Annotated in this window: 53 protein-coding genes and 2 pseudogenes (2 of these 55 running past the window's edge); 28 read left to right on the top strand and 27 right to left on the bottom strand. The window is 67.0% G+C overall.

Translation table 11 applies throughout. The annotated features are described in order from the left end of the window. On the top strand, positions 1 to 136 hold the final stretch of the coding sequence (locus tag ABT313_RS00845) for a DUF899 domain-containing protein (RefSeq protein WP_350847224.1). The gene continues 569 nt to the left of window position 1, outside the view; 136 of the gene's 705 nt are visible here — the last part of the coding sequence; the start codon falls outside the window, past its left edge; its stop codon occupies positions 134 to 136. Between the two features lie 137 nt (positions 137 to 273). Here ABT313_RS00845 and ABT313_RS00840 read toward each other — a convergent pair whose 3' ends face one another. The 3 genes from ABT313_RS00840 to ABT313_RS00830 are packed head-to-tail and all read right to left on the bottom strand — an operon-like array spanning position 274 to position 2,606. Then, positions 274 to 1,077 carry a helix-turn-helix domain-containing protein gene (locus ABT313_RS00840; RefSeq protein ID WP_350847222.1) on the bottom strand — a complete coding sequence of 268 codons (804 nt, stop codon included), beginning with the start codon at positions 1,075 to 1,077 and terminating at the stop codon, positions 274 to 276. A 15-nt stretch (positions 1,078 to 1,092) separates the two neighbouring features. Continuing rightward, a complete protein-coding gene (locus ABT313_RS00835; protein ID WP_350847220.1) occupies positions 1,093 to 1,851 on the bottom strand; it encodes an ABC transporter permease in 759 nt (252 codons plus the stop codon). Further along, the gene (locus ABT313_RS00830; RefSeq protein WP_350847218.1) at positions 1,848 to 2,606 is read right to left on the bottom strand and encodes an ABC transporter ATP-binding protein; all 759 of its coding nucleotides are present in this window, start codon (positions 2,604 to 2,606) and stop codon (positions 1,848 to 1,850) included. Before ABT313_RS00830 ends, ABT313_RS00835 begins: the two co-directional genes overlap by 4 nt. 110 nt (positions 2,607 to 2,716) lie before the next feature. On the opposite strand from ABT313_RS00830, the gene ABT313_RS00825 reads away from it, so the two are divergent. Next, positions 2,717 to 3,523, top strand: coding sequence for a GNAT family N-acetyltransferase (locus ABT313_RS00825; protein WP_350847216.1), 807 nt, complete (start codon positions 2,717 to 2,719; stop codon positions 3,521 to 3,523). Positions 3,524 to 3,604: 81 nt separating this feature from the next. On the opposite strand, the gene ABT313_RS00820 is transcribed toward ABT313_RS00825, so the two are convergent. Next, the gene (locus ABT313_RS00820) at positions 3,605 to 4,471 is read right to left on the bottom strand and encodes a nitroreductase/quinone reductase family protein (RefSeq protein WP_350849820.1); all 867 of its coding nucleotides are present in this window, start codon (positions 4,469 to 4,471) and stop codon (positions 3,605 to 3,607) included. 953 nt (positions 4,472 to 5,424) lie between these two features. Here ABT313_RS00820 and ABT313_RS00815 point away from each other — a divergent pair. Then, a pseudogene (locus tag ABT313_RS00815) lies at positions 5,425 to 5,835 on the top strand (aldo/keto reductase); the annotation flags it as partial. A 117-nt stretch (positions 5,836 to 5,952) separates the two neighbouring features. Here ABT313_RS00815 and ABT313_RS00810 read toward each other — a convergent pair. The 3 genes from ABT313_RS00810 to ABT313_RS00800 all read right to left on the bottom strand — a co-directional run bounded on the left by ABT313_RS00810 (position 5,953) and on the right by ABT313_RS00800 (position 12,908). Further along, the gene (locus ABT313_RS00810) at positions 5,953 to 8,046 is read right to left on the bottom strand and encodes a glycoside hydrolase family 36 protein (protein WP_350847214.1); all 2,094 of its coding nucleotides are present in this window, start codon (positions 8,044 to 8,046) and stop codon (positions 5,953 to 5,955) included. Positions 8,047 to 8,066: 20 nt separating this feature from the next. Beyond that, positions 8,067 to 11,078 carry a glycoside hydrolase family 2 TIM barrel-domain containing protein gene (locus ABT313_RS00805; protein WP_350847212.1) on the bottom strand — a complete coding sequence of 1,004 codons (3,012 nt, stop codon included), beginning with the start codon at positions 11,076 to 11,078 and terminating at the stop codon, positions 8,067 to 8,069. A gap of 165 nt (positions 11,079 to 11,243) precedes the next feature. Beyond that, entirely contained in the window at positions 11,244 to 12,908 is a 1,665-nt protein-coding gene (locus ABT313_RS00800) for a GH39 family glycosyl hydrolase (RefSeq protein WP_350847210.1), read from the bottom strand. Positions 12,909 to 13,097: 189 nt separating this feature from the next. On the opposite strand from ABT313_RS00800, the gene ABT313_RS00795 reads away from it, so the two are divergent. From ABT313_RS00795 to ABT313_RS00785, 3 genes are all read left to right on the top strand, one after another. Further along, positions 13,098 to 14,171 carry a LacI family DNA-binding transcriptional regulator gene (locus tag ABT313_RS00795; RefSeq protein WP_350847208.1) on the top strand — a complete coding sequence of 358 codons (1,074 nt, stop codon included), beginning with the start codon at positions 13,098 to 13,100 and terminating at the stop codon, positions 14,169 to 14,171. A gap of 52 nt (positions 14,172 to 14,223) precedes the next feature. Then, positions 14,224 to 14,514 carry a hypothetical protein gene (locus ABT313_RS00790; protein WP_350847206.1) on the top strand — a complete coding sequence of 97 codons (291 nt, stop codon included), beginning with the start codon at positions 14,224 to 14,226 and terminating at the stop codon, positions 14,512 to 14,514. Between the two features lie 543 nt (positions 14,515 to 15,057). Next, positions 15,058 to 15,459, top strand: a complete 402-nt coding sequence (locus ABT313_RS00785; protein WP_350847204.1) for a hypothetical protein — start codon at positions 15,058 to 15,060, stop codon at positions 15,457 to 15,459. Positions 15,460 to 15,656: 197 nt separating this feature from the next. Here ABT313_RS00785 and ABT313_RS00780 read toward each other — a convergent pair whose 3' ends face one another. Further along, complete coding sequence (locus ABT313_RS00780) at positions 15,657 to 16,430, bottom strand: tyrosine-type recombinase/integrase (RefSeq protein ID WP_350847202.1); 774 nt, start codon at positions 16,428 to 16,430, stop codon at positions 15,657 to 15,659. A 1,151-nt stretch (positions 16,431 to 17,581) separates the two neighbouring features. On the opposite strand from ABT313_RS00780, the gene ABT313_RS00775 reads away from it, so the two are divergent. The 4 genes from ABT313_RS00775 (at position 17,582) to ABT313_RS00760 (ending at position 21,384) form a co-directional block, all read left to right on the top strand. Beyond that, the gene (locus ABT313_RS00775) at positions 17,582 to 19,321 is read left to right on the top strand and encodes an alkaline phosphatase family protein (protein WP_350847200.1); all 1,740 of its coding nucleotides are present in this window, start codon (positions 17,582 to 17,584) and stop codon (positions 19,319 to 19,321) included. 275 nt (positions 19,322 to 19,596) lie between these two features. Continuing rightward, positions 19,597 to 19,803: a hypothetical protein gene (locus ABT313_RS00770; RefSeq protein ID WP_350847198.1), complete on the top strand. Its 207-nt coding sequence runs from the start codon at positions 19,597 to 19,599 to the stop codon at positions 19,801 to 19,803. A 29-nt stretch (positions 19,804 to 19,832) separates the two neighbouring features. After that, positions 19,833 to 20,528 carry a hypothetical protein gene (locus tag ABT313_RS00765; RefSeq protein WP_350847196.1) on the top strand — a complete coding sequence of 232 codons (696 nt, stop codon included), beginning with the start codon at positions 19,833 to 19,835 and terminating at the stop codon, positions 20,526 to 20,528. A 106-nt stretch (positions 20,529 to 20,634) separates the two neighbouring features. Next, on the top strand, positions 20,635 to 21,384 hold the full coding sequence (locus ABT313_RS00760) for a GAF and ANTAR domain-containing protein (RefSeq protein WP_350847194.1): 750 nt from the start codon (positions 20,635 to 20,637) through the stop codon (positions 21,382 to 21,384). Positions 21,385 to 21,397: 13 nt separating this feature from the next. On the opposite strand, the gene ABT313_RS00755 is transcribed toward ABT313_RS00760, so the two are convergent. After that, positions 21,398 to 21,751 (bottom strand): hypothetical protein, encoded by a 354-nt coding sequence (locus ABT313_RS00755; protein WP_350847193.1) that lies wholly within the window; start codon positions 21,749 to 21,751, stop codon positions 21,398 to 21,400. A gap of 137 nt (positions 21,752 to 21,888) precedes the next feature. On the opposite strand from ABT313_RS00755, the gene ABT313_RS00750 reads away from it, so the two are divergent. Beyond that, a complete protein-coding gene (locus ABT313_RS00750) occupies positions 21,889 to 22,902 on the top strand; it encodes a DNA topoisomerase IB (protein ID WP_350847190.1) in 1,014 nt (337 codons plus the stop codon). A gap of 189 nt (positions 22,903 to 23,091) precedes the next feature. Then, positions 23,092 to 23,355, top strand: a complete 264-nt coding sequence (locus tag ABT313_RS00745; protein WP_350847188.1) for a hypothetical protein — start codon at positions 23,092 to 23,094, stop codon at positions 23,353 to 23,355. 540 nt (positions 23,356 to 23,895) lie between these two features. On the opposite strand, the gene ABT313_RS00740 is transcribed toward ABT313_RS00745, so the two are convergent. Next, positions 23,896 to 24,873 (bottom strand): TIGR03557 family F420-dependent LLM class oxidoreductase, encoded by a 978-nt coding sequence (locus ABT313_RS00740; protein WP_350847186.1) that lies wholly within the window; start codon positions 24,871 to 24,873, stop codon positions 23,896 to 23,898. Positions 24,874 to 24,973: 100 nt separating this feature from the next. On the opposite strand from ABT313_RS00740, the gene ABT313_RS00735 reads away from it, so the two are divergent. Next, positions 24,974 to 26,458, top strand: coding sequence for an alpha-amylase family glycosyl hydrolase (locus ABT313_RS00735; protein WP_350849818.1), 1,485 nt, complete (start codon positions 24,974 to 24,976; stop codon positions 26,456 to 26,458). Here the strand turns inward: ABT313_RS00735 and ABT313_RS00730 are convergent. Both ABT313_RS00730 and ABT313_RS00725 read right to left on the bottom strand, forming a co-directional pair. Beyond that, on the bottom strand, positions 26,434 to 27,423 hold the full coding sequence (locus tag ABT313_RS00730) for an SDR family oxidoreductase (RefSeq protein WP_350847184.1): 990 nt from the start codon (positions 27,421 to 27,423) through the stop codon (positions 26,434 to 26,436). The two genes, ABT313_RS00735 and ABT313_RS00730, sit on opposite strands and share 25 nt — an antisense overlap. Before the next feature lie 12 nt (positions 27,424 to 27,435). Continuing rightward, positions 27,436 to 28,863 (bottom strand): sugar porter family MFS transporter, encoded by a 1,428-nt coding sequence (locus ABT313_RS00725; RefSeq protein ID WP_350847182.1) that lies wholly within the window; start codon positions 28,861 to 28,863, stop codon positions 27,436 to 27,438. Positions 28,864 to 29,042: 179 nt separating this feature from the next. Between ABT313_RS00725 and ABT313_RS00720 the strand changes: the two genes are divergently transcribed. The 5 genes from ABT313_RS00720 (at position 29,043) to ABT313_RS00700 (ending at position 37,732) form a co-directional block, all read left to right on the top strand. Beyond that, positions 29,043 to 31,871: an FAD-binding and (Fe-S)-binding domain-containing protein gene (locus tag ABT313_RS00720; RefSeq protein ID WP_350847181.1), complete on the top strand. Its 2,829-nt coding sequence runs from the start codon at positions 29,043 to 29,045 to the stop codon at positions 31,869 to 31,871. Between the two features lies 1 nt (position 31,872). Continuing rightward, positions 31,873 to 33,663, top strand: coding sequence for a thiamine pyrophosphate-requiring protein (locus tag ABT313_RS00715; protein ID WP_350847179.1), 1,791 nt, complete (start codon positions 31,873 to 31,875; stop codon positions 33,661 to 33,663). Further along, the gene (locus tag ABT313_RS00710) at positions 33,660 to 34,745 is read left to right on the top strand and encodes an enolase C-terminal domain-like protein (protein ID WP_350847177.1); all 1,086 of its coding nucleotides are present in this window, start codon (positions 33,660 to 33,662) and stop codon (positions 34,743 to 34,745) included. Before ABT313_RS00715 ends, ABT313_RS00710 begins: the two co-directional genes overlap by 4 nt. A gap of 599 nt (positions 34,746 to 35,344) precedes the next feature. Further along, positions 35,345 to 36,052: a hypothetical protein gene (locus tag ABT313_RS00705; RefSeq protein WP_350847175.1), complete on the top strand. Its 708-nt coding sequence runs from the start codon at positions 35,345 to 35,347 to the stop codon at positions 36,050 to 36,052. Between the two features lie 690 nt (positions 36,053 to 36,742). After that, positions 36,743 to 37,732 (top strand): cytochrome c oxidase assembly protein, encoded by a 990-nt coding sequence (locus ABT313_RS00700; RefSeq protein ID WP_350847173.1) that lies wholly within the window; start codon positions 36,743 to 36,745, stop codon positions 37,730 to 37,732. Between the two features lie 513 nt (positions 37,733 to 38,245). Here ABT313_RS00700 and ABT313_RS00695 read toward each other — a convergent pair. Both ABT313_RS00695 and ABT313_RS00690 read right to left on the bottom strand, forming a co-directional pair. Continuing rightward, positions 38,246 to 38,668 (bottom strand): hypothetical protein, encoded by a 423-nt coding sequence (locus ABT313_RS00695; protein ID WP_350847171.1) that lies wholly within the window; start codon positions 38,666 to 38,668, stop codon positions 38,246 to 38,248. Between the two features lie 213 nt (positions 38,669 to 38,881). Continuing rightward, positions 38,882 to 39,463, bottom strand: coding sequence for a class I SAM-dependent methyltransferase (locus tag ABT313_RS00690; RefSeq protein ID WP_350847169.1), 582 nt, complete (start codon positions 39,461 to 39,463; stop codon positions 38,882 to 38,884). On the opposite strand from ABT313_RS00690, the gene ABT313_RS00685 reads away from it, so the two are divergent. Then, positions 39,446 to 40,159: a hypothetical protein gene (locus ABT313_RS00685; RefSeq protein ID WP_350847167.1), complete on the top strand. Its 714-nt coding sequence runs from the start codon at positions 39,446 to 39,448 to the stop codon at positions 40,157 to 40,159. The two genes, ABT313_RS00690 and ABT313_RS00685, sit on opposite strands and share 18 nt — an antisense overlap. 5 nt (positions 40,160 to 40,164) lie before the next feature. Here ABT313_RS00685 and ABT313_RS00680 read toward each other — a convergent pair whose 3' ends face one another. Next, positions 40,165 to 40,788 (bottom strand): hypothetical protein, encoded by a 624-nt coding sequence (locus ABT313_RS00680; RefSeq protein ID WP_350847165.1) that lies wholly within the window; start codon positions 40,786 to 40,788, stop codon positions 40,165 to 40,167. A 177-nt stretch (positions 40,789 to 40,965) separates the two neighbouring features. Between ABT313_RS00680 and ABT313_RS00675 the strand changes: the two genes are divergently transcribed. The 3 genes from ABT313_RS00675 (at position 40,966) to ABT313_RS00665 (ending at position 43,766) form a co-directional block, all read left to right on the top strand. Then, positions 40,966 to 42,741: a chloride channel protein gene (locus ABT313_RS00675; RefSeq protein ID WP_350847164.1), complete on the top strand. Its 1,776-nt coding sequence runs from the start codon at positions 40,966 to 40,968 to the stop codon at positions 42,739 to 42,741. Beyond that, on the top strand, positions 42,738 to 43,196 hold the full coding sequence (locus tag ABT313_RS00670; RefSeq protein WP_350847161.1) for a nitroreductase family deazaflavin-dependent oxidoreductase: 459 nt from the start codon (positions 42,738 to 42,740) through the stop codon (positions 43,194 to 43,196). The genes ABT313_RS00675 and ABT313_RS00670 overlap by 4 nt, the downstream gene beginning before the upstream one ends. A gap of 63 nt (positions 43,197 to 43,259) precedes the next feature. After that, positions 43,260 to 43,766: a MarR family winged helix-turn-helix transcriptional regulator gene (locus ABT313_RS00665; protein WP_350847159.1), complete on the top strand. Its 507-nt coding sequence runs from the start codon at positions 43,260 to 43,262 to the stop codon at positions 43,764 to 43,766. Positions 43,767 to 43,768: 2 nt separating this feature from the next. On the opposite strand, the gene ABT313_RS00660 is transcribed toward ABT313_RS00665, so the two are convergent. From ABT313_RS00660 to ABT313_RS00650, 3 genes are read right to left on the bottom strand one after another with little or no spacing between them, the layout of a single operon-like run. Continuing rightward, the gene (locus ABT313_RS00660; RefSeq protein ID WP_350847157.1) at positions 43,769 to 44,347 is read right to left on the bottom strand and encodes a GerMN domain-containing protein; all 579 of its coding nucleotides are present in this window, start codon (positions 44,345 to 44,347) and stop codon (positions 43,769 to 43,771) included. Further along, a complete protein-coding gene (locus ABT313_RS00655) occupies positions 44,344 to 45,717 on the bottom strand; it encodes a HAMP domain-containing sensor histidine kinase (RefSeq protein ID WP_350847155.1) in 1,374 nt (457 codons plus the stop codon). The genes ABT313_RS00660 and ABT313_RS00655 overlap by 4 nt, the downstream gene beginning before the upstream one ends. Next, the gene (locus ABT313_RS00650; protein WP_350847153.1) at positions 45,714 to 46,415 is read right to left on the bottom strand and encodes a response regulator; all 702 of its coding nucleotides are present in this window, start codon (positions 46,413 to 46,415) and stop codon (positions 45,714 to 45,716) included. The genes ABT313_RS00655 and ABT313_RS00650 overlap by 4 nt, the downstream gene beginning before the upstream one ends. 142 nt (positions 46,416 to 46,557) lie before the next feature. Here ABT313_RS00650 and ABT313_RS00645 point away from each other — a divergent pair, with 142 nt between their 5' ends. Continuing rightward, on the top strand, positions 46,558 to 46,869 hold the full coding sequence (locus ABT313_RS00645) for an STAS domain-containing protein (RefSeq protein WP_350847151.1): 312 nt from the start codon (positions 46,558 to 46,560) through the stop codon (positions 46,867 to 46,869). 80 nt (positions 46,870 to 46,949) lie between these two features. Next, entirely contained in the window at positions 46,950 to 47,414 is a 465-nt protein-coding gene (locus ABT313_RS00640) for a hypothetical protein (protein ID WP_350847150.1), read from the top strand. A 4-nt stretch (positions 47,415 to 47,418) separates the two neighbouring features. On the opposite strand, the gene ABT313_RS00635 is transcribed toward ABT313_RS00640, so the two are convergent. From ABT313_RS00635 to ABT313_RS00625, 3 genes are all read right to left on the bottom strand, one after another. Then, the gene (locus tag ABT313_RS00635; protein WP_350847148.1) at positions 47,419 to 47,856 is read right to left on the bottom strand and encodes a DUF4383 domain-containing protein; all 438 of its coding nucleotides are present in this window, start codon (positions 47,854 to 47,856) and stop codon (positions 47,419 to 47,421) included. 220 nt (positions 47,857 to 48,076) lie between these two features. Next, positions 48,077 to 48,571: a hypothetical protein gene (locus ABT313_RS00630; RefSeq protein WP_350847146.1), complete on the bottom strand. Its 495-nt coding sequence runs from the start codon at positions 48,569 to 48,571 to the stop codon at positions 48,077 to 48,079. A gap of 96 nt (positions 48,572 to 48,667) precedes the next feature. After that, on the bottom strand, positions 48,668 to 48,844 hold the full coding sequence (locus tag ABT313_RS00625) for a hypothetical protein (RefSeq protein ID WP_350847144.1): 177 nt from the start codon (positions 48,842 to 48,844) through the stop codon (positions 48,668 to 48,670). Between the two features lie 694 nt (positions 48,845 to 49,538). Here ABT313_RS00625 and ABT313_RS00620 point away from each other — a divergent pair. Both ABT313_RS00620 and ABT313_RS00615 read left to right on the top strand, forming a co-directional pair. Continuing rightward, on the top strand, positions 49,539 to 50,171 hold the full coding sequence (locus ABT313_RS00620; protein WP_350847142.1) for a TetR/AcrR family transcriptional regulator: 633 nt from the start codon (positions 49,539 to 49,541) through the stop codon (positions 50,169 to 50,171). An 84-nt stretch (positions 50,172 to 50,255) separates the two neighbouring features. After that, positions 50,256 to 51,155: an ABC transporter ATP-binding protein gene (locus ABT313_RS00615; protein ID WP_350847140.1), complete on the top strand. Its 900-nt coding sequence runs from the start codon at positions 50,256 to 50,258 to the stop codon at positions 51,153 to 51,155. A gap of 6 nt (positions 51,156 to 51,161) precedes the next feature. Here the strand turns inward: ABT313_RS00615 and ABT313_RS00610 are convergent, their stop codons facing one another. Genes ABT313_RS00610 through ABT313_RS00600 form a run of 3 tightly spaced genes read right to left on the bottom strand, consistent with a single transcriptional unit; the run spans position 51,162 to position 54,101 of the window. Further along, positions 51,162 to 52,346 (bottom strand): cation:proton antiporter, encoded by a 1,185-nt coding sequence (locus ABT313_RS00610; protein ID WP_350847138.1) that lies wholly within the window; start codon positions 52,344 to 52,346, stop codon positions 51,162 to 51,164. A 17-nt stretch (positions 52,347 to 52,363) separates the two neighbouring features. After that, entirely contained in the window at positions 52,364 to 53,653 is a 1,290-nt protein-coding gene (locus tag ABT313_RS00605; RefSeq protein WP_350847136.1) for an ArsB/NhaD family transporter, read from the bottom strand. 16 nt (positions 53,654 to 53,669) lie between these two features. After that, positions 53,670 to 54,101: a CBS domain-containing protein gene (locus ABT313_RS00600; protein ID WP_350847133.1), complete on the bottom strand. Its 432-nt coding sequence runs from the start codon at positions 54,099 to 54,101 to the stop codon at positions 53,670 to 53,672. A gap of 346 nt (positions 54,102 to 54,447) precedes the next feature. Between ABT313_RS00600 and ABT313_RS44680 the strand changes: the two are divergent. Both ABT313_RS44680 and ABT313_RS00595 read left to right on the top strand, forming a co-directional pair. Beyond that, a pseudogene (locus ABT313_RS44680) lies at positions 54,448 to 54,567 on the top strand (efflux permease Rv1217c-related protein); the annotation flags it as partial. A gap of 46 nt (positions 54,568 to 54,613) precedes the next feature. Next, on the top strand, positions 54,614 to 54,886 hold the full coding sequence (locus ABT313_RS00595) for a hypothetical protein (RefSeq protein ID WP_350847131.1): 273 nt from the start codon (positions 54,614 to 54,616) through the stop codon (positions 54,884 to 54,886). Between the two features lie 16 nt (positions 54,887 to 54,902). On the opposite strand, the gene ABT313_RS00590 is transcribed toward ABT313_RS00595, so the two are convergent. The 3 genes from ABT313_RS00590 to ABT313_RS00580 form a co-directional block, all read right to left on the bottom strand. Continuing rightward, positions 54,903 to 55,127 (bottom strand): hypothetical protein, encoded by a 225-nt coding sequence (locus ABT313_RS00590; protein ID WP_350847129.1) that lies wholly within the window; start codon positions 55,125 to 55,127, stop codon positions 54,903 to 54,905. Then, positions 55,117 to 55,377, bottom strand: a complete 261-nt coding sequence (locus ABT313_RS00585) for a J domain-containing protein (protein WP_350847127.1) — start codon at positions 55,375 to 55,377, stop codon at positions 55,117 to 55,119. Before ABT313_RS00585 ends, ABT313_RS00590 begins: the two co-directional genes overlap by 11 nt. A 160-nt stretch (positions 55,378 to 55,537) precedes the next feature. Further along, positions 55,538 to 55,721, bottom strand: partial view of a hypothetical protein gene (locus ABT313_RS00580; RefSeq protein WP_350847125.1) — the 3' portion only. The gene runs 89 nt beyond the window's last position; 184 of the gene's 273 nt are visible here — the last part of the coding sequence; the start codon falls outside the window, past its right edge — the gene reads right to left on this strand; its stop codon occupies positions 55,538 to 55,540.

Here is a 55,721-nt window from a genome sequence, read left to right as displayed (position 1 = left end):
TGTTTACCATACGTACTCCGCCTACGAGCGCGGGATCGACGTGCTGGTCACCACTTATCACTACCTGGACCTGACCCCTCTTGGCCGGCAGGCCCACGTCACTGAATTCAGCCTCCACGACGCTTACGGGGCATGACACCGGCGGGGCGCGCCGCCAAGCCGCCGCGCCCCGCCACGGTCCCACTTCTGGCTGGGTTCATCCCCGCCACCGCACCGGCCAACGCCACTGACTCTGCGGCGCATGTCCGGCCATTGAGACACGGCATCGAAAGTCTAGTAGGTCAGTAGACTTTGAATCGTGGTCCCGTTGGTACCCGGCGGGGCCACCTTCTCGATTCGGGTCCAGCCCTTCCAGCCGCGGTGTTCCATGATCGCGAGCAGGCGGGCTGCTTCGGGTGCGGATTCGAGCATGACTGCGTCCAGGAGTTGGACGAGGCCGTCGTCGAAGGGCTCGTCACCGAGCTGGCCGGCTTCGTACGCACGGAGGTAGAGGCGTTCCAGGATGTCGGCGATCTCGTGGAGCAGCGCCTCGTCGCCCCGGTTGTCGACCGCCTCGCTCACCAGGCTGTACAGCTTCCGCGTGTCGGGATCCTCGAACTGCTGGTGCTTCGCGGCGATCACAGTGTCGATCACGTCCGGCACCTGGGCCGCGATCATGATCCAGGCGTCGCGCTCCATCTCGATGTAGCGCTCGCTGACGCCGTGACCGCGCAGCCGGTCGAGGTAGTCCACCACGCTGTGTGGGAGCGCGAGGTGGTCGCCGGCCGCGAGTCTGGCGAGCCGCTCGCGGCTGACCTGCATCCGACGGATCTCCGCGCGCAGCTGTTTGTCGATCGCCCGTACGCCGTCCTCGAACTCGTCCGGTTGCGCGTCGAGGAGCTCCTGGACCCGGGCCAGCGGTACGCCGGCATCGGCCAGCGTGTGGATTCGGATCAGCCGCACGACGGCGGCCGAGTCGTACGACCGGTACCCGGAGCGGTCGCGTTCGGGCTCCGGCAGCAGCCCGATCTTGTGGTAGTGCCGCACGGCCCGCACCGTCACTCCGGCGTACGTCGCCAGTTGGCTGATGGTGAGCATGAACCCAAGCCTGCCTCAGGCGGACCTGCGACGATAGGCGACCATTGCCAGCGCGTACGCCACGACGAGTACGCCGACGCACCAGGCCAACGCCGCCCAGATGTCGTTGCCGACCGGTTGCTCGGCGAACAGGGCGCGGATCGTGTCGACGATGGAGGTCACCGGCTGGTTCTCGGCGAACCACCGCACCGGGCCTGGCATGGTCTGGGTGGGCACGAACGCCGAGCTCACGAACGGCAGGAAGATCAGCGGGTACGCGAAGGCGCCCGCGCTCTCCACCGAACCGGCGGTGAGTCCGGGGATCACCGCGAGCCAGGTCAACGCCAGCGTGGACAGGAGCAGGATGCCGGTCACCGCGAGCCAGGCCAGGACGCCCGCGCTCGAGCGGAACCCCATCAGCAGGGCGACGCCGACGACGATCACCAGCGCGATCAGGTTGGCGACCATGGAGGTGACGACATGTGCCCAGAGCAGGCCCGACCGGGCGATCGGCATCGACTGGAAGCGCTCGAGGATCCCGCTCTTCAGATCCATGAAAAGCCGAAACGCGGTGTAGGAGATGCCGGACGCGATCGTGATGAGCAGGATGCCGGGCAGCATGAAGTTGATGTACTTCGTCCCGGTGGAGATCGCCCCGCCGAACACGTAGACGAACATCAGCATCAGTGCGACCGGGGTGAGCACGGTCGTGATGATGGTGTCGAGGCTGCGGGTGATGTGCCGCAGGGTCCGCACCGTCAGGGCGGTGGTGTCGCTGAAGAAGTAGGTGCTCATCGACGGTCTCCAATGATGGCCAGGAAGATCTCCTCGAGCGTCGGCTGCTTCTCGACGTACTCGACCTGGGCGGGTGGGAAGAGCTGCTTGAGCTCGGCGAGCGTGCCGTTGGCGATGATCCGGCCCTGGTGCAGGATCGCGATCCGGTCGGCGAGCTGCTCGGCCTCGTCGAGGTACTGCGTGGTGAGCAGCACCGTCGTACCGGACCCGGCGAGTTCCTTGACCATCTGCCACACCTCGATCCGGGCCTCCGGGTCGAGGCCCGCGGTCGGTTCGTCGAGGAAGATCACCGGCGAGTCCCCGATCAGGCTCATCGCGATGTCCAAGCGACGGCGCATACCGCCGGAGTACGTCGATACCTTGCGCGTGGCCGCGTCCGTCAGCGAGAACCGCCTCAGCAGGTCGTCCGCGACTGCGCCGGGGTTGTCTAGGTGCCGCAACTTGGCCACCAGCACGAGGTTCTCCCGGCCGCTGAGGATCTCGTCGACCGCGGCGAACTGTCCGGTCAGGCTGATCGACCTCCGAACGTCGGCAGCCTGCGTCGCGACGTCGAACCCGTTGACGGCCGCCGTACCCGCGTCCGCCGTCAGCAGTGTGGCGAGGATCCTGATCGTCGTCGTCTTACCCGCCCCGTTGGACCCGAGCAGCGCGAAGATACTGCCCGGCGCCACGTCGAAATCCACCCCGCGCAGTACCTCCTGTTTCCCGTAGGACTTCCGCAGCCCCTGAAGCCGAATCGCCACCTGTGTATCCATGACGACCAGGATGGAGGGTTGACCCTACGTCAAGGTCAAGCGAACGTCGGCAGGCGAAGACAAGGTCCGCCTGGAAGCACCGGACATCGTGCCCCTGGGATGATGGCGGGGTGGAGCTGATCGAGCGGGTCGAACGGGCCGAGGCTGAGTTGGTCTGGAGTCTTGGGCACGACTCCGGTCCCGGCTCGGCTGTGCTGGGGATGACGCGGCGCCGCTTCGGTTCGGTGGTCGCGGTGGCGGCACCGCGGGACACCTTGTCGTTCTGGTCCCAGGCGGCCGGTTTCGGACTGGATGGGCCGGTGACCTCGGCGGTGATCGGCGAGGTCCTGGACTATTTCAAGGCGGCGGGGTGTACGACGGCCAAGCTGCACATCGCGCCGAGTCTCCTGCCATCGGACTGGGACGAGATCGCGACGTCGTACGGAATCACGCCCGGTCCGACCGACGTCCAGGTCGTACGTCGCGCCGAACCGGTCGAGCAGGCAGTTACCGACTTCCACATCGAGCAGATCGGGTCGCGGCACGCCGACCAGTGGGCGCAGCTGCAAGTGGACGCGTACCGGATGGACGACGACGGTTTCCGGACCATGCTCGCGGCCTACCCTGACTGGCCGGGCATGACGGCGTACGCCGCCTGGGACGGTGACACGATGGTCGGCACCGCCTCGCTGCACGTCGTCGACGGTGTCGGCCGGCTGCGCAGCGGCGCGACCCGGCCGGAGTACCGGGGGAGAGGCGCGCAGTCCGCGCTGCTCACCCGCCGGATCGCCGACGCCTTCGCCCAAGGCTGCGACCTGGTCACCACCGGCTCGTTCAAGCCCGAGCCGGGCGGCCACAACCCCTCGCTGGCCAACATGCTGCGGCAGGGGTTCGAGATCCTGACGGACCGCACACCGCAGATCTGGCGACTTCCTTGATTTGGTTGCGTTTCTGAAGATCAGGTCAGGCTTCTGATCGTCGCCGTCGACGCGCTCCCACGCCTGCGGGACGGTCGTCTTTCACAACGCTCGATGTAACTCTTGGCCGCCGGGATCGGCTGTGGTGTGAGATGAGATGTGGGGTCGAGGGCGGTCACGTTGATCGCCCGTTCGATGCTGGTCTGGAGTTCGGCGTACGGGGGCGAAGTCGACCAGCCGGCGCGATGCCTCCGCTCGCTCGGCACCGTGCAGGAAGCGCGCTCGCGCGTCGCGCTGTCCCGAGCCGACCTGCAGCCGCGCCCGGGCGTCTGCGGCGAGGTTGAGTGACCACGCGGGGGTGTCGTCGCATCCTCCGTTGCTGTCGACAACGAGGTAGCCGCCGACTGTGGGCAGGTAGGTCGCGCCAGTGCGTCGGGAGAGCCCACTGCGACGCCCGTGCGTGATCATGAGGAGGGTTGGTCGCCCCTGCAACATGTGGCCGTGACCGCCGTCGGAGGCGGTGTACGACGCGATGTGTTCGCGGACCCAGTCGACTGGCTGTCGTGAATCTCTGCTGCTGTCATGACATCGAACCGGTGCGGACCTATCGCGACGGCCTGGTCGTCCTTCAGTTGCACCATCCGACCGACAATCTCGAGGTCCTTGCCGCGGTAGCGTCCCACCAAGAGGACTTCCGGACGACGCAGCGATCCAGTGACTGCGCCGACGTTCCTTCACCTTCCGCCACTCGCGCCGGCCAGGCTCATACCTGCTCGACGCGCCCTTCACCACGAGTCCTTCGCCTCCGGTGGCTATGAACGCCTGCAACCAGTCGCGGGCTTCGGACGGGTCTCCGGTCACGGGGGACAGTTGCAGCGGTGGCACCCAGCCTGCGTCCAGCGATTCCAGCCGAGGGCGACGGGCTGTCCAACGCATCGGACGTACGTCGACGCTCTCGACCGCGAGCACGTCGAAGACGACCAGCGTTGCCGATCGCGCAGGTACCAGCCGCACCGTCTCGGCTCGCCGTCAAGCACACAGTCGACGTCGACCTGTGTCGCGAGCGCGGCTTGGATATCTGGGACCTTCGCAGTGAAGTCCTGGCCGTGGCTCTGGTGAAGCCCAGAAGTTGGCCACGAAGCGATGTGATGTGACGCACAGTCACGGTCAGATGAAGACTCGCATGGCGGACGCGAAGGGCGTGGGATCGAAGACGCGGCGACCGCTGCCGAGGCAAGAGGTGAGTAAGTGGTGACCCGCAGAAATGAAGAAGCCCAGGACACTCTCGTGACCTGGGCTGTTGTGCGCCGCCAGGGACTCGAACCCCGAACCCGCTGAATTCCAACTGAGGTTGATCAGCGTTGCTCAATGGTGCTCGGGATCCCTTACAGGTAACGGATTCCGCGTCTACTTGTTGCGCATAAGTTGTCATCGGCCATCATCCTCTCGCGCTGATTGAGGTGCGTAAAGAGGTGTGCTGTCCTGGGGTGACTGCCATGCCGGTGAGCTTGGAGAGACGAGCACCGCCACGGGGGATGGTGTTCGTGTCGCTGCCATATCCACGACCGGTGGAGGTCGACCCGTTCTGGAAACCGACGTGGCAAGGTGGCCGATATCGAGCCGGAAGCGCTCGGCGAGTCACATCGTCTGGCATTCGCCCATGCCGGGATCGGGTCGTGAGCGCGCAGTGCGGCGCCGAGTTCACGCCGTCGCTGGCTGCCGATCGGCCGGCGAGCATCTCGACCGCCCACGCCGGCAGTCCGAGGATTCGATCTCCTGTGGCTGATTTCGGTCGTCGCCGTACAAGTCCTTTGTTTTGACTCGCTGAACCTGGTGACTGCAGTCGATCTCCGCGGTCTGCCAGTTCAGGTCCCGCCAGGTGACGGCGAGTGTCTCGCCGATCCGTTCGCCAGTGGCGGAGCATGAACTTGCTGATGTCGATCAGATCGGCTCGGACTGCTCGCTTGTCTTGTCGCAGAAGCTCGAACCAGAGCGCCCTGCCGAGCATTGCGCCCGATGGGGTGTGCGCAAGGTGTAGGTCACTCCAACAGCGGGGGCGTGACGCTCTCGACATGAACGGCCTCGACCAGTCGATCGATCGCGACAACGGCCTCGTCGACTACTGCCGCCTCTCCGACATCGCGCTCCAGGCATGGTCGCCGTTCCAGGCGGGCTTCTTCGACGGGCCGTTCCTCGGCTCGGACCGCTACCCCGAGCTCAACGCCGTCATCGACCGCCTCGGCGTGCAGTACGACGTCGCTCCCGAGGCGATCGCTACCGCGTGGATCCTGCGACACCCCGCGAAGTGGCAGGTGGTCCTGGGCACGACGACGCCGACGCGCGTCACCGCAGCGGCCGCGGGCAGCGACGTGGCGCTCACGCGGCCGGAGTGGTACGAGCTGTTCCGCGCGCGGGCCACGTCTTGCCCTGATCGACGACGCCGCTGCACGTCACCTGACCTGGGCGAGCATCAGTGCGGCGCCGGAGAAGGGTTCATCGAGGTCGACCGTGAGGTGCCCATCGGTGATCTCGACGGCCAAGTTCTCTTGGGAGTAGATGTCGCTGACTGCATACTGCCCGGGCGGCAGCGGAACCTCGATCCGAGTCGCATCGGCGACTCCGAACCGGTGGGCGACGAGCAGGATCTGGCTGCCGTCGTCGGACAGCCTCCGAACCGCCTGCCACCCTTCGGGGCGGCGATAGCTCGCCACCTTGGGCCCGAACCTGTCGCTGCGGCCGTTCTTGATCACTGGCGCCGCTGACCGGTAGAACGAGATCGCCCTGGAAACCAGGGTCCACTGCTCCTCGGTCAGCTCGTGGATGTCGCCCGACAGGCACATCCGTCCGAGCATCGTGGCGGCGAGCGAGTACACGAGACGCTGCGGCGCGTCATCTGCGCGCAGCACCGCCCAGATCTGGTTCTGCCGTGGGAGCATCGCGCGCTGCACGTTGGCGGCGATGATCGGGATCTCTGCGCACTCGTGGGCGTCCGAGAAGGACGACATGCTGGTCAGAGCCAGCATGGACGGTTCCAGCCGGTGACCACCCGATGCGCAGTTCTCGATCACAAGGTCTGGCATCTCCTGCCGGATGAGCCGGAAGAAGTCGTGAACGGCGGCCATCTGCTGTCGCAGCCCCTCGCCGAGCGACTCCGCTCCGTCGCACCCGATGCCGATGCTGTTGTTGTAGTCGACCTTGAGGTAGCCGAAACCGTTGTCCTTGAGGAAGTCGATCACCCGCTCCTTGAGGAACGCGATCACGAATGGGTCGCGGAAGTCCCAGAAGCGCCGGCCTCCGGCTGTCACGGGGACGCCGTCACGTTTGAGCAGGTGGTCGGTGAGAGTGAATGCCGTGGCCCGGGAGCCGACGGTCTCGAACTCGAACCAGATCCCGGGGATCATTCCGGCCGATCGAACACGGTCGAGCGTCTCTGAGAGCCCGTCGGGGAAAGTCCGACGGTCGAGCTCCCAGTCGCCGTGCCCGTTGAACCACTCAGTGCCTTCGGCCTTGTACCAGCCGCTGTCGATCACCAGGTACTGGATGCCCTTTCCCGCGAGACGGTCGGCGATCGCGCGAAGGCTGGCAGGCGACGGCGAGCCCCAGGTGGTGCAGTACTCGTTGAAGATGACGGGCAAGTCCTCTTCCACCGCCGGTACGTCGAGGAGGCGCTGATGCCGCGCCGTCAGGCGGTGGGCGGCGTCGTCCACACCACCCTGTGTGACCGTCAGGTATGCGACCGGGGTTCGGACCTCTTCCCCGCCGGCGAGCGTCTTCGTCCAGTGGCCGAGCTCGCGGTCCGCGATCCCCCCGGAAAGGTTGAGTGCGGAGTCCAGTCGACCAAGTTCGATCTGCCACGACGCCGGGTGCGCGATCTGCGCGCCCCAGCACACGCTTGCGCGGGTGTCCTCGACGATCGCCATCGGGAAGAACCCGTGGACCGGCCACGACCCGACCTGTCCGAAGCGAAGGCACCGATCCCAGCCGGCCCAAGCCGGCTCCAGGGCCAGGTTCTCGACGTGGTCGGACGCCAGGCGTCCCTCACCCGACCAGGCGCTGCGGAGCCTGTGCAGGACGAGTTCGCCTGGCGTGTCGTCCTCGCCGAACGGCGTCAGACCGGTGAGCGAGAACGACGAGAGCAGCTCCAGCGTCACTGGGGCGGAGCCCTCGTTGCGGACTGAGACGAAGGAGTCCAGCGTCGTGCCGCCCGCCTGCCAGTGCAAGTAGTGCTCGACGAGGCAGTCCTGGTGGGTGCGGAGCGTGGTCACGACCGCGACACCGCCGTCGGCCTCCTCCTCGGTGCGCTGTGACTCGAACCTGAGGGTCCCGACGGTCTCGCCGTTGCGCAGCGAGCGGCCGGCGGATCCGCCGGGGTACGAATCGCCAACGATCTTGATCTGCACGAGCGATTCGACGGTGAACGACCTCTCGGCGGCCTGTGCCACCGTGGCGGCAGGCATCAGCACCAGCCCGACTGGCCCGTCCGGACCGCTCCTCACATAACGGGCGATCGTGTCACCGAGGACGTAGTCCTTGAGGACCTCCATAGTTGTTCCTTTCATCTGCGTCACGCACCGTCGACGAGCTGCCCGGCGGCCGGATGGCTTGTCACTCGCAGCCGGAGCGTGGCGGGCGTCGGCCACAGGGTGGCTTCGGCCACGGGTCTGGGGCCGAGCACCGCGCTGCCGAGCCCGTGGACGGCGGCGTCGACATGGATCCAGAGCACGTCGTCCGGGACCAGGTCGCTGGTGTGGGCCGCTGCAGCCAGCGCGTGGTCACTCCAGGGCCGTGCCGTGAGGGTGACGCCTTCTACGGGTCGGCCGCCAACGGTGATTTCTGCCGCTGCGATCTCCAGCCGCCCGGTCCGGAGCGCGAATGTCGCCCGCTCAACGCCCTGGCGAGCCCCGTTCTCCTGAGGGTGGACGTAGGGCGTCTGCCACTGACCGACGGTTTGGGTCCAGCGGCCGAAGCGTGCGGCTCGGCGCGAGTCCGGATAGTTCTCCCCGGGGCCCTGCCCCACCCAGTCGATCGAGACAGCACCGGCGTCGGGCTGTTCGAGGGCGAGCAGCCACCCGATACGGGCGAGCGTTCCGGGCCAGATGCCCTCGGGGGTGATCCGGATGTCGATGTCAGCGGTCTCGTCGTCCACTGCGCGGAAGGCATACTCGACGGCGAACCTCTGGGTGCGACCCGCGCCCGCCGCACACGAGGAGACCGTGAGCACGTCGTCCTCCGCCACCACCCTTACCACGGACTCGTGCAGGCGACTGAGTCCCGCCCGCTCCCAGGTGGCGGCGTCCGAGAAGGGGTGCGACCCGAAGCAGTCACCCGAATCGTTGTCAGTAGGTGCTCGCCAGGCGTCGATTCTGGCCACCGACACCGGCGTGGCGCCGATGGACACGAGTCGCCCCGAACGGTCGATGACAAGGGGGCCGACCTTCCAGCCGTCATCGGTGACGCGCACCGGTCCCTGCGGGTGCTGCGGTATCGGGGTTGCGCGCATCATCGTCTGCCCACGACCGAGACAGTGGGACGGCTCGGCCCAGGCAGGTCTGGCGTCGTCGCGGAACGTCGCCTCGACGACGAGCCACGCGCTGGTGTCGGCGGGGAGCGTCACGGCGGCGAGCAGCGTAGCGGCATCGACCTCAGTCATGTCGCCCGGAGCGAGCACGGGAAGGTCGACCAGGCCCGACGCCACCACCTCTCCTGCGGCCACCACCTGCCACCGTGCGTCGACATGGTCCGTGGCAGTGAATGCGTAGCGGTTCCGCACGCTCAGCACGCCCTGCCGCGTTTCCCGGATCGAGATCGGTGCGTACACCGCGGCGAGCTCGGATGCGCCGGGAGAAGGGGTGCGGTCAGGGAACATCAGCCCATCGGCGACGAACAGGCCGTCGTGCAGCTCCTCACCGAAGTCGCCACCGTAGGCGAAGTACTCGCGGGACTCGTCTCTTACCAGGATCGCTTGGTCCATCCATTCCCAGACGAAGCCGCCGGCGACACGGTCGAAGCCATCGAAGATGTCGACGTAGTCGGTGAGCCCTCCTGGGCCGTTGCCCATCGAGTGCGCGTACTCGCACAGCATGAACGGAAGATCCATGCGCCGTGCGTGGATCTCCGCTGTGGGCACCGGCCCGTCCGCGGGCTTGGGGCCGTCGACGCGTCGAGCGATCAGCTCGAGCTCGTCGAAGTCGACGTACATCCGTGAGTAGACGTCGGTGAATTCGAACGTCTTGTCGGCTTCGTAGTGCTCGGGGCGCGTCGGGTCGAGGGAGCGGATCTCCGCGAACATCGGCTCCACGTTGCATCCCCGGTCCGCCTCGTTGCCCAGCGACCACACGACGACAGACGGATGGTGGGCGTCCCGTCGCACCATCCGCTGCACCCTGTCCACGAGCACCGGCTCCCACCGGGGGTCCGCGGTCGGGTTGCCGCGCCAGCCCTCGAAGACGAACCCGTGCGTCTCGAGGTCTCCTTCGTCGATGACATAGAGACCGTACTCGTCGCACAGCTCGAGAAACCGCGGGTGCGGAGGGTAGTGACTGGTCCGCACCGCGTTGATGTGATGCCTTTTCATGAGGAGGACATCGGCGAGCATGTCGTCGGACGTCAGCGCCCGGCCCCGAGTGGGGTGAAACTCATGGCGATTGACGCCGTAGAACTTGACCGGTGACCCGTTGAGCTTCAGCACGCCACCGTCGATGTGAATCGTGCGAAACCCCACGCGGAGCGAGACCGTCTCGGCGGCGGTCACGACCTCGAGGTCGTAGAGCCGTGGGTTCTCTGCACTCCATGGGATCACCGGGGCCGTGGCCGGCACGCCGGCTACCTCGCTGATCGCGAGCTCGGGGATCCGTACGGTTGCGTCCGAGTGGGCCAGCCCGTCGTGTCCCTCTACCGAGACGCAGAGCGTTCCGCGTCCCGTCCGGTGGTCATAGTCGGCCGACACGCGGACGTGGCCGATCCCACCCGTCGGTCGGTGCTCGAGGCTCACGCCCCGGAAGATGCCCGACAACCACCACATGTCCTGGTCTTCGATGTAGGTCGTCGCCGACCACTGGGTCACGCGAACCGCGAGCAGGTTCTCACCCTCGACGACGGTGCTCGTCACATCCACCTCGGACGGAAGCCGCGAGCCGTGCGACCGGGCCAGCACGACTCCGTTCACCGCCACCTCGAACCACGAGTCGACGCCCTCGAAACGCAGCACCACGCGCCCCGACCGGAGCCATTCCTCGGGAACCGTGAAGGCACGGCGGTACTCGCCCGTCGGGTTCTCCACGGGAACCGACGGAGGCAGCAGAGGGATCGGGTACAGGATGTTCGTGTAGGCCGGTTTGCCGTAGGGCCACTCGCCAGGAGCCCCGGCCAGTTGCCAGTGACCCGGTACCCGGATCTCGTCCCATCCCTCGCCCGGTGAGTCGCGGGCAGTTCCCGTGTCGGCCGTCGGGAAGAGCTTGAACCGCCAGCTGCCGTCGAGGCTTCGCCGCGCTCCGGCGAGACTGCCGGGTTCCGTCACCCGGTACCGCGGCGCGAGCACACCTTCGGGCGGGACGATTCGTTCATGATCCTTGGTCATCGGCGTGAAGAACTCTCTTGTCGGTGCTGAGATCGGTGACGAGTCGAGGGCGGACGCGGCGCTGCTACAGCTCCACCGCGCCGGACGTCAGTCCCGCGCGGAAGGACTTCTGGAGGGGAGAACTCCGGGCGCGGAGTCGGATCCTCATCACCTGAAGTCCTTTCGTCACTTCGTGGTGGGGTGGTGTTTCGATGAGCCGGCGGTCGATGCAATCGACATGACGGCCCAGGGGGCGAGGTCGATGTCGATCGTCAGGGCGCCGTCCGCGTCGACCGTGATGGTCCGGCGGTCGAGGTTGTCGGCGGCCTTCTCGAGGTCGACGACGTCCTGGCGCGAGAGGTTGAGCGGGGCGCCTAGTTGGTGCCAGGCCTCCGCGACGTTGCCGTGCGCCCAGTCGAGAATCTCGACGGTGAACTCTGCGCCCGGAATCAGGCCCTCGATCGAGTGAGCGACTCGTCGAGCGGGCCCGACCTCGGCAAGAGTCCGTGTGTCGGCGTAGCCGCGCGCCGAGGCGAGCCCCGTCTTACCCATGTCGGCGGGGTAGTTGTAGAAGATCGCCGAGACGTCACCTGTCGACGAGGACCGCGTGATGGCCCCGTCGGGCAGGTCGGCCAGCAAGCGGTCGCCGAGACGGTTGAGCATGGCCATCGCGTGGAAGGTCGGCTTGTGCAGGCCGTTCTCGTTGACGAAGCCGAAGCCGCCGTGGAACGGGCCGATCCCGGCGCCGCCCTCCTCGAAGACGTCGGTAAAGGTCCAGTACGAGATCGACTCGGCGAGCGGTGCGCCCTTGAGGAACGCGCGCACGATGTACGACGCCGCGAAGAGCGTGTCGTGGATCGCGTCCCGGCTCGATGGCGACGTCGACCACTCGGTGATGTGCAGCTCCGCGTCCGGGAAGGGGCTGTTCTTGATGATCTTGCGCGTCAGCTGCAGGTCGACGTAGGTGGCGTCCTTCTGGCGCGTGATCGCGTTGACGATGCCGATGGAGTCGGCGGCGTAGTCCGTCGGGTACAGGTGCGTCGAGAGGAAGTCGATCGGGAGCCCGCGCTGCGCGCAGTACTCGATGAACTCGTGGATCCACACCGGCTGCCAGTCGAGCTCGTCGGGGTCCGGCGCCACGGCAGTCTCGACCTCGAGCGACGGGTTGTGGTACTCGCCTGCATAACGTGCGTCGGGGACGAACACGCTCGTCGACGGACCGCCGACCTTGAGCTGCGGGTCGATCGCCTTGATCGCCGTGGCGGTCGCCGCGTAGAGCTCGAAGTACTGGGTGCGCGTCCCGGTCCAGAAGTGCGGCACGAGGTTCGGCTCGTTCCAGACCTCGAACGGCCACTGCCGGACCTCGTCGATCCCGTACCGGTCGATCCAGTGCTTGACGGTCGTGGTGACGAGCTCGACCCAGGCACCCATGTCCTTGGGCGGGCTGCAGTGCGCCTTCCACCAGAACAGGGTCTCGGTCTGGGTCGCGAGCTGACGGGGCATGAACCCGAGCTCGACGAACGGACGAGCACCCGCGTCGAGGATCGCGTCGAACACCTTGTCGACGTACGCGTAGGTGTAGACCGGCTCGGACAGCTGCTCCGGCAGCCCGAAGCCGCCGCCGTTGTCCGTCCGGTACACGAACATGTCGTCGTGGAACAGCCCGTGGAAGCGGACGTGACGCACGCCCAGCACGTCGACTGCCTCACGGAAGTGCGCCTGCCAGTCGGCCCGCAGGGCCTCGTTCGCGCGACCGGCACCGACGCACTCGTTCCAGACGTGTCGTAGGGCGGCATCGACCGGCGCCTGCCCATCGATCACCAGGGCCGACGTCGCCGCGTCGTCGCGCATAGGAACTCCTTCGGTCTGGCTGATGGTTGCGAAACAGCTGCCGTCGAAACTGTTTCGCAACTCTCAAAGGCAGATTTAGGTTAGGAGCTGTGCCAGTGGAAGGCAAGAAGTGAAATGAACCAATCGTGTGCTCGATCCGAGCCTTTGCGAGTGGCACGCCCTGAATGATAGCCTCGAAATAGTTTCGAGATGGGGAGGCAAGTGGCTGCTCAGGCAAGCGTTCGGCGGGCGACTCTGACGGATGTCGGCGCCGCCGCGGGGGTGTCGAAGGCGACGGTTTCCAAGGCGCTCAACGGTCGCAGTGACGTCGCGGCCGAGACTCGTGAGCGCGTGCTCGCGGCGGTCACGGCCCTGAACTACAGGCCGACAACGGCGCCCGATCCCACGACGGAACGACGCGCGCTGGCGGTCGTGTTCGATATCCCCGCCTCTCCGTACATCCTCAACGTGCTGCAGGGCGTGCTGGCCACGGCGACGGACGGGCGGCTGGACCTGCTCACCCGGCTCGCGCCGGATCTCGAGGTTCGCACGCAGCGGACGGTCGCTCGCGAGTGGATCGCCGAGCAGCGCGCCTGTGGCGCCGTGGGCATCGTCGGGCTGACTTTGTCCGAACCCGACGCGCTCATCGATGCCGCCGCTGACGCAGGTCTTGCGTTCGTCATGGTTGACCCCGTCGACACCAACCACCAGCGCATGGTCAGCGTCGGCTCATCCAACTGGGCGGGTGCCCGTGCCGCCGCGGACCACCTCATTGCACTTGGCCATCGGCGCATCGGCTGGATCGGCGGCCCGGAGGTCTCGCATGCAGCACGCGACCGGTTCTACGGCTTCAGTGCGGCCCTGGACGCCGCTGGGCTGACGCTCGACCCTGCGCTTGTCCGGGCAGAACGGTTCGACGTTGCCGCCGGCGCACGGCTCGCACGCGAGATTCTGTCGGCGCCCAACCCGCCGACAGCCATCCTGGCGGCCGACGACGAGCTCGCCGTCGGCGTACTCGCGACAGCGCACGATCTGGGGATCCGAGTGCCGGAGGACCTCAGCGTCACAGGGTTCGACGACACGCCGCAGGCAGCCTGGACGACACCACCGCTGACCACCGTTCACCAGCACCTCGATGGTATGGGCCGGATGGCGGTCCATACGGTCATCGCGATGTCTTCGGGCACGCCGCCGGCTTCACGTCACGTCGAGCTCGCCACCTCACTCACGCTCCGAGGCAGTACGACGGCTGCACCAGGCGCGGCAGCACCAGCTGCGTCCTGACTCGGCAGCTGCATGCTGGAGCCGTCGAAGAAGCCTGCAGGTGTCAATGTCGGTGGCGCCGACGATCTCCGGCTACTCACAAGCGGTGATTACGGTGTCGAGCCGCGCCGCATCCGCGGGCTATTTGTTGGATCTTGCCTTCTTCTTCAATCGAGTGCACACGGTTGCGTTGCCGTCTGGACAGACGTTGGCGGGGATGGCGCGCGGGCCGTACGGCGCTGAGCGGCTGAATGAGGTGCTGGCGCATTCGCGTCCACTGATGACCTATCGGGCGACTGGACGCGGGTTCGTCGCGTCGCTTGGTGCCGATCCGGATCCGCCCGCTCCAGGGCTTGGCGTCTGACTCCTGGAAGTCGTGATCCGGGCTCGGTTGTCTGCGTTGTGACGGGATCTTCGTGGCTGGAACTGTTCGGCTTTGTTGGAGGTCTTGGTGAACGATCTTGGGGTTGCGAGTACGGCGGAGGAACGGCAGCGGATGTTGGGAGCAAGTGCTGCGGCGGCTCGGTTCTACCGCAGAGAGTTGCTTCGAGCAACAAATGGATGGGTGGCCGGCTGGCAAGCCGACGAAGAAACCGCAGCACAAACAACGGCATCGCTATCACAAGAACGACAATCGGTATAAAGGGCCGACAATCGGCTACACGATGTACTACAAGGGTGGCCGTGGGAAGTGGCGAATCTGGAAGTACGGAATCTCGTCGGTCGGACCATCCCGGGCATGGGGACAGGTCGATGGCTACAGACGAATGATGGGCTCGAGCTGCACGGTGGGGAGCATTCGTGAGTTCAGTAACCGTTGGCGTGCGCGCACCTGGGAGTATCAGGAGAACAAGGCGTACTATCGCCGCTGTGGCCACTGCCCTCCGGGACAATACACCAGTTGCAGATGACTGCTGATCAGGAGTGGCTGAAGCTGGATGCCGGTAGCGAGTACGACGCGCGCTGGCGGCGCTACTTCAGCCTCAGAGAAGAGGAACGCGTGACGAAGCTTGCGGAAGATCTGGTTCCGCAAGCCCAGCAACTCGCATCAGCAACCCACTGGCACTCAGTCTCAGCCGATCGAGACCTGTGGATAATCTTGGTACTTCACAAAACGCGCGACCGGCTGATCAGAAATCCAAATCGGACAGACGCCGGCCGACCCTATGTCGAGACAGTGCTGCCATGGAGCCGCTACGTCGACCTTCCATCGGACCAGCAGGAGCGTGTCATCCTGGAGCGAGTCGATGCGGTTCTTGTAGAACTCGCCCGCCAAGCCGCAGAGATCGGTGGATCGCCGTTCGGGTAGCTGCTGCGGCCGTCGCGGCACGGCAATTCGACTGCTCTACTGGCGGCCGACGTGGCCACTCTGTCCCGTCGGCGGCTTGTAGATGTTCGAGGACATGCGGCTGCTGGCTGGGGTGATGTTCTCCGCGGTTCGGTCCGATCGCACTCACCACGGCACCGGCGCCGACTACTACACCCTCGACAACCAAGGCTCGCCCATCAGCTTGGTCGGTTCCGCCGACACGGTGACCGCGACCTACACCTACGACCCAGCCGGCAACTACTCCAGTGGGCTTTGGCGGGTTGGCAGCGTTCGCAACGCCACTGCTCGAGCAGCTCGTCCGGCCGGTCCGGCTCGAGCAGTGGCCAGATGGTGTCGAGACCCCCGCGGTGCAATTGGAGTTCGCGCGCGTCGGCAGTTTCGGGCGAAGGAAATATCGAGAGGCCTTGGCCGGTGAGGCGGGCGATGGTGTGGGTGATTTCGACGGTGCCGGCTTCGAGGTCGATTTGGTGCCAGAGGACGGCGAGGGATTCGCCGATGCGGACGCCGGTGCCGAGCATGAAGGTGGTGAGGTCGGGGATGTCGGCTTCGACGGCTCGTTGGTCGCCGACGAGGCTTTTGCGGAGGAGGGTGACCTCCTCGCGGGTGAGGGCGCGGAGCGGGTTCTTGGTGGGGGCTTCGATGGCGTCGACCTCGCGAACCGGGTTGACGGTCAGCGCGCCGTAGCGGACGGCGAGTTTCATGGCGCCGGAGATGATCGCGCGGCAGGTCTTGGCGGTCGGGGCACCGGCGGTGGTTTTGATCTTGGTGAGGACGGTGTCGAGGCGTGGGGTGGTGGCTTCGCCGATGCGGAGTTCGCCGATGGCGGGGCGGACGTGGTTCTTGAGGTTGCGGCGGTAGGTGTCGAGGGAGGTTGGGGACCGCTTGCCGTCGGCGATCAGGCCCTCGAATCTCTTCTCCCAGAGATCGAGGAGGTGGTTGATCTTGTGCATCGAGTGAGCTCGCCGGACCGGTTAGTGCTGGCGCGACTCTGGAGCTTCTGCAGGAGGGCGCGCTCGGCGGCAGTCTTGGTCTTGCCGTAGGCGGAGACCGGCCGGACGTGGCCGTCGTGGTCGCGGAACTTGGCCTGCGACTTGTGCTTGAGGGGTTTGCCGTTGGAGTCGGTTTCGGCGACCCAGGTGGAGATCTTTCCCCACGATCCGAGCTGCAGTAGTGGTCTCGCCATGTCATGCCTCCAACCGGTGTGGTGGTTGGCGGCTCAGCGGCGAGCGTGATGGATGATTCGCGATCTGGAGAACGATGCGAAGCGATGTGATGTGACGCACAGTCACGATCAGGTGAAGTAGTTCAGGATCAGGGCGACCGGACGCCGAATCGGCTTGCGAAGCAAATGAGTGCGTAAAGAGTGCGCACCAGACACGAAGAAGCCCAGGGCACCGTGGTGACCTGGGCTGTTGTGCGCCGCCAGGGACTCGAACCCCGAACCCGCTGAATTCCACCTGAGGATGATCATCGTTTCTCAATGATGCTCGGATTCCCTTACAGGTAACGGATTCCGCGACTGCTTGTTGCGCATAAGTTCTCATCGGCAACCATCCTCTCGCGCTGATTGAGGTGCGTAAAGAGGTGCGTGGCCGGTTGGTCGACCTGTCATCCGGGCAGCTTTGTCGAGGCGTGATGCCGGGGAGGCCTCGCGCTGCGACTTGTTGGCAGCTTCGTGCCGCTCCGCCTCTTGACGGCTTGCGTCCTTGCGCGTTCAGCCGCGCGACGGCCGTCTCCAGCACCCTGCGTCAGTCCGTCTTTCTTGCCGCTTCGCCGTGGGTGCCCGCCAAATGGTGGCGCTTGCGGTTGACCGGCGCAACACGAGTTGCGGGAGCCGGGCAAGCGAGTCTGTGAGGGGCCGGCGCCTGTCCTTGCGAAACGATGTGGGCTCTGGTTGAAGCTGAGTGGGTTCTCAGTTTCCCCATGTTGTGGTTGCCGAACCGCAGGCTGCTGGACACCTGGGCTTCACGTAGTCGCTGTAGCTGGCGCATAGGTATGGGTTGCGCGCAGGTATGTCCGACGTTTCGATTCCTGGAGAGCCCATGTCGAAGTACACCCGGCCGGTTGCGGTCGGACTCTCGGCGGCGTCAATCGCCGCGCTGTGTACGCTTTCACTGATCGGCACGAGCGCCAGGCCGCTCAGGCGACGAGCGCGTCCGACAGCAAGCATGTGCTGCTGATCTCGATCGACGGAATGCATCAGAGCGACCTTGACTGGTACGTCGCGACCCATCCCAAGTCTGCGCTCGCCGAGCTGACGCGTAGCGGACTCGAATACACCGAGGCGTCGACGTCGAACCCGTCGGACTCCGACCCGGGCGGCACCGCGCTGATGACCGGCGGCAATCCGAAGTCGACCGGCGTGTACTACGACGTTGAGTACAGCCACAAGGTCGACGAGCCGGGCGCGTCCTGCACGCCGGGGCACGCGGCCACTGGCGGCAACGTCGTCTACGACTCGCCCGACGACGCGCTCCCGGGCGTCCCGGACCTGAGCACAGGTGCAGCTCACGCCTTCCCGTCATTCGACGAGAACGGGTCGATCTACGGGCCTGACGGTGCTGATCGCAACCCGGCGCTGATCATGAACCTGAAGAACGACGCGTCGTCGTTCAACAGGACGACGTTCCCGATCGACCCGGCGACCTGCAAGAACATCATGCCGTGGGACTACCTAGGTGATAACTCGATCTTCCAGGTGATCCACGCCGCCGGCCTGCGTACTTCGTGGTCGGACAAGCACGCCGTCTACATGTCGTTCAACGGTCCAGGCTCGCAGGGCAAGAGCATCGACGACTACTTCGGCCCCGAGATCGACTCGCAGGCGGTGATGCCGAACGGCAAGCCCTACCCGCAGGATGACGACTGGGCGCACATCGCTGCCGCCACCAAGCAGTACGACGGCTACAAGGTCCAGGCGATGCTGAACGAGATCGACGGTCTCGACCACTCGGGCAAGGACCACGTCGGCACCCCGGCGATCTTCGGCATGAACTTCCAGACCGTCTCGGTCGCACAGAAGATCCCATCGACGTCTGCTGACCTCATCTCGGACGGCCATGGTGGGTACACCACCAGTGCACCGCAGCCTGGTGGCTACCAGCGGCTCAACAGCCAACTGGTTCCCGGCCCGGTGCTCTCGAGCGCCTTGGACTCCGTCAACGCCGAGCTCGGCCGCATGGTCGCCGAGCTAGCGAAGAAGCACCTGTCAGACTCGACGACGATCATCGTCACGGCCAAGCATGGGCAGTCGCCGCAGGATCCCAGCAAGCTCGTCACTGTGCAGGACGGTCCGATCGTCGACGCGATCAACGCAGAGTGGGCCAAGACGCACCCGGGCAAGACGCTGATCGTCGCGGGCACGAACGACGATCTGTGGCAGTCGTACCTGTCGGACAACTCGCAGGCCGCGGACAACTTCGTCAAGAGCTACCTGTGGAACCACACCGCCCAGGGACTCGACGTCAACAAGAAGCCGGTCACCGTTCAGCACTCGGGTCTGACGCACATCTGGGCCGGCGCCCAGGCCGCGCACTTCTTCGGCGTACCGGTCAACAACGGCCACTACCCAGACGTCTTCGGCAAGGTCCAGGAGGGCATCGTATACGCAAAGCCGTCCAAGCTCGCCGAGCACGGCGGCATGAACACCGGGGACAGCCACGTCCTGCTGATCGTCTACGGTGCTGGCATCCGCCCCCAGGTCGTGCGCGCCCCTGTCGAGACCACCCAGGTCGCGCCGACAATTCTCGCTCTCCTCGGGCTCGACCCCAACAAGCTGCGAGCCGTTCAGGTCGAGGGCACGCGGGTCCTGCCAGGCGCCGCGCCGCGCAAACACCGGTGATCGCTGTGCTCTGGGTCCGCGGCAGGTCCTTCGGCGAGGTGTTTGGCCGACTACGCTCGGGGCGGGACGGATCACTACTCAGATGGAGCACCGCGGCACTGCCGACGAGCCCATACTGGAGGGGTACACGACACTCGGGTACGTCGCGGCGCGGACCGGGCGGCTGCAATTTGGGTCTGCTGGTTGCGTGCCCACGCCGATCGTGGGGCGAGTGCACGATCCTCGAGCACGACATCCCAGCTGTATTCGCGCACCGATCGAAGTACGAGGGTGGTGTGATCGTCGCCGCCCACAATTTCAGTGCCGAGCCGACTCAGGTGACGCTCGCGGTCGCGAGCTCGGGAGTCGGCCTCCACGCGGTCGATCTGCTGCGTGACGATACGACCGAAGTGGCCGAGGACGGCACGCTGTCCCTGCTGCTCGAGCCTCCCGGCGCCCGTTGGCTACGCATCGTCGGCCCGCACGACCGATATCTCATCTGAGTCCGGATCGGTGTGGCAGGGTGGCTCGCGTGCCTGACGAAGCCAAGCAAGCCTATCCGGGTGAGCCGAGGTTGCCCGCTGCTGTCGGTGTCGTGGTCGCGATCGGGCTGTACGCCCTGCTGCCCAGCGCTCTGCAGATCGGGCCGCGGTTCGTGATCCCGGGGCTGGAGTTGCTGTTGTTCATCCCGTTGGTGCTGGCCAACCCGCGCCGGATGAGCAAGGAGAACCGGCTGCTCCGGCGGCTGTCGATCGCGCTCGTGCTGCTGATCGCGTTGTCCAACACCACAGCCCTCGTGCTGCTGATCCGCTCGTTGTTGACGGGACAGGCGACCGCGGGCGCCCAGTTGCTGGCAGCAGCGGGCCAGGTGTGGCTCACGAACGTCCTCGTCTTCGCACTCGCCTATTGGGAACTCGATCGAGGCGGACCGGTCACCCGCTTCCGTGTCGACCGGCCCGCACTGCCCGATGCCGATTTTCGCTTCCCACAGGACGAGGACCACGACGCGATCAGCGAGGTGGCGAGGCGGTCGTCCAGCAGATCCGGCTGGGCGCCGGGCTTCATCGACTATCTGTACGTGTCCGTCACGAACTCCTCGGCTTTCAGTCCCACCGACACCATGCCGCTGTCGGTCCGCGCCAAGCTCCTGATGGCGATCGAATCGGTCTCCGCCCTGATGACGTCGATCCTCGTCGTCTCCTTCGCCATCAGCCTCCTCGGCCACTGAGCCTGGGCAAGCAGTCAGGAAGGTTCGGACGGCGAGGCGGAAGCCGGTGCGGCGCGCCTGGGGTAGTTCTCTGGACTCCGCGGCGCGGATGAGCATCATATGACTTATGGGGCTTGATGAACGGATGGGCGCCGGCGATATTGCTGGACGGCCCGATGGTGCGATCGCGTCCTCGGAGAGCAGGGTCGTAGCGGATACCTTCGCTCGGCTGGCGCAGGAGCTGCATGGGTCTGCGGGGGTCGAGGAGACGGTGCAGGCCGTCGTGGAGTTCGCGTTGCAGGCGTTGAACTGCTCGTACGCCGGTGTCGCGCTGGCCACGCGGGGCCGTCCGGAGGTGCCGGCGGTGACCGATGCGGTGGTCGGAGAGATCTACCAGTGGCAGATGGCGGGTGGCCATGGTCCGCTGGTGGAGTCGATGCGTGAGCACAGCACGATCCTGATCCGGGACACGGCGGCAGACGAGCGGTGGCCGGACTGGTCCGCGAAGGTGATGTCGCTGGGTGTTCGGAGCGTGTTGGACGTTCCGTTGACGACGGCGGCCGGGACGGTCGGCGTACTCGGGCTGTACAGCGAGTCACCGGACGCGTTCGGTGCCGACGACGAGGCGGTCGCGCACATTCTGGCCAGGCATGCGTCGGTCGCTGTGGCGACTGCTCGCAAGGAGGCGAACCTTGCGCAGGCAGTGGATGCGCGCAAGCTGGTCGGCCAGGCGATGGGCATCCTGATGGAGCGCTATGGCATCGATGGCGACCGCGCGTTCGACGTCTTGCGACGCTACTCGCAAGATACCAACACCAAGCTGCGCGACGTGGCGCAGCAGCTGATAGATACGCGCCGGCTACCCGAGCACACCTGACCCGGCTGGACTCTCAGGCGTGTTCGCCATCGAGGAGTTCGTGGATCTCTTCGAGAGCCTTCTGGATAGCGGAGTGGTTGTACTGCGCAGCGCGGGACTCGGCGCTGATCACGCCGCAGCGGTGGACGCGGCGGAAGTCGCCGTACGGGAACTCGTAGTGTCCCTTGGTCTCGTCGTCCATGTCGCTGTCGACGCCGAGGAACCACAGGCTGTATTCGTCCCAGCCGTGCTTGTCCAGGTACGCATTCTGCTCGTCCGCGGTCGGGGCGTGCTCGCTCCAGTCGTCCCGCTCGTCCTTCGTCGTCTGCCCCTGCCGGACCAGGTGCTTCGCGTGCTCGAACGCCTTCTCGTTCAGCTTCACAGTCATATCGCTCCGGTGCCCGCCCGCCCGTGAGGTGAATCAGGGTCGCGATGGCGACGCCTGATGTGTGCTGGGATCGCCTTCCGCCCTGCCGTCAGCCCCACGGCGTTCGGCGGTCGCATCGGGCCGGGTACCGGGGTGGTATGCGACTGCGCCGGAGTCATCCTGATCGGCCCGGGTACTCCCGGCGGCGTCGGGGGAGCGGGTTCAGCTACCTGGACGAGGACGGGAAGACGATCAAGGACGCCGACGTCATCGAGCGGATCCGGACGCTGGCCATCCCGCCCGCCTGGGACGAGGTCTGGATCTGTCCACATCCCAATGGGCACATCCAGGCGATCGGCACCGACCAGGCAGGCCGGAAGCAGTACCTCTATCACGACGACTGGCGTTCGGCCCAGGACGACGACAAGCACGATCGGGTCCGTCAGCTGGCCCGCAAACTCCCGGCGTTCCGGGAGGCGGTCGACACGGATCTGGGTACCCCCGGACTCGATCAACGCCGGGTCCTGGCTGTGGCGTTGCGGATGCTCGACTACGGCGTCTTCCGGACAGGCAACACGGAATACGCCGAGGAGTACGGCAGCCGAGGTGCGGCGACCCTGCTCCGTGACGACGTCCGAGTCAGTGACGGCAAGGTGGTCTTCGACTTCGTCGCCAAGGGCGGCCAGCAGCGCACGCTCGAGCTCGACGACGACCGCCTCGCGGCCGCAGTGGGATCCCTGAAACGTGGCCGGCACAAGAATCCGCGGCTGCTGGTCTATCGCGACGCCTCCGGCTACCTCGAGATCGACGCGGGCATGATCAACGAGCGCTTTCAAGAACTGGTCGGCGAGCATTACACGGTCAAAGATCTCCGGACCTGGACCGCCACCGTGCACGCGGCCGTCGACCTGGCCGAACAGGAACCGCCGCGCACGAAGAAGGCGCTCGATGCTGCCGTCAAGGACATGCTGGCGGAGGTCTCCAGTCATCTCGGCAACACCCCGGCGGTGGCGAGAGCGTCGTACGTCGACCCTCGCGTGATCACGCAGTACGAACACGGGCACAGCATCGCCGAGACCGTCGACCGCGTCGGCGACGATCTCGACGACGTGCAGGCCCGCGGTGCCCTCGAACGCTCGGTCAACCGTCTCCTGGACCGCGACAGCCGCTGAGCTCGATCGCTCGGGGCGCGACGATCCGGACACGACGCCGTACCCGGATCCTGAGCCACAGCCGGACGAGGACCCGGACGAGCAGCTGCCAAGGCCCGAGAACGTGTGCGGCGGGAGAATCGCGTGCGGCGCTGGTCGCTGAGCGCTGGCAGGCCCGTTTGCCGACGGTCGGCTCGGGAACCTGAAGTGATGAGCTCGGCAATTCGCCTGCTGACGGCGGCGATGGTGACGCTCGGCTTGGCCGCGTCCCCGTCTCCGGATCCCTCGGGTGCGGGAGATGCCAGTCCGCGCGACTATCAAGGTGCCTGGCTGGTGGTGATCGCGGTGGGTGTCGTCGTCGTGATCGTCGGCGCCGGGACGTACTACCTGCAGCGCACTCGCCGCATTGATCTGTCTCAGACGAGTGAGGTCGAGCACCGGTCGCCGCCTGACCGGCACTCCAATTCGAGCTGAGGCGGTCGAGCAATCTGCACGTCGGGGGCCACGGAGTGGTTAGCCCGTGATCGCATCGTTCGGTCGTGTCGGGCCGGGCGCAAGCTCGATCAGTATGACGAACCGCCCGCTTGACCAGCTGGTTGAGGTGGCATGAGAGTGGCCAGCCGCTGGAGGGAGTGCGGCTCAGCGATGTGGCGGTCCGGGCTGCAGAACGGCTGGTCACCCTGAAACGAGTCTGGCGCGTGTTCCTGCAGATCGACAGTGCAGAGCCGCGTTCGCTGTCCGTCCGGGCTCTGCTCTTTGTGGCTGATCTTCGCCTCGGTGAGTTGCGCGGGGGAGACCTCAGGTGGGTCAGGCCTCCGGCTCGCGCGGTGATGTCACAGTCTCCTGTTCCAGGGTGGCCTTGAGGTTGGCCAGGGTCTGCCGGAGTTCGCCGTCGACGTCCTGGCTGGTGTGGACGCGGACGGTGAGTTTGGACGTTCCGTCTGCGACGAAGGCGACCGCCAGTTCGCCACCGTAGTCGTTCGGGCCGACTGTGCCCCAGCGCAGCTCACGGGCTCAGTCATGGGAGTGCTTCTTGCGGAGGCGGAGTTCGGGGAGGATCTCGGTGCGGTAGAGGTTCATCATGTCGACGGTGTGCGGGCCGCTGTTGGCGACGTACACCTCGTCGAAGCCGGCCTCGGCGTACGGCGTGAACGCGTCCACGTGGACGTCCGCTTTGGGGCCGCAGGCAACGGATTCCGCGGTTGACTCCTTGGTGACGAGTCGGCTGGCCTGCTCGAAGTGGCGGGGTGAAGGCAGCACCTGGGCGAGCTCGCCGGGGAGTCCGGAGTTGCCCCAGATCCGGTGGGCCTGGTCGATGCCTTCTGCCTCGGTCGGTGCGTAGCTGACCTTGAACCCGGCCTGGGTCGGCTTGCTCCCGCCGCCGTTGTCGCGGAACCGCTGCAGCAGCTCCCGGTCCGGAGTCGTGGTGATGTAGCCGTCCGCGATCCGTGCCGCGACATCGGTTGCCTCCGGCCCGAAGCCGGACATGTAGATCGGCAGCGGCTGTTGGGGCCGGGTGTAGATCCGGGCGGTGTCGACGGTGTAGTGCTTGCCGTGATGGGTGACGAACCCGTCCTCGGTCCACAGTCGGCGCATGATCTCGACGGCTTCCTCGAGCATCTCCAGCCGTACGTCGACGGTCGGCCAGACCGACCCGAGCACGTGCTCGTTCAGCGCCTCACCGGTCCCGATCCCGAGCGTGAACCGCCCGTTCAGCAGTACGGCGCTGGTCGCGGCCGCCTGCGCGATCACGGCCGGGTGGATCCGCACCGTCGGACACGTCACCGCCGTCGTCACCGGCAACTCGGACACCTGCGAGATCGCCCCGATGGTCGACCAGACGAACGCGCTCTGCCCCTGCTCGTCGTTCCACGGGTGGAAGTGGTCACTGATCCACAACCCGTCGAACCCGGCCTCCTCGGCCATCCGAGCCTGCTCGATCAGCTCGGCGGGTGTGTACTCCTCGCTGGACAGGAAGTATCCGATCTTCACGCGCACCTCCCGATGAATCGCTACCCATCGGGTTCCCGATGCCACGTTCTCCAATCGCCCCGGATTTGTGACGGGCGGTGGCGGGTACCCGGCGGGCGTGATGACACTGGACGGGCGCGTGATCTACCAGGTCGATCCGGCAACGTTCTCCGGCCCCGGAGCTGATGCCGGCCTGGACGGCGTACGGCGGCGTCTGGAGCACGTCCGCGCGGTCGGGGCGGACACGCTGTGGCTGCAGCCGTTCTACGTCTCGCCGTACCGCGACGCCGGGTACGACATCGTCGATCACCACGGCGTGTCGCAGCGGTTCGGGACGATGGCGGACTTCGACGACCTGGTCGAGCGGTGTCATCAGCTGGACCTGCGGGTCGTGGTCGGACTCGTCGTCCAGCACACCTCGACCGACCACCCCTGGTTCCGGTCCGCGCGGGACGACCCGGCGTCGCCGTACCGCGACTTCTACGTCTGGGCCGCCGAGCCGCACGACGACGAAGTCGTGAAGAAGCCGGTGTTCCAAGGTGTCGAGGACTCGATCTGGGCGTACGACGACCACGCCGGAAGGTACTACCGGCACGCGTTCTACCGGCACCAGCCGGACCTCGACGTGGGCCATCCGCGGATCCGCGAGGCGATCGCGGGCATCGTCCGGCACTGGCTGGACCACGGCGTCGACGGGTTCCGGGTGGACGCCGTGCCGCACATGGTCCGGCAGGCCGCGGTCACGGACAGCCGTGACGACGGCTTCTGGTTCCTGTCCGAGCTCGCGGATGCGGCCGACGGCGCGCCGCTGCTGGGCGAGGTCGACGAAGGCCCGTCGACGTACCCGGAGTACTTCGGGAACGGAGACCGCTTGACCGGGATCCTGGACTTCTGGACCAACAACCTGCTCTTCCTCGCGCTCGCCCGCAGCTCCGCGGAACCGCTGGTGCGGGCTCTCCGCGCCCAGCCGACCTCACCGGAGGGCTGCACGTACCTGAACTGGCTACGGAACCACGACGAGCTCAACCTGTCGCTGCTGTCGGACTCCGAGCGCGACGAGGTGATGGCGGCGTTCGCGCCGGACGAGACCATGCGCGCCTTCGGCCGAGGCATCCGCCGCCGGCTCGCGCCGATGCTCGGCGACGACGTACGCCGGGTCGCGATGGCACATGCGATCGTGCAGTCGCTGCCCGGTGTGCCGATCGTGCGGTACGGCGAGGAGATAGGCATGGGCGATGACCTCTCCCTGCCCGGGCGGGAAGCGGTCCGTACGCCGATGGAGTGGTCGAAGGTCGAGGAGCAGGACCTCCGGCCGGGCTCGCTGCTCAGCCGGGTGTCCCAACTCGTCCATCGCCGCCGCGGGCTGGGGCCACTGCGACCGGGGCACTGCGACGCGCTCTCCTTCGGCGCCGATGCGGTCCTGGGTTTGCTCCACCACCGCGCGGACGGCCCTGTACTGATGATGATCAACCTGTCCGACGACCAGGTGTGTCTGGAACTCGAGTACGACGTTCGCGCCGACCTGCTCGCGGATCGCGAGTACGAGCCGGCCGGCTCCGGTGTGGTGCTCGGTGGTTACGGTTATCGCTGGTTGCGGGTGAGGTAGACGCTCGCGGCGGCTGCGCCGGCGGCGAGCGCTCCGATCATGCCTCGGTGCCGCGAGGCCCAGACCTGGTAGCTCCGGCCGGTGGAGCGGTCGTCGAAGGCTCCGTGGGCTCCGTAGTCGCGGTCGTCGTCGGCGGGCTGCCAGAGGTTGGCGGCCTTCTCGGCGGGCGCGTCGGCTTGCTGGGACTTGTACCCGGTCCGGGCCAGGTAGCGGTCGAGGAGCCCGGCAGCGAACTTGTTCGTGACGATGGTGGCTGCGGTCGGGGCTCCGACCCAGTACTCGCGCCGCCCTGGATGGTCCGCGGCGTACACGACGGCGTCCGCGGCGACCTCGGGCTGGTAGATCGGCGGCACCGGTTGCGGATGTTTGGGCAGGCGCGAGAGCACCCACGAGAACTGCGGCGTGTTCACGGCCGGCATCTGCACCATCGTCACCCGCACGCTCGACTTGTCGTGCATGAGTTCGCATCGCAGCGAGTCGTGGAAGCCTTGGATCGCGTGCTTCGCGCCGCAGTAGGCCGATTGCAGCGGGATCCCGCGGTAGGCGAGCGCCGATCCGACCTGGACGATCGTGCCGTGGTCGCGCGGCTTCATCCTGCGTAGCGCGGCGCGGGTGCCGTACACGTAGCCGAGATAGGTCACGTCCGTGGTCCGCTGGAACTCCGCCGGCTCGATCTCGAGGAACGGCGCGAAGACCGAACTGAAGGCGACGTTCACCCAGACGTCGATCGGCCCGAGCTGCTTCTCGACCCGGCCGGCCGCGAGCTCCACCTCCTCGTGGTCGGCGACATCGACCTCGATCGGCAGCGCCGTACCGCCGGCTTTCTCGACGTCCTGGACTGCTGCCGCGAGCCCGGTCCCGCCGCGCGCCAGTAGCGCGATCTTCGCCCTGCGGCGGGCGAACGCGACCGCGCTCGCCCGTCCGATCCCGCCGCTCGCCCCGGTCACCACGACGACCTGTTCCACGTGAATCTCCTTCTACTTGGCAGCCTGTTTCTCGAAGATGTCGGTGATCTCCTCGACCGACAGTTCCTTCGTCTCGGGCAGGTACGCGACCACGAACGCCACCGCGATCGCGGACAGCACGGCGAACAGGACCATCAGCCAGGCCAGCCCGAAGCCGTTCAGCAACGTCGGCACCAGCAGGATCAGCGCGAAGTTCGCGATCCAGTCGGCCGAGGCGGCGATGGCTGCCGCTCGGCCGCGGACGGCGGTCGGGAAGTACTCGCCCTGGATCAGCCAGCCGGTGCCACCGACCCCGATCGCGAACGCCGCGATGAAGATGTCGAGGGCAACGAGGATCAGTACGACCCGGGTGATGCCGTCGGTCAGGGCGACGCCGATCCCGCCGAGCAGCATCGCGGCGGCCATCACGGCGTACCCGCTGATGGCCAGTTTGCGGCGGCCGATCTTGTCGACGAATTTGAAGGCGAAGTACGTCGCGATCACATTCACCGCGCTCATCACGGCTGTGACGGCGACCGCGGCGATGGCGGCCTTGACCTCGTCGTCACCGGTCTTCAGGTACGGCGCCATCAGCTTCGGACCGTAGTAGAAGGTGAGGTTGATACCGGTGATCTGCTGGAAGACGAAGAACACCGAGACGACGACCAGCGCGCGTTTCACTCCACGAGACCACAGTTGTCTGCCCTTGCCTGCCGTGCGTTCCTGCTCGTCGACAACTTGTGCGCTGCGCTCGATCTGCTCGGCGCTCACGTCGACGCCCAGCTTGCCGAGCGCCGCGCGGGTGTCGTCGTACCGTCCTTGCCGCATCAACCAGCGAGGCGACTCGGGCATCCGGGTCCGCAGTACCAGTGCGAAGACGGCGGGTACCGCGCCCAGCCCCAGTAGCAGGCGCCAGTCGAAACTCTGGGCGTGCTGGGGGAGCGGGATCAGGACCGCGAGGGCGATCAGGTAGGAGACCAGGATGCCGACCGTGATCATCCATTGCTGCAGGATGCCGAGCGCTCCGCGACGTGCCTTCGGCGCGTACTCGGCGATGTACGCCGTCGCGATCGCCGAATCGGCCCCGATCGCGAGCCCGATCAGCGTCCGGGCGAACAGCAGGACCCACGCGTCCCAGGCGAACGCCGACAGCAGTGCGCCGAGCGCGTAGATGGCGGCGTCGACGATCAGCAGTGACTTGCGTCCGAGCCGGTCGGACGTCGGGCCGGCGGCCAGCGCCCCGACCGCGGCGCCGATCGATGCGCCGGCGACCAGATAGCCGAGCGCGAGGGAGCCGAGATCCCAGGGCAGGAAGTTCACGACTGAGCCGATATTGGCAGTGTCGTACCCGAACAGGAACCCGCCGACGGTCGCGAGCAGTGTCAGCGACCAGTAGAACGACGTCGGTACACGAGTGTCGAGATGACTCAGCACATCAGTGGCCGACTGCTGCGACGCCATGAGGAAGCGCCTCCTTCGGACGAACCGGTTTCGCCTTTCAGGTGACCACTGCGGCCGGCCCGAAACCCGTTTTGCTCCGATCTGTGCGGGGTACCGGCCGGGCCGTCGCGCTGGGGAGGTGACAGGTGGCTGTGCAGGTGGAGACGGATGGCCCTCGCACGCCTGGATGGTTTCCGGGCATGCTCGAGTCGGCCGTCGACGGAGAGGTGCGGTTCGACGCAGGTTCGTTGGCCGCGTACTCGTGTGATTCCTCGAACTACCGCCAGATCCCGCTCGGGGTCGTGGTTCCGCGGACCGTCGAAGCGGCCGTAGCCGCGGTGGAAGTGTGCCGGCGGGCCGACCTACCGGTGCTGTCGCGTGGCGGTGGGACGAGCCTGGCCGGGCAGACCACCAACGCGGCGGTCGTCATCGACTGGACGAAGTACTGCAATGGCCTGATAGCGGTCGACGCAGCGGCCAGGACCTGCGTGGTCGAGCCTGGGATGGCGCTGGACGATCTGAATCGCGCGCTGGCCGCGGACGGGCTGATGTTCGGGCCGAGGCCGTCGACGCATCAGAGCTGCACGATCGGCGGGATGGTCGGGAACAACTCGTGTGGTGCCAGCGCACAGGCGTACGGGAAGACCGTCGACAATGTCCGGCGGCTCGAGGTGCTGACGTACGACGGGCTCCGGATGTGGGTCGGGCCAACGTCGGCCGCAGACCTGGAACAGATTGCTGCGGGCAATGACCGGCGGGCGGAGATCTACCGCGGGCTCGCCGGTCTGCGAGATCGCTACCTGGGTGACATCCGCACCGGCTACCCGAAGATCCCGCGCCGTGTGTCCGGCTACAACCTTGACTCGCTGCTGCCGGAGAACGGTTTCGACGTCGCGAAGGCACTGGTCGGCAGCGAGGGCACGCTGGTCACGGTGCTGCACGCGGAGCTCGAGCTCGTCAGGGTCCCGAAGTACCAGACGATGGTGGTGCTTGGTTACCCCAGTCTGGAGGACGCGGGCCGCGCGGTACCCAGGATCCTGCCGCATCAGCCGTGGCAACTCGAAGGGCTGGACGAGGTGCTGATCAGCCTGGAGCACGAGCAGCACACGGTCGACACGGCGATCGAGGGGCTGCCGGAGGGACGAGGTTGGCTGACCGTGCAGTTCGCCGGCGACACGTTCGAGGAAGCGGATCGAGCCGCGCGTGGACTGATGGACGACCTTCGCGACAGCGAGGTCAAGATCAAATATCTCGACGATCCGACCCGCGAACAGCAGCTGATCGAGTTGCGGGAGGCCGGTCTGGGTGCGACTGCGCACCCGGCCGCGAAGCATGAGAACTGGGAAGGTTGGGAAGACTCCGCAGTACATCCTGATGATCTCGGTGACTACCTCCACGATCTACGCGAGCTCCTGGACAAGTTCGGGTATGACGAGACCGAGACGTCGCTGTACGGCCATTTCGGCCAGGGTTGTGTGCACACCCGGATTCCGTTCGAGTTGCGCACGGCGGACGGGATCGCGCACTACCGCGAGTTCGTGCAGCACGCCGCCCAGCTGGTGACGAGTTACGGCGGGTCGCTGTCCGGGGAGCACGGGGACGGGCAGTCGCGCGGCGAGCTGCTGACGATGATGTTCGGCGCGGAGCTGGTCGGCGCGCTCGGTGAGTTCAAGGCGGTCTTCGATCCCGGGAACCGGATGAATCCGGGCAAGATCGTCGACCCGAACCCGCTCGACTCGCACCTGAGGCTGGGCACCGGGTTCGCCCATCCGCCGCTGCGCACCGAGTTCGGCTATCCCGCCGACGACGGCAAGTTCAGTAAGGCGACGATGCGCTGTGTGGGAATCGGCAAGTGCCGCCAGTCCTCGTCGGACGACGGCGCGGTGATGTGTCCGTCGTACCTGGTCACCCGGGAAGAGGAGCACTCGCCGCGAGGGCGGTCCCGGCTGTTGTTCGAGATGGTGCGGGGCGAAGTGATCCCCGACGGCTGGCGGTCGAACGAGGTGCGTGACGCGCTGGATCTGTGCCTGGCGTGCAAGGGCTGCAAGGTGGACTGCCCGGTCGGGGTGGACGTCGCCACGTACAAGGCCGAGTTCCTGTCGCATCACTACCGGCACCGGCTGCGTCCGATGGCGCACTACTCGATGGGTTGGCTGCCGGTCTGGGCGCAGCTGGCACGGCGGGTGCCGCGCGGGGTGAACGCGGTGACCCATACTCCTGTCCTGTCGCAAGTGTTGAAGCGAGCAGGCGGGATCGCGGCCGAGCGTGAGCTCCCGCGGTTCGCCGAAGAGCCCTTCACGGACTGGTTCGCACAGCGGCCGGAACATCCGGGGAAGCAGGTCGTGCTGTGGCCGGACACCTTCACGAACTTCTTCCATCCGTCGATCGGACGTGCCGCGGTCGAGGTGCTCGAGGCGGCGGGCTTCGAGGTCACCGTTCCGGATCGTCCGGTGTGCTGCGGACTGACCTGGATCTCGACCGGGCAGCTCGGCGTGGCGAAGCGGGTGCTGCGCCGGACCGTCGACGTACTGCGGGATTCGATCCGGGCCGGGGTGCCGGTCGTCGGGCTCGAGCCGTCCTGCAGCGCAGTGTTCCGCTCGGACGCGCCGGAGCTGCTGAACGACGACGAGGACGTGCGGCGACTCTCGAAGCAGTTCGTCACGTTCGCGGAGTTGCTCGAGGACTGGCAACCACCGCGGCTCGACGTGCATGCGATGGTGCAGACGCACTGCCATCAGCACGCGGTCCTGACGTCCGACGCCGAGCTGATGCAGCGCGCCGGAATCGACCGTGAGCAGCTCGATTCCGGTTGTTGCGGGCTGGCCGGGAACTTCGGCTTCGAACGCGCCCACTACGACGTCTCGATCGCGGCCGGCGAACGCGTCCTGCTGCCGAAGGTGCGCGGCGCCGCCGCGGACACCGTGATCGTTGCCGACGGGTTCAGTTGCCGGACCCAGATCGAGCAAGCCACCGACCGGCGAGCCGTACATCTCGCCGAACTCTTGGCCGCAGGCCTTCAGGAGGATTGATATGAGCACGACGACAGTTGGCGACTACGTACTCGGGCGACTCCGCGAGTGGGGCGTCGACCACGTCTTCGGGTACGCCGGTGACGGCATCAACGGACTGTTGTCGGCGTGGGAGAAGGCGGACAACGAGCCGAAGTTCGTGCAGGCCCGGCACGAGGAGATGGCAGCGTTCGAGGCGGTCGGGTATGCCAAGTTCACCGGGCGGGTCGGGGTGTGCGCGGCGACCAGCGGACCGGGTGCGATCCATCTGCTGAACGGGTTGTACGACGCGAAACTCGACCACGTTCCCGTCGTGGCGATCGTCGGGCAGACGGCGCGGAGCGCGATGGGCGGCAGCTATCAGCAGGAGGTCGACCTGCACACTCTGTACAAGGACGTCGCCTCGGACTACTGCGAGACGGTAATGGTGCCGGAGCAGCTGCCGAATGTGCTCGACCGGGCGATGCGGATCGCGGCGTCGCGTCGTACTGTCACGGCGCTGATCATCCCGTCGGACCTGCAGGAGCTCGAGTACACGGAGCCGGCGCACGCGTTCAAGATGGTGCCGTCAAGCCTGGATCTGACGTGGTCCGCGCCGGTCCCGGCGGCCGACGACATCCAGCGGGCCGCCGAGATCCTGAATGCGGGGGAGAAGGTCGCGATCCTCGTCGGTCAAGGTGCACGCGGCGCGGTCGACGAGGTCACACAACTCGCGCAGCTCACGGGCGCCGGCGTGGCGAAAGCTCTGCTGGGCAAGGACGTACTGCCGGACGAACTGCCGTGGGTCACCGGGTCGATCGGGCTGCTGGGCACGAGGCCGTCGTACGAAATGATGATGGACTGCGACACGTTGCTGGTGGTCGGATCGAACTTCCCGTACTCGCAGTTCCTGCCGGCCTTCGGCCAGGCGCGGGCGATCCAGATCGACGTGGATCCGACGATGATCGGGATGCGGTATCCGTTCGAGGTGAACCTGGTCGGCGACGCGTCGCGGACCCTGCACGAGTTACTGGCTTTGGTCCGGCCGAAGAACGAACGGTCGTGGCTGGAAGGCATCGAGGCGAACGTGCGACGCTGGTGGGAGGTCATGGAGCGGCGCGCACACACGTCGGCGGATCCGATCAACCCCGAATTGGTGTTCCACGAGTTGTCGCCGCGGCTGCCCGACGATGCGATCGTCGCCGCGGACTCGGGTTCGGCGGCGAACTGGTATGCGCGGCACATCCGGTTCCGGGGTGACATGCGGGGCTCGCTGTCGGGCACGCTGGCGACGATGGGGCCTGGGGTGCCGTACGTGATCGGCGCGAAGTTCGGGTTGCCGGACCGGCCCGGATACGCGCTGGTGGGCGACGGTGCGATGCAGATGAACGGAATGAACGAGCTGATCACGATCGCGAAGTACTGGCGGGAGTGGGCGGATCCGCGGCTGGTGGTCGCGGTTCTGCACAACAATGACCTGAACCAGGTGACGTGGGAGCTGCGGGCGATGGGAGGCTCGCCCCAGTTCCTGCCCTCTCAGCAGCTGCCGGACTTCCCGTACGCCGGGTACGCGCGGCTCCTCGGTCTACACGGTGTGACCGCGGAGAAGCCCGAGGAGGTCGCCCCGGCGTGGGACGAGGCAATGCGCGCCGACCGGCCATGTGTGGTCGAGTTCCGTACCGATCCCGCCGTACCGCCGATCCCGCCGCACGCGACCTGGGACCAGCTGGAGAAGGCGCTGGAGTCGATCGTCCGTGGCGACAGTGATCGCGTCAGCATGGTCAAGGAAGGCGTGAAGTCCAAGGTCCAGGAGTTCTTGCCGGGCAAGTCATGACGATCAGTGCCGTCGAGGCGTCTGCCTTCACGATCCCGATAGATGCGCCGGAGGCCGACGGGACGTTCGCCTGGGACAGCACTACGCTGGTCCTGGTCGAGGTGTCGGCCGACGGCCGCATGGGGACGGGCTGGACCTACGGTTCGCCGGCTTGTTCAGCCGTCGTCACAAACGATCTGGCCGAAGAGGTGATCGGTCGGGACGCGATGGACGTCGGCGGCTGCTGGACGGCGATGCGGGAGGCTCTGCGAAACATCGGGCGCCCCGGTGTGGCCGGGATGGCCCTGTCGGCGGTGGACTGCGCGCTGTGGGATCTGAAGGCACGCCTGCTGGAAATGCCCCTGCACCGATTGCTGGGAGCGGTGCGGTACGGCGTACCGGTGTACGGGAGCGGCGGTTTCACGACGTACGACGAGCGACAGTTGGCGGACCAGCTGTCCGGATGGGTCGGGCAGGGGATCCCGCGGGTCAAGATCAAGATCGGCGAGAGCGGCGGCACGGCCGAGGACCGGGATCTGCAGCGGGTCGCGCAGGCGCGGAAGATGATCGGCGATGCTGAGCTGTTCGTCGACGCGAACGGCGCATACAGCGTCGGCCAAGCGCGGCGGCTCGCGTCCTGCCTGTCGCGGTACGACGTGACCTGGTTCGAGGAGCCGGTGTCGTCGGACGACCTGGTCGGGCTACGCGCTGTCCGCGAGCAGACGAGCATCGACGTGACGGCAGGCGAGTACGGGTACGACCTGGTGTACTTCGAACGCATGTGCGCCGCCGGCGCGGTCGACTGCCTCCAGGTAGACGTGACCCGCTGCGGAGGCATCAGCGAACTCCTCCGTGTCGCCGCGGTCGCTGAGGCCCACGGTCTGCAGGTGTCCGGCCACTGCGCCCCGGGTCTCCACCTGGCGCCGCTGGCTGCGATCCCGAACCTCCGCCACCTCGAGTGGTTCCACGACCACGTCCGCATCGAGTCCATGCTGTTCGACGGTCTACCTATTCCCGCGGACGGCTCCGCCACCCCATCACTTGCCCCCGGCAACGGCCTCACCTTGCGACCAGCAGCCGCAGCCGGCTACCGCGTCGCCTGATCCAGGAACTTCCGCCAGAAGGCCGTGCGGATGGTGGCGTGGTTGAAGGTCGTGGGCATCGGGCCGGCGATTTTCGTGCGGGTCGCTGGGTCGACGTCCAGGGCGTAGCGGACGGCAACGTGGCTGACCGCGGAACGGGATGATCGGCCAGGGGCCTGTCGGCTCGACCGTCGAGCCAGATGGCTGGCTCCAAGCGGTTCGCGAAATCGAGGGCTTCGTCATCGCGGTGGAAGACGGAGTTGACGATCGCGAACTCGGTTCCCTCGGGGCGATCCGGTCATGCCAGCCGGTGGCGGTGCGCGACGCACGCAGTACGACGAGGGTTGTCGGCCAGAGGCGCAGCGCCAGGAGGGCGGAGGCGTCCGGATGACCAGCCTCCATGACGATCGGCGCGAGCTCTGCCGGACGGGTCGCGAGGACGGCGAACAGGCGCCAGAGCGCGATCCCGGCGGCATCGAAGGCGAACAGCCAATGCCGCACCTGGCCGGCTGGATCGAGCGGGCCGTCGCGGTGTTCGAGCGCGCTGACCAGCGACCCGGACTCGGCCTTGGCGACGTACGCGGCGATGACATCGAGGAAACGTTCGCGGACCCGTCCCGGTGCGGGTGGAACTCGGCCCAGTTAGCGTCTGCGCGGAGCAGGTCGAGGTCGGCGGTCAGATCGGTATCGTCGCCGGCGGAGTCGCCCAGGACGATACGCCGTACGACGCGAGACCAGACCGCACGAAACTCTTCCCAGCCGAGCGTCCCGGTCAGGGTGTCCAGCTCGTCGCGAACGACCTCGAGCATCTGGTGCCCGTGTCGATGGACCGGCTCGTGGGCGCCGAGAGCGTGTTCGTTGAGCTCGCGCCGCTCGGTGCGCAGCGGCGGATCGGTCACGAGCACCGCGTGGGGCTGGAAGTGCCGCAGCGCACCGGCCCTGTCGGTGGTTGCCGCGGCAAAGGGCTCGGGTGTCTCGGCGAGCAGGCGACGTACGTCGTCGGCGGCGAGCACGAGCCCGATCGTCCGGCCGGGGAATCGGGGGCAGCAAAGGACTATCGCCGTACCTGTTGCGGAACCTGCGCACCAGACGCAGCGCGCGGCCGTCGGCGCGAAACCCGCTCCGCGAGCACACCGACCGCGGGTCGGCGGAGCCTGGCGCCTCGCGCGACCAGCGGCAGGAAGATGTCACCCACGGCGCGCCCGGTGTCGAGCGGCGAAGCTGTCGGCAACTCGAGTGGCATGTCCTTCGGATGTCCGCGCATGCGCCACTCAAACACGCGTGAATGTGTGCGGCGCGGTACCGGATCGTGCTGCTGGCCGTGCTGACGGGAACAACCGCGGTGGCCGGCCGGTGGCGGCGCTCGCTCGGCGCTCAAGGTCAGCTCGGCGGGAGATGGCTGACCGGGAGGCGAACTCGAGACCTGACTTGCGACACAAGATCTCTGCGGAACAGGATGTCCAGACGACGGCGCCGGGCAACGACGACAACCTCCCGGCTCCTCGTCGCGGTGATCAGAGCCGCTAGTGCGTCGGCCGGTGGCTGGCTGACGACGACACCGCTCACCTTTGCTCCCAGCGACCTTAGCTGGGCCACACTGTCTCGCATCAGTAGCTCCGCCTGTTCACTCGAAGCTCTGTGTTGCGTCGTGGACGGGCTGAGCGCGCGAACGAGGCTGAACCTCACCGGGACATTCCTGGAGCGATACATCTGGACCAGCCGGCGCGCGGAATCGTCGGACATCACTTGCTCGACCAGTACCGCGATATCGAATCTGCCCCCAGCAGATTGCATCTCTCGGTTTCCTCCGTCCACACATCGTCCCGGGTGTCTGTTCTACCCCGCGGCCGGTCCCGGCCGCCGCCGAAGTACGAAGTCGTCAAGAGAACTCAAAGAAGATCGCCGCCGGGGCGGCCGGTTTCGTGCAGGCTGTCGCCAGGAACGGACCGCCGACGGTCCTGTCGGCGACGCGCGATTGCAGTATGCAATGCTTGCAGCGGACAAGTTGTGGAGGTGTGATGGCCGACCCGATGATGCCCCCGCTGAGCTGGGGAGCTTTTCTCGGCAGTTGGCGACTGGCACCGGGATGGTTTGCGGTCGCTGCTGTGCTCGCGGTCGGGTATGTCGTCCTGCGGGCCTGCGGCCGTGGTGGATCGACGGTCCACCTATGGCGAGGGGCGTCGTTCGTTCTGGGCTGCGGGCTCATGTGGGTGTGCGTGGCGTCCGGGATCGACCGGTACTCGATGGCCGTCTTCTGGATGCACATGGTGCTCCACCTGCTGCTCATCATGGTCGTCCCGGCGTTACTGGTCCTCGGGCATCCGATCACCGTCGTACTCGAGTCCCTTCCTGCCACGCGTCAGCCGGCTGCGCGGCGCCTGGCGGCCTCGCGGCCGGTCGGCTACCTCGCCCATGCCGCGACCGGGCTTGTCGCCTACGCGGTCGTGATCTTCGGGACCCACCTGACCGGGTTCATGGACCAGATGGTGCTGCATCCCTGGCTGATGACAGCTGAGCAGGCCCTGTATGTCGTCAGCGGATTCCTGTTGCTCCTCCCTCTTCTCGGTGAGGAACCGATCCGTCCTGGTCAGGGTTACCTGGTGCGGTTCATGCTGTTTCTGATCGCCATGATCCCCGACACTCTGGTGGGTATCGTGCTGCTTCAAGCCACCCGTGACCCGTTCCCGATCATGGCGCACCACCACCCACCGTGGGCCCCGGCGGCCCTGACGGACGTTCACACCGCCGGCGGGCTGATGTGGGCCGGGGGCGACGGGCTGATGATGTTCCTGGCCGTCGGACTGATGATCAGCGTCGTAACCTCGCCGAGCAAGCGCGAACGGATGACCGGTGCGTGGCTGGACGGCGTCCGCCGTTCTGTCATCGCGACCGAGGTCGGCGCCGATCCGGAGCATCCGCTCGATCCCGACAGTGACGAGGCGTACGACGCCTACAATGCCATGCTCCAGCGACTCGCGGCCGGTCGTCGCAACGAACCGGGCCGCTGAAGCGCTCGATGGTGGACGCCGGTAGGCGGCCACCTGGCAACGACCGCCGACCGGCATCACACGACCCGAGCCTTGCGCCTGTTCACGGCCCGGCCTGGGACCGACCGTAGCCGGGGAGACAGTCGGTCTCCACCCGAAGCACGCGAGTACCGGGCGACGTCAACAAATCGCAATGTAGTCGTCAAGGCCTCGTCCAGAACGGTCAGGCTCACTTCCTGTTCACGGCGATGTGCACAGCTACGGCGAAGACCGTCGCGATCGAGATGATCGACATTGTCAGGGTTGCATGATTCATCGTGTGTCCGTCCGGAGATCGGTCGCAGCTGAGAGCGCGGACGCCAAGGTCAGATCCAGCGCCCGGATTCGGTGTGCAGGTCGATGGCGGCCACCGACAGGAGGATCCGTTCGTCATCCGCTGCAGCGATCTGCCCGGCACGAACGTGACAGTCGTTGTCCATCAGGCCGACGCCGGTGACCGTGATGAGGCCGTAGGCCGAACTGCAGTTTCACGATTCATCGGTCGACGAGGTGGACGAAGGGAAGATCGACCCTGGAACGCACCTGCGATGCGAGGTCTCGGTGCAGGAAGGTTGCCAGTCGATGCTGTCCGGTTACGACCACGACCTCCTCGCTCCGGGTCCTGGCGATGAGCTCGAGCAGCGCGTCGACCGGCTGCTGGTCCGAGACGGCTCCGGTGACAGGCGCCTGCAACGCCTCCATCCTCTCGACGCTCTTCTGCATCAGGCGCTCCGCCTCCTCACGTGAGCCGTCGGCGCGAGTCGATGCGTCGCCGAGAGGTCTGACGATGTGGTAGCGCAGTGGTGTGTTCTTCATCTGGTAGAGCTCGATCATCCGTCTCGCGGAAGTGCCGCTCAGTTCGTTCTCCACCAGTACCGCTACGTCGAACCAGCCGGCGGTCTCGTCGGGCTGAATCATGGTCGGTCTCCTCTCGCCGTCGTGAACCCGGCTTCCAGACCTACCCGCTGTCTCGTCGGCACCGAAGACCCCCCGACCACTCGTCAACAGAACTCAAACCCGCGGCAATCACCTGGTCACACGGAGCCCTGGTTCAGGTGCACCAGGTCTCTGGCAGTGGATGTTTCGGAGGGTCGGCGTGGCCCCGCGTATCCGGGCACCACGCTCGTCGAGTTAGTTCGTGGAGAGCCCAGGCTTTGTGGCTCGCGCGATGAAGTATGGACCGAACGGCGTGAGCTGGACGAGTGGTCTGGCTACTGTCAGACCGCAGCTCCGAAGTGCGGCCGTCGCACTCGCCAGAGGCTCGGAGCGACCCGGTCTGCGCGGCGCCGGGTCGGCGAACAGGTCTGCGATGCACAACTGGCCGCGCGAGGCGAGTACCCGGGTCATCTCCTGAACCGCCCCATCGAGATCGTGGAAGTGGCGTGCTGTGGAGCTGCACGTGACGGCCGTGAAGGTGCCGTCGTCGAAGGGCAGGCGGTGAGCGTCGGCGATCGCGAGCCGTGCCCGGTGATCCAGTTGGCGGGCACGCTCCACCATCGCCGGGCAGGCGTCGACCCCGACAGCCCACCCGACGGTACGGCTGGCCTGGTGCACGAGCGCGCCGGTACCGCAACCGACATCGAGGAACCGGTCCGCTGCCGTCAGCCGCATCGAGAGCAGCGCCTGCCGACTGAGCCGGACGAGGAGCTGTGACAAGGCGTCATCCCCGTAGGTCGGCGCCCATTCCGTGAAGCGGTGCTTGACCGTGTGCATCTCGTGGCCGATTGTCTGTCGACGCTCAGTTGGTGGGAGAAAATATTGCACACCGCAACTCACGGCGCCAGATCGCCGGCCCGCCGTGTCATGAGATCGTCAAGAATCCGTCCAGCCGATCTCAACACGGGATTGGCAAAGGTGGTGCGGGTGATGCACAACCTGAGGACCTGCAGGATCCCGCTGTCGGTGGTCTCTGCCTACTATCAGCGGAACCTGGACGTGCGGCGGGGTCCCACGCGACCGGTCGCGTGGGACAGGGAAGTATTCATCGGGATCGGGGACACCGGGATCGTCGAGGTCTGGCTGATGGAGTCGGCGGCACACGTCGCTTACCTCGAGCCCCGCAGCGGAACCGGGCTCCTGGTGATGCCGCCGCGGGACACGGACATCTCGGCAGAGGAAGGGTTCACCGGCATTCCCTGGCCGGCAGAGTGGAGTGACTGTCCAGGTGCGGGGATGTCCTTACAGAGTGCCGATCTCGTCCGACTCCTTGATCGCCTCGCGACAAGTGGCTGGACGTTGCTCGAAGATCGGCGCGGCGATGCTGAGGTTGCCGGACAAGCCGCCGGCGGCGGTCCCGCGGTGTGCCTGTTCGCCGTACGCACGTCGTTCGAACATCTCGTCCTGGAAGATCTGCACCAGGCATTGACGGCCCTGCACGCGGCAGCCGATCTGCGGCACGTGCGGCATTGAGCTGATCAGTTGGCTGGAGGCCGCAGGAAGCGCGGTGGTTCGCCGTTCAGTGCGGCGTCGGATGACAGCCACGCATGGGTCTCGTCCGGGTGTCTCCGCTCGATCTCGGCGAGCAGCAAGTGCCGTGCCTGCGCGGCTGTTGTGGCTTCCTCACCGGCCGTCTCCGCGAGCCTGGTGCTGGTCGCCTGCCACACCGAGTACAACTCTCCGTCCGTCCAGGTCTCCAGGTACCCGTCGCGCACGTCGAGCACGCGGGATTCGGCGGTGACGTCGGAGCGAGTGCCGCGGCGTGCTCGGTGCCTGACCAGGTCGAGGGTCCATGGTGAGGCAACGGCGAGCACGACGACGATCAGGAGCAGCCACGCGCCGACCGTCAGACCCAGCCCGAAGGCGGCGACGGCTGTCAGACCGGCCGCGGCGGAGTCAGCCGCAATCCGGGCATAGGCGGTGAAGCGCGCCGGCCCGGATTCCAGTGTTCGCAGATTGGCCCAGATCACCGCCACGCAGATGGTTGCGGTCGCGAACAGGCCGAGCATGGCGGGCACCGACTCGATCGTCAACGCGAGCGCGATTCCAGCAAGGACTGCCAGTGCGCTCACGGTCGACCAGGCGAGAGAGTAAATCCGCATCGGCAGAATCGGTCCTCACAGATAGCACGGCGGTCTCCACGGTCCTGTCTAATCTCATTGCGGGCCGCGATCACGTGCCGCGGGGGAACGACACGCGATCTCAAACTTTCCGCAGCCTGCTCGTCAACCATGAGACGGGCGGGAGTTGCGTACGCCAAATATTGCATAATGCAACTCATGTCCGCCGAGATCGCCACCGACCTGCCCCCGCCGTCGTACCGCCGGCGACTTCGGCGGCTGCTGCAGGCGTCCGAAGGCGGGCTGCTCGCGCTGGCGTTGCTCGTCGGTGCCGGGTCGGCCGGTTTCGCGATCGTGTTCCGCTGGTTGATTGCGACCTTCACGCACCTGGCGACCGGCCGTGCCGACTACGCGGCGACGCCGGGCGCGGCACATCCAGGCTTGCCCGGTCTTGGGCGCTGGTTCCTTCTCGGGGTGCCAGTGATCGCAGGTCTGCTGTACGGGCCGCTGGTGCACTTCTTCGCGCGTGAGGCTCGCGGTCACGGCGTACCGGAGGTGATGTACGCCGTCGGTCGCCGGGGTGCCCGGATCCCGCCGCAGGTCGCTGCGGTGAAGGCGCTGGCGTCAGCGCTGTGTATCGGCGGTGGGGGATCGGTCGGCCGGGAGGGGCCGATTGTCCAGATCGGCTCGGCGTTGGGATCCACCGTGGGCCGGCTCGCGCGGGTCGCCGAACCGCGGCTCCGGGTGCTGGTCGCGTGCGGGGCGGCCGGTGGGATCGCGGCGACGTTCAACGCGCCGCTGGCCGGAGTCTTCTTCGCGATGGAACTGATCCTGGCCGACTTCACAGCACAGGCGTTCGGGATGGTCGTCGTCTCGGCGGTTGTATCCGCGGCGATCGGGCGGGCGGCGCTGGGGGATGCGCCGTTCCTGTCGCTTCCGCCGTTCACGGTGGAGCACGTCGGTCAGTACGGCCTGTTCGCCGTCCTGGGCCTGTTGGCAGGCGGTGTCGGCGTGCTTTTCACCCGCGTCTTGTATCTGATCGAGGATGCGTGCGATGCGATCTGGCGTGGCCCGGAGTGGCTGCGGCCCGCGGTCGGCGGCGTCCTGCTCGGGCTGTTGCTTATCGCGGTCCCGCAGATGTACGGCGTGGGTTATCCGGTGCTGGGCAATGCTGTCTTCGGCCTGTACGGCGTCGGCTTCCTTCTGCTGCTGGCGGGAGCCAAGATGCTGGCCACCAGCTTGACGATCGGCATCGGCGGCTCTGGTGGGGTGTTCGCGCCCAGCTTGTTCATCGGCGCGGTGCTCGGTTCGGCGTTCGGGCAGCTGGCACATGGTGCGCTGCCTGGCATGGCCGGGCCGGCAGGTGCCTACGGACTGATCGGGATGGGAGCGGTGTTCGCGGGCGCTGCACGAGCGCCGATCACCGCGGTGGTCATCCTGTTCGAGCTGACCGGGGAGTATTCGATTATCTTGCCGTTGATGACGGCGATCGTGCTGGCCACCGGCGTCAGTCACGCGCTGTCGGCCGACACGATCTACACCCTGAAGCTCCGTCGCCGCGGGATCGATCTGGGACGTCGCGAGGTGATCAGTACGGCGGCGCGGACCAAGGTCAGTGAGGTGATGACCGCCGTTCCCGGCGGAGTGCGGGCGGATCTGCCGCTCCGCGATGTGGCGGTCATGCTGGCTCGCTCCGCGTCCGGGGTGCTGCCGGTGATCGGGGAGCAGGGCAACTACCTTGGAGTCGTGACGGCGCGCGTGGTCGCCGAGGCCCTCGCGGACGGCCGGCATGATGCCGATCCCGCGTCGTTGGTTCTCGAGCTCCCGCTGCACGTACGCCGCGATGACCACCTCGACCAGGCGATCGAGGCGCTTGACCGCAGCGGCTGCGCGGCCGTCCCCGTGCTCGATGCCGGTCGCGTCGTCGGCTGGATCAGCTACAAGATCGCACTGAGCTCGCTGCCGGGCGAACGCACGACGGGCGGTGTCCGATGACCCGGCGGATTCCGCGAGTTCTGGCGCGTGCGCCGATTCCGTTGTTCCGTTGGGGTTTCGGGTTCCTGATGGGTGGCCGGCTGACGATGATCGAGCACCGTGGCCGGGTGACGGGACAGGCGCGGTACGTCGTACTCGAGGTCCTCGAGCGCGATCCGGACGGTCTGGTTGTGGTGTCGGGGTACGGGCGTGGCGCGCAGTGGTACCGCAATGTCCTGGCAGATCCGGCTGTGAGGGTGTGGTCAGGTCGACGGCGCGGCGCCCGGGCGAGAGCAACAGCGATCCCGGCGGGCGAAGTCCCTGGCCGGCTGGAGGACTACCGTCGTCGGCACCGACGCGCGGCAAAGGCGCTGGGGCGGACGCTGGCGCTGCCGGATCTGGCGGCCGATCGCCCGCTCCCAGCAGATGTCGGGGAGCGGCTGCCGCTGGTGCGCATCGAGTACGCCGCTAGGTGAGCTGCGGTGCGGTCGATTACCCTCGGCAAAGATCAGCCAGTGCAAGCTTCCGGAGGTGGAGCCGTGGCAGGCTCGCGTACCAGTTCTGCGAACGCGTCGACGGATGAGCCGGTCGACGAACTCGTCGCCGCGGTGCTGACCGCCTCGCGGGTGCTGGTCGGTATCTCCGCGCGGTCGCTGGCCGGGGTCGAGGAGTCTGTCACGCTGACGCAGTTCCGGATGCTGGTCGTCCTCGAGGGGCATGGCCCCAGCCGTCTGAATCGGCTCGCCGAGCGGCTCGAGGTGACTGCCTCGACGGCACTGCGGATGGTCGACCGGTTGATCGCGGCGGGTCTGGTCGACCGCCGGGAGAACGAGCAGGATCGCCGCGAGGTCGTCATCGACCTGACGGCGGCAGGACGATCGCTGGTCCGGAAGGTGACCCGGGTACGCCGTACGGCGATCGAGCGTGTCGTCAGGGCGATGCCGGTCACCCGGCGGCGCGAACTCGTCCGTGCGCTGGAGTCGTTCGCGACGGCGGCCGACGAGCCGGCTGTGGTCGCGGAGGCTGCGGGTCGCCTGGGCTGGTGAGCTCAGCGCGAGCGCAGCGCGGCGTAGTCCGCCGCGGTCAGGGGTTCGGCGGTCAGCGCGCCATCGGCCAGCAGCGCCTCGACCGGCTGACCGTTCCGCGAGAAGGTCACTTCGTCGATGGTCGAGAGCGCGGTGACGGAGAGCACGATCTGTCCGACGGCGAGAACGTTCTCCGTGGCAGACCTGCCGTCGGTCTCGCCGGCGAGCTCCAGGTCGACCCGCTTACCTTGAACGCCGGCGACAGTCAGGGTGAGCTCCGGTGGTAACGCCGACGTGACACCGTCGGCCTGCTCGGTCGGGTTCGGCCCGGCCAGCAGCGCCGAGATGACCGTCTGCAGGCGATCCGTCGGCGCCGGGCTCGGTGCGTCGCGGACGAATGTCACCAGCTGATCCTTCCGAGTGAAGACCACCTGGATCGCCGGTTTGCCAGGTGTCGCCGATGCCGGTCCTGACGTAGGGGACCCGGTGCCCTGGAGCCGTGACGGCATGGCGCCCGGATCGATCGGCGCCGGCTGCCGCTGCACGGGAACGCCGCAGCCCGCCAGCAGGACGACCGCGAGCACCGCCAGTACCGCCCTCACGCGCCGGCCTCCGGGAGTCTGACGACGAACCGGGTCCCGCCGGCCGGCGACGCCGAGCACCAGACCGTTCCGCCGTGCGCCGTGGCGCTCTCGGCAACCAGCGCCAGGCCGAGGCCGGTACCGGACGAGGAACCTCGCCCGCCGGGCCCGGTGGCGAAGCGTTCGAAGACCCGCTCGCGGTCGTCGGCCGGGATGCCCGGTCCGGCGTCGTCGACGAACACCAGGACGTCGTCCTCCGAGCGGGCGACCTGGACGGCGACCAGCCCATCTCCGTGGCGCTCCGCGTTCTCGAACAGGTTGCGGAACAGGCGCCCGAGGCGCGGTTTGTCGGCAACTACCTGCACATCCTCGGGACCGCTGAGGAGCGACGCCTCGCGACCGGCCTCCCCGAGCACTTGTCGCAGCAGTGGACTCAGTTCGACGACCGTGCTGGGGCGCAGATCGAGCCCTCCGTCGGAGCGGGCGAGTTCGAGAAGATCCTCCAGCAGCCGGCGGAAGCGTTGCAGGTCGGCGGTGACCAGGTCGAGGGCGCGCTGCGATCTTTCCGAGAGTTCATGCCGCCTCGCGTTGAGCAGGTCGACGCTGCCGACCAACGTCGTCAAGGGCGAGCGGAGCTCGTGGCTCACGTCGGCGGCCAGCCGCGCATCACGGTTGATGCGTTGCTGCAAAGTGTCGACCATGCTGTTGAACGAACCGACGATCGTGGCGAGCTCCGGATCGAGTGTCGCCGGCAGCCGGGTGTCGAGTTGTCCGCCCGCGATCGAGGCCGCGGTGGCCGCCACCCGGTTCAGCGGCGTGACGACCGACCGGCTGCCCCACACCCCGAGAGCGGCCCCGGCAGCGGTCGCGAGCAGCGCGCCGCCGGACAGGATCCCGCTGAGCAACCGCAGAGTGCCGTCCAACTCGGTGAGCGGGGCGATCTCATAGAACTCTGCCTGGACAGAGGGAACCGGTACGCCGATGACCATCGCCGGCCCGTCGTCGGATCGGAAGCGCTGGCTGGTGGCCGTTCCGTCGGCGACGTCCTGGCGGACCGCAGGCGGTACGGCGTCGCGGCCTTGGTCCAGCGACGACGCGTACCACTGGCCTTGCCACTTGAGAACGATTGTGTGTCCGGCCGGCGTACCGGCGGCGGTCAGAACGGCCGAGACGTCGGCGCCGGCGCTCTCGAGCCGGCGCTGGATGAACACCGCGTCCGCGAAGGACTGATGTTGTACGACGTGCTCCCGCTGTGACAGCAGGTATCCCCGGGCCAGCAGATAGGTGCTGATGGCAAAGACTGCCGAGACGAGGAGAGCTACCAGCGCGAACGCCAGAACCAGCCGGTGCCGCAGACCGAGGGCGCCACGGCCGAACGGAACGAACTTCATTGCGGGTCCAGCCGGTAGCCCATTCCTCGCATCGTGACGACGATCTGCGGCTTTCCGGGGTCTCGTTCGATCTTCGTGCGGAGCCTTCTGATGTGCACGTCGACGATGCGCTCGTCCCCGTAGTACCCGTGCTCCCAGACCGACGCCAGCAATGCGGGCCGGCTGAGCACCCGGCCCGGCGGCTGGGCGAGCTCGACCAGCAGCCGGTACTCCGTGACCGTCAGCGGCACATCGCTGCCGTCGAGGCTCACCGCGCCCCGGGACGTGGACAGCACCAGCCGACGGTCCGGGCCTGCATCAAGGACGATGTCGGCCTCGACCGGATCCGTGCTGTTCCGCAGTCGTCGCCGCAGTGCGCGCAGACGTGCGGTGATCTCCTTGATCTGAAAGGGTTTCGTGACGTAGTCGTCTGCGCCGGCCTCGAGGCCGGCGACGATGTCGTGGGTGTCGGAGCGGGCGCTGACGATCACGATCGGGATGTCGCTCATCCGGCGTATCTCGCGGATGCACGTGTAGCCGTCGATCTCCCCGAGCATCAGATCCACCATCACCAGGTCGGGGAGCGACGACCGGACCTTGGTCAGGGCGGACGGGGTGTCCGCCGCCTCGACGACCTGGTAGCCCTCGTCCTCGAGGGCCAGGCGCAGCACGGCCCGGATACGGTCGTCGTCCTCCACGATCAGGACTTGCATCGGCATGGCTCCATCGTCGCAATCATCCCCCACGATGTGCCGCCGGGGAACCGCATGTCATCTGATCGTCAAGTAGGGCGACGACCGATCTCAATGTCGGCAGTGCACGGTGGTACCAAGGCCACAACACCTCGGAAGGCGACAGCCGATGACCGACTCCGTCCACAGCCCGCTCCCGCAGAAGGCCATCGTGACGATCTCCGATGCGGACCTCGGCAGCGGCCTGACCGCGCTGCACTGGCGCTTGCGCGGCCTGGTGATGGAAGGCGCTTGCCTGGTCGTCATCGACGTGTCCGATATCGGTGAGATGTCGTCGACGCTGCTGGCGGCTTTGCTGGACACCCACCGCGCGTGCCGCCGCCGGGGCGGAGGAGTGGTCATCCGCCACGCCAGCCGCAAGATGACCGACGTACTGCGCCGTACCGGCCTCGACCGCGTCTTCGACGTCGAGGCCGCGTGACCCTGACGCGTTGCAGGCTCTCGCGAGCCCGCCGGATCCGACGAGGCCGCCCAGCTCGGCTCTGTGAGGTAGTACCGCCAGTGAACCCGTTCGACCGCGATTCGACCCGCCGACGCTACGTGGACGTGACTGTCCTCGAATTCGCCGCCCATACCGCCTACCTCGATCCTGTCACCGGTACCGGTTACCTCGTCACACCGCGCCCGCAGAACGACGTCCCTGCGCCCGAAGATCCATTGGTCGAGGCGGCCTGGTCGGACTGTCTGGGTGGCCACGCGCCCGCCGGGCTCTCGTTGTACGACGCGGACCGTCGAGACGCCTTCGAACATCTCGCGTGTGAAGGCTGGGAGCCGCTGCTCGACGAGGACGGTGGGATCGAGGAGGCCGGCTGGACCACGGACGGTCGCCGTGCGCTTTGTCTCTATGCGATGCCGACGGGCGGCGAGCCGTGCGTAGAGGCGCTGCACCGCGCCTTGACGGCACTGGACATTGCCTCCGACGTCCACGTCCGGGTCCGCCCGCAAGACTCGCCGGGCGCCGACTGAGCGCTCATTGGCTTGCCGGCCGGCGAGGTAGCGCGGTGAGACACCCCGCGATAGCGCCGACCGCCAGGACCACGTGCAGCCAGACGTCTGCGCCCTCCACGGGGACAAGACCGGTCGATGCCGGACTCTCGTCGACGAGTCGGTATCCGGCGAACATCAGCACGGTCGCACCGACTGCGGCCAGGAAGATGACACACGTTCGACCTGATCCCGCTGCGAGAAGCCCGGCCGCGCCGAGAACCAAGTGCACGACGATGTGCAGGACCGGTGCGTGGAAGAGGCCGGAAACGGCTGATTCGGGGCTCGGGGTCCACGGCGTCAGCACGGCGATGTAGTGGGCCGCCCCGAGGCCGGCCAGCGCGATGAAGGCTCCGGCGAGCCACAGCGCGCTGACCTGAGCCGCCGACGGTGCGAGCCGATTGTTCGATTCTGCAGATCGCATCCGCGGTCTCCTCACCTGTGGCCGGCCCTCACGGGGTGTGCTGATGACAAGCGTCCCCTCAGTAGCTGTCACCAGCACACCCGGCGGCGTGGCGCTCGGCCCCGAATCACCGGTGCGCCACGACCGGACTCGACGATAGGGCGAAACCAACGCCGGATCAGCTGTCTGAGCGGACCGTCAAAGGCTCTCAAAGAGCCCTCAACAATCACTTCCGAGGAGATCAGGCGTGGTGATCGACCGCATGCAGCAGGCGTACGCCGAGGTAATCGCGAAGCCGCTGTTTGCGATCCGGGAGCACGAAGCCGGAGTACTCGTCGGAACTCACGACGACAACGGCTTCCCGGCTTCCGGTGGATTTCACCAGGATCCGGGCGCCGCTCAGCAAGTCGCCATGCGTGATCGCGACAGTGACTTCTCCGGTCCCGAGTAAACGGAGTCGCCTGGCGCTGTGCTCGATGCGCTGTCCGAGATCCACAGTCGGTTCGTCGGTGCTGACCGGCTCGGCGCCGGTCAGCCGGGCCACCGCGGGGGACCCGAAGGTGTCGCGGGACAGAACACCCAGTGCCGCGACCCCACGGTCGGCGGTACTGCGGTCGTCCGCGAGCAGCAGGTGGTAGTTCACCGGAGCTCCGGGAGCGGGACCCAAGGCCGATATCTCGGCGGCGTCGCGCTCGGACAGTTCGGTTTCCACGACTACGACGACCTCACGTGTCATCACGTGCCTCCTCGCCGGACGACTGCGTCATGCTTGTGGTATCCAGCGACCCGAACGCAACCTCGTGTCGTGCAGTCTTCATCTGTTCGTCAAGGTTCACGATCGCGTCGGCGCGACGCTGGTGACGATCGCCGGGGTGGAGCGGTTCGTCACCAGCGCGCTGGTCGGCACGGCGTCGGAAGCGCCGACCGAGGTCCGCTGGAACCGGAGCAGGGGACACCACCCACCTGACGGGCCGCGGACATCAGCTGTGCCTGGCCCGACTATAGGCATGAGCGCCCGGCCTGTATCCGATCGTCATGAACTCTCAAAGCATGCTCAAACCGTCCGCAGCATCGCGTCGCTGCTCAACGGTCGACGATATGAACCAGGGGCACACCTACCGCGGACCGAACCCGCGTCGCCAGATCTCGGCCGAGGAGCGTCGCCAACCTGTGGCGGCCGGTCACGACCACAATCTCCTCACTGCGGGTCGCGGCCACGAGCCCGGCCGGAGCCTCGATCGCCGGTTGATCCGCAACGACACCAGTTGCCCTTGCCCCCAAGGCCGCCAGCCGCGCAACGTCGTCCCGGACCGGCGTCTCGGCATGTCCGTCGTACCGCTTGACTCCGCGCGGAAGGAGCCGACAGCCGGACCAGGTTGTATCGCACCAGCGCGCTCTTCATCCGGTACAGCTCGATCCTCCGCCGCGCCGCAGTGCTGGACAGTTCGTGCTCGTTTGGGTGGGTTGAGGACGACGCCGTACGCCGGTGGCTGGTAGAACTCGGCGTGGATCCGGTAGCCGATGGCGGTCTCGCCGTGGCGGGCGGCGGCGCTGGTTCCAGCCGAGCATCAGCGTGCGTCCGGGGGTGGGGTCGTGCCGCGGACGGGCTGATGAGGGGCTTGCGAGTTGATTGAACGGCCGTTTAGGCTTTGAACGTGCGTTCAACCGCAGACTCCGCGGGCTTGGCTCCCAGTGCTGGGCAGATGACTGCTGAGCGGATCCGGGATGCGGCGATCCTGCGGTACGGTCGGGATGGTTTCTCGATCGGACTCCGGGCAGTGGCGGCGGACGCCGGGGTGACCGCCGGCTTGGTGGTGCATCATTTCGGGTCGAAGGAAGGTCTCCGGAAGGCTTGCGATGCGCATGTGCTCGGGGTGATCCGATCGGCGAAGTTGAAGGCGACAACGGGCGGCCCGGGCGCTGCGATCGCGCAGCTGGCGGAGATCGAGGAGTACGCGCCGATGGCGCTGTACTCGCTGCGGAGCCTGCAGGCCGGCGGTGACCTGGCGACGGAGTTCATGGCGCAGATGTGCCGTGATGCGGAGGAGTACCTCGAGGCCGGCGTCGAGAGCGGTTTGATCAGGCCGAGTCGCGATCCGTCCGGGCGAGCGCGGTACCTGGCGATGCAGGCGATGGGCTCGTTGCTGCTGTGGATATCGCTGCACCCCGGGTTTCGCGAGGTCGACGACTTCCGCAAGGAGCTGCGGCAGATCTCGGATCAGATCACCTTGCCGGCGCTGGAGTTGTTCTCGGAGGGTTTGTTCGTCGACCGCAAGCTGCTCGACGAGTACTTGATGTACGTCTGCGATCCGCCTGCCTTCGACGCGAAGCCGTAAGCCGGACAACGCGCCTCGTGGCGCTGCAACCAGACGACATCTGGCCGGGACGATCCCGGAGTTCAGTGCGGGAGAGGTTCAGCGATGACTGCTGCCCTGACGATTCAGCAATTGCACAAGTCCTTCGGTCAGGTGAAGGCCCTCGATGGTCTCGACCTGACTGTCGACGTCGGCCAAGTGGCGGGTTTCCTGGGCCCGAACGGTGCCGGCAAGTCCACTACGATCCGGATTCTCCTCGGTCTGCTCGGCGCCGATTCCGGGTACGTCGACGTACTCGGCCTGCACCCGTGGTACGACGCGGTCGAACTGCGTCGCCGTCTCGCGTACGTACCGGGCGAGGTGAGCTTGTGGCCGAACCTGACCGGTGGCGAGACGATCGATCTGCTGTCGCGTTTGCGTGGCGGTGCTTCGAAGGCTCGCAAGGCCGAGTTGCTGGAGCGGTTCGCATTGGACCCGACGAAGAAGGGTCGCACGTACAGCAAGGGCGATCGGCAGAAGGTGGCACTCGTCGCTGCCCTGGTGACGGACGTCGAGTTGCTGGTGCTGGACGAGCCGACGTCCGGCCTCGATCCGTTGGTGGCGACGGTGTTCCAGGAGTGCATCGCAGAGGTGAGGGCAGTGGGTGGTTCGGTGTTGTTGTCCAGCCGCATTCTCGCCGAGGTGGAGAAGCTGTGTGACACCGTCACGATCATTCGTGCGGGTCGCTCGGTGCAGTCCGGCACGCTTGCAGAGCTGCGGCATCTCACGCGCACGGCGATCAGCGTTTCGCTCGACGGCGGGACCGCAGCGTTGGCCGCCGTTCCGGTCCACAACCTACGCGCGGAGGCCGGTGTTGTGACGTTCGAGGTGGATCACGACGATTTGCCGTCCGTCGTGCGGATCCTGGGTGGTCTCGGCGTACGTAGCCTCACCAGCGCCCCGCCGTCGTTGGAGCAGTTGTTCCTGCGTGAGTACGGCGATCAGTTGATCGGCGCCGACTCATGACCAGCTTCACGGCACGGGCTGGGCTCCGGGCGTGAGGTCGGCGCCTTCGAAGGTGCGGGCGACGACGATGTCGGTGGACGAGTGCGCGACGATGGACAACACGATGGTCAGGGCGACGAGGTGGAACACCTCGTCGGCTGCCGGGATGCCGGACTCGAGGACGAGCAGCCCGTACACGACCGAGGCGAAGCCTTTCGGGCCGAACCACATGGCGGCGAGTTGTTCGCGCGCCCCGAGACGGGAGCGCAGGAAGGACACCGCGAGCGCGAGCGGCCGGGCGACGAGCAGGGCAACGAGAGCGAAGATCCAGCCCTGCCAGGAGATCTCGGCCAGGAACTCCAGCGAGATCAACGCGCCGAAGACCAGCAGGGCGGCGAGTTTGAGCCCTTCGGCGATGAGTTCACCGAACTGTTCGAAGGCGGCTCGCTGGGCCGGCCCGAAGGTCGCGACCGTGATGCCGGCCGCGAAAGCCGCCAGGAAAAGATTTCCGTGGAGTGTCTTGGCCAGCGCAAGGACCAGGAGGCCGATCGCCACGGCGTTGAGCGGTTCGTACTTCGTGGAGGCGGAGAAGAATCGCGTTCGCTCCAGCTGGATCGCGATCCAAGGTACGGCGATGCCGATCGCGATCCCGACGGCCAGCTCGAGCGCCAATTCACCCAGATGAAGGCTGTCACGACCCGCGGCGACAGCGAGGAACACCATCACGAACGGGAGTGCCAGACCGTCGTTGACCCCGGACTCGACGTTCAGCAGGTGCCGCAGCCGTGCCGGAACCTTCTCGTTGCCGACCAGTGCGGAGGCGAAGACGGGGTCTGTCGGCGCCAGGATCGCACCGATCAACAGCGACTCCGGCCAGTCGAGGCCGACGATGAAGTGCGCCGCCAGCGCGGTGATCACGAGGGTGAGCGGCAGGCCCCATCCCAGCGCCCGACCGGGCAGCCGCCACGCCGAGCGCAGATCGGTCCAGCCGACCCGCATGCCGTCGGTGAAGAGCACGGCGAACAACGCGAGCTCGGCCAGCACCGAGACGACTGGTGAACCCGGGGCGAGATCGAGCACGCCAGTGGTCTGCGGACCGAGCACGAATCCAGCGACCAGGAACAGGACGGCCGTCGAGAGGATGGTTCGTCCGGCCAGACTCGAGACCAGCACGGCCAGCAGCAGTACTGCGGCGAAGCACATCAGCAGCATTGACGCTCCAAGGGCGGTCAAGACAGGACGAAGTACCGCAGCCACAGGTACGGCGCGGCGACGAGGATGGTGATCGCGGTGATCACCACGCCCTTTCGGGTGAACTCCCAGAAGCTGATCGGGCTTCCGGCACGTAGTGCGATGCCGATGACGACCACGTTCGCGCTGGCGCCGACCGCGGTCGCGTTGCCGCCGAAGTCGGCGCCGGCAGCCAAAGCCCACCAGAGGGCATGCGCGTGGGCGGGGTCGGCGACGTTCTTGGCGAGGTCCTGGACGACAGGGCTCATCGTGGCGACGTACGGGATGTTGTCGACGATCCCGGACAAGACGGCGGACACGACCAGGATCAGCATCGTGGCAAGTAACGGCCGGCCGCCGGTCGCGTCCCCGACGAGGTCGGCCAGGTTGCCGATGACGCCGGTCTTGACCAGGGCGCCGACCATCACGAACAGACCGGCGAAGAACAACAGCGTCTGCCACTCGACGCTGCCCATGTAGTCCTTGGTCGGTACTCCGGAGATGAGCACGAGCAACCCGGCTCCGAGAAGAGCCACGACGGACGGCTCGATATGGAAGACCGAATGCCCGACGAACCCGACGAGCACCGCGAGCAGGACCGCGCCGGACTTGATCAACAGCCGGGTGTCCTGGATCGCTTCGCGTTCGTTCAGCCGCAGGACGTTCTCAACCTTGGCGGGGTCGACCTCGAACGAGCCCCTGAACAACCGGGGTAGGACCAGGGTGAAGACGACGAGCACGATCACGACCAGCGGCGCCATGTGGATCAGGAAGTCGTTGAAGGTGAGCCCGGACCGACTGGCGATGATGATGTTCGGCGGATCACCGATCAACGTCGCGGCACCGCCGATGTTCGAGGCCATCACCTCGGCGATCAGGAACGGCACCGGGTTGACTCCGAGCCGGTCGCAGACAAGCAGTGTGACAGGCGCGATCAGTAGCACCGTGGTCACGTTGTCGAGGAACGCCGACGCGATCGCGGTGATCATCGTCAGCAGGATCATCACCCGTAACGGCGCTCCCTTCGCCTGCTTGGCCGCCCAGATCGCGACGTACTCGAAGACGCCCGTACGGCGGAGCACGCCGACGATGATCATCATCCCGAGCAGCAGGAAGATGACGTTCCAATCGATCCCAGTGTCCTGCGAGTAGAACGCGTGGTCGGGGTCGGTGACGCCGAGCGCGAACAGGATGCCTGCCCCGCCGAGGGCGGCGAGCAGTTTGTGCGTCCACTCGGTCGCGATCAGGACGTACGCGGCGAGAAAGACGATCAGGGCGATCGCGGTCATGCGACCGCCCCGACGTTCACTGCGTGGAGACGACCAGCTCCAGCAGGCGGGACGCGGTGATCGCCCCGACGATCTCGTGGTCCTTCACGACGGCGACCAAGGGACAACGCAGCCGGGCCATGATCGCCGCGACCTCGATCACGGTGTCGTCGTGGTTGACGACCGGTAGCTCGACCGGCTCGGACGGGAGCAGTTTGCGGACCGTCAGACCGGCCAGCTTGCTCGCGACCTGATCGGCCAACGGCTCGTCCATCACTCTCGCCAGCGACGGATCGTCCTGGACGTAGCTCGGCACCAGGAAGCGCACCACCTGCGAGGCCGGCAGCACCGAATGCGGGCGGCCCTTGTCGTCGACGACGATGAGGCCCGGCAGCCGACGGGTCGCCAGCAGCGACACGGCCTCCAGGGCGTCCGTGTCCAGGCTGACCACCGGAAACTCCTCGGCCATCTGATCTCCGTGCACACTTGCACGATACGACGCCCAGCAGCCGCCGGCACGCAACCGGCCGGAGCTCTGCCAGCGTTCTCATGCCGTCTCCTCCGGGGTCGCTGATCAGCCCGCACCCCGCTCAGGGACGGGCACTGCCGACCAGACTTCCCGGCGCTCCGTCCCCCACCCTCTCCCATGGCGGGGGCCTGGGGCAAACAGGCCCGAGTGGGGACCGGCATGTCGCGAGGGCTACCTGTGGAGCCTGATCCTGCTCCCTGCGACGGGCGCAAGCGGGTCACGCGCGCGCGACATGGTTGCAGCGTCGGCCGATCGCCTTCGCGATCTGGATCACCGGCCCGCGGCCGTGGGCCGGCTCGCCGGCGGATACGTCGTCCAAGCTGTGGGTGCCCTTCGCTCTGAAGAGGCCGAAGGACGCCTCGAGCCTCGACTCGCCGGTACGCTGTCCAGGCTCCGATGGCTGGCTGCACACGTGGTCGCCGGTGCGGCCGGGCTGGTCCTGATCGTCGTCGGTGCTCGCGGCCTCGGCGGCGTACGCCGTAGCGACCTTCCTCGCCCTCCTCGGCCCTGGCCTCAAGCTTGCCCCGTGGGTCCTCGACCTCGCCCGCACCACCCACGTCGGCAGCCTCCGCTGGGGACAACAGCGGTTCGTCTACACCGCGTTCGGCGGCAACGGCAGCTCGGGCGTCGACTGGGTGCGTTGGCTCGTGGCCATCGTGATCGCCGCAGTTCTGGGCGTCGTCGCATCCACGGTGACCGGTCGGAACACGACGGCGCGACGCTGAACCACCGGTATTTTTGTCAGCTGGGTTCGTACTCTCGGCGGTACCGGTAGGAGTTGTGCTCGGCGATCGTTCCGTCTGGGTTGGTGATGATGTGGTCGACGCCGTACCAGCAGGCCACGGTCGCACCCTGACTGGCTTGGCGTTGCCTTCCGCCACCCGCTGCGAAGGGTTCGTCGCAGTTGCGCCAGCGGGTCTTCCAGATTCCGTCTTCGCAGTAGGTCTCGATGTCGTCAACGGCCATGATGATCCTCGGTCAAGATGCGGTCGTAGGCGGCGCGACGGACTGGATCGCGCAGCGTCGCGTAAGCGGTGAGGATTTCCTGCAAGCGTTCGTCGGCGTGACGTTCCGGTCCCGGCGCGCGGGATTCGGTGTGGTGCTGATGGATGAGTGCGCGGAAGGCGTGATCGAGATCCTCGTCCGACGCCTGAGCAGTCACGCCGAGCACGTTGTACGGATCTGGGTCTGGTTGCTGCGTGACAGGTTCGGCCATTGTGCTCACCGCCTCTGACGGCTGAAGCTTGATCGTCGGGTTAAGGGGGTGCGGCGGCCCGCACAGTCGGGGTGTGACTGAGCGGGCGGCCGCACCGCAGGTCAGGACTCGTGTCGAGTGACGGCGGGTCACCTCCTCTCACCCGAGAAATCGAGGTTCGTCAGCTGTTCCGGCGCCGCGGAGGCCCGCGAGCCCGGCCGTGGGTTCGACGCGGCAACACCGGCCGGGGCGCACTGTTCCCTCGGCGTACCCGGAGCGGGCGCGGCCTCGCCGGGCGCCCACGGCTGGGCAGGCAATGCTTGTCGAGCGGCGGTTGGGACGGCGATTCCCAGCTGGCAGCGATG

Origin of the sequence: Kribbella sp. NPDC000426 (assembly GCF_040300265.1) — a bacterium.
In the GTDB taxonomy this organism is placed as follows: domain Bacteria; phylum Actinomycetota; class Actinomycetes; order Propionibacteriales; family Kribbellaceae; genus Kribbella.
This window is presented reverse-complemented; position numbering and strand designations above follow the sequence as displayed.

What these genes read in the sequence shown, in the direction of transcription:
- ABT313_RS00715 (WP_350847179.1), top strand. Translation starts at nt 31,873, where the DNA reads ATGAGCACGACGACAGTTGGCGACTACGTACTCGGGCGACTCCGCGAG.
- ABT313_RS00625 (WP_350847144.1), bottom strand. Translation starts at nt 48,844, where the DNA reads ATGCCTATAGTCGGGCCAGGCACAGCTGATGTCCGCGGCCCGTCAGGT.
- ABT313_RS00750 (WP_350847190.1), top strand. Translation starts at nt 21,889, where the DNA reads ATGCGACTGCGCCGGAGTCATCCTGATCGGCCCGGGTACTCCCGGCGG.
- ABT313_RS00830 (WP_350847218.1), bottom strand. Translation starts at nt 2,606, where the DNA reads ATGGATACACAGGTGGCGATTCGGCTTCAGGGGCTGCGGAAGTCCTAC.
- ABT313_RS00725 (WP_350847182.1), bottom strand. Translation starts at nt 28,863, where the DNA reads ATGGCGTCGCAGCAGTCGGCCACTGATGTGCTGAGTCATCTCGACACT.
- ABT313_RS00745 (WP_350847188.1), top strand. Translation starts at nt 23,092, where the DNA reads ATGAGCTCGGCAATTCGCCTGCTGACGGCGGCGATGGTGACGCTCGGC.
- ABT313_RS00760 (WP_350847194.1), top strand. Translation starts at nt 20,635, where the DNA reads ATGGGGCTTGATGAACGGATGGGCGCCGGCGATATTGCTGGACGGCCC.
- ABT313_RS00840 (WP_350847222.1), bottom strand. Translation starts at nt 1,077, where the DNA reads ATGCTCACCATCAGCCAACTGGCGACGTACGCCGGAGTGACGGTGCGG.
- ABT313_RS00780 (WP_350847202.1), bottom strand. Translation starts at nt 16,430, where the DNA reads ATGCACAAGATCAACCACCTCCTCGATCTCTGGGAGAAGAGATTCGAG.
- ABT313_RS00605 (WP_350847136.1), bottom strand. Translation starts at nt 53,653, where the DNA reads ATGACCGCGATCGCCCTGATCGTCTTTCTCGCCGCGTACGTCCTGATC.
- ABT313_RS00670 (WP_350847161.1), top strand. Translation starts at nt 42,738, where the DNA reads ATGACCCGGCGGATTCCGCGAGTTCTGGCGCGTGCGCCGATTCCGTTG.
- ABT313_RS00630 (WP_350847146.1), bottom strand. Translation starts at nt 48,571, where the DNA reads ATGACACGTGAGGTCGTCGTAGTCGTGGAAACCGAACTGTCCGAGCGC.
- ABT313_RS00710 (WP_350847177.1), top strand. Translation starts at nt 33,660, where the DNA reads ATGACGATCAGTGCCGTCGAGGCGTCTGCCTTCACGATCCCGATAGAT.
- ABT313_RS00810 (WP_350847214.1), bottom strand. Translation starts at nt 8,046, where the DNA reads ATGGAGGTCCTCAAGGACTACGTCCTCGGTGACACGATCGCCCGTTAT.
- ABT313_RS00655 (WP_350847155.1), bottom strand. Translation starts at nt 45,717, where the DNA reads ATGAAGTTCGTTCCGTTCGGCCGTGGCGCCCTCGGTCTGCGGCACCGG.
- ABT313_RS00695 (WP_350847171.1), bottom strand. Translation starts at nt 38,668, where the DNA reads ATGATTCAGCCCGACGAGACCGCCGGCTGGTTCGACGTAGCGGTACTG.
- ABT313_RS00620 (WP_350847142.1), top strand. Translation starts at nt 49,539, where the DNA reads ATGACTGCTGAGCGGATCCGGGATGCGGCGATCCTGCGGTACGGTCGG.
- ABT313_RS00635 (WP_350847148.1), bottom strand. Translation starts at nt 47,856, where the DNA reads ATGCGATCTGCAGAATCGAACAATCGGCTCGCACCGTCGGCGGCTCAG.
- ABT313_RS00675 (WP_350847164.1), top strand. Translation starts at nt 40,966, where the DNA reads ATGTCCGCCGAGATCGCCACCGACCTGCCCCCGCCGTCGTACCGCCGG.
- ABT313_RS00785 (WP_350847204.1), top strand. Translation starts at nt 15,058, where the DNA reads ATGACTGCTGATCAGGAGTGGCTGAAGCTGGATGCCGGTAGCGAGTAC.
- ABT313_RS00755 (WP_350847193.1), bottom strand. Translation starts at nt 21,751, where the DNA reads ATGACTGTGAAGCTGAACGAGAAGGCGTTCGAGCACGCGAAGCACCTG.
- ABT313_RS00835 (WP_350847220.1), bottom strand. Translation starts at nt 1,851, where the DNA reads ATGAGCACCTACTTCTTCAGCGACACCACCGCCCTGACGGTGCGGACC.
- ABT313_RS00585 (WP_350847127.1), bottom strand. Translation starts at nt 55,377, where the DNA reads ATGGCCGAACCTGTCACGCAGCAACCAGACCCAGATCCGTACAACGTG.
- ABT313_RS00645 (WP_350847151.1), top strand. Translation starts at nt 46,558, where the DNA reads ATGACCGACTCCGTCCACAGCCCGCTCCCGCAGAAGGCCATCGTGACG.
- ABT313_RS00795 (WP_350847208.1), top strand. Translation starts at nt 13,098, where the DNA reads ATGGGGAGGCAAGTGGCTGCTCAGGCAAGCGTTCGGCGGGCGACTCTG.
- ABT313_RS00700 (WP_350847173.1), top strand. Translation starts at nt 36,743, where the DNA reads ATGGCCGACCCGATGATGCCCCCGCTGAGCTGGGGAGCTTTTCTCGGC.
- ABT313_RS00600 (WP_350847133.1), bottom strand. Translation starts at nt 54,101, where the DNA reads ATGGCCGAGGAGTTTCCGGTGGTCAGCCTGGACACGGACGCCCTGGAG.
- ABT313_RS00800 (WP_350847210.1), bottom strand. Translation starts at nt 12,908, where the DNA reads ATGCGCGACGACGCGGCGACGTCGGCCCTGGTGATCGATGGGCAGGCG.
- ABT313_RS00735 (WP_350849818.1), top strand. Translation starts at nt 24,974, where the DNA reads ATGACACTGGACGGGCGCGTGATCTACCAGGTCGATCCGGCAACGTTC.
- ABT313_RS00805 (WP_350847212.1), bottom strand. Translation starts at nt 11,078, where the DNA reads ATGACCAAGGATCATGAACGAATCGTCCCGCCCGAAGGTGTGCTCGCG.
- ABT313_RS00680 (WP_350847165.1), bottom strand. Translation starts at nt 40,788, where the DNA reads ATGCGGATTTACTCTCTCGCCTGGTCGACCGTGAGCGCACTGGCAGTC.
- ABT313_RS00615 (WP_350847140.1), top strand. Translation starts at nt 50,256, where the DNA reads ATGACTGCTGCCCTGACGATTCAGCAATTGCACAAGTCCTTCGGTCAG.
- ABT313_RS00590 (WP_350847129.1), bottom strand. Translation starts at nt 55,127, where the DNA reads ATGGCCGTTGACGACATCGAGACCTACTGCGAAGACGGAATCTGGAAG.
- ABT313_RS00650 (WP_350847153.1), bottom strand. Translation starts at nt 46,415, where the DNA reads ATGCCGATGCAAGTCCTGATCGTGGAGGACGACGACCGTATCCGGGCC.
- ABT313_RS00720 (WP_350847181.1), top strand. Translation starts at nt 29,043, where the DNA reads ATGCTCGAGTCGGCCGTCGACGGAGAGGTGCGGTTCGACGCAGGTTCG.
- ABT313_RS00610 (WP_350847138.1), bottom strand. Translation starts at nt 52,346, where the DNA reads ATGCTGCTGATGTGCTTCGCCGCAGTACTGCTGCTGGCCGTGCTGGTC.
- ABT313_RS00690 (WP_350847169.1), bottom strand. Translation starts at nt 39,463, where the DNA reads ATGCACACGGTCAAGCACCGCTTCACGGAATGGGCGCCGACCTACGGG.